This window comes from Streptomyces sp. NPDC047917, from assembly GCF_043204345.1.
In the GTDB taxonomy this organism is placed as follows: domain Bacteria; phylum Actinomycetota; class Actinomycetes; order Streptomycetales; family Streptomycetaceae; genus Streptomyces; species Streptomyces sanglieri.
This window is the reverse complement of the sequence record NZ_JBIDCA010000008.1, coordinates 401,464-459,134: the sequence shown is the minus strand read 5'-3', so window position 1 is coordinate 459,134 and position 57,671 is coordinate 401,464. Positions and strand designations below refer to the sequence as shown.

Genomic DNA, 57,671 nt, shown 5'->3' with positions numbered 1-57,671 from the left:
GTCACCTCGCTGGCCCCCGACGACCGCAACGTACTGAAGGTCCCGCTCGACAAGAAGGCGGACGGCGTCGGGCAGCGCACCTGTCGCATGATGGCCTCGCAGGTCCTCTACACACTGAGGGACCTGACGTCCGCCCGGGTCGAGCAGGTCCAACTCCAGCGTTCCGACGGCTCTCCGCTGTGTCTGCTCGGAGCGGACCAGGCGGAGGAGTTCGCCCCTGACGGTTCGTCGAGCGGGCCGGACAGCCAGTACTTCGTCGACGCCAAGGGGCAGGTGGAACGAATTCCCGGCAGCACCAAGGGCAGTGGGGCCCCGGAGGCGGTGGCCGGCCCGCTCGGTGACGGAACGGTACGGATGGGCGCGGTCGGGGTGGCCAGGGACGAGCAGTCGGCGGCGGCCGTCTCGCGCGACGGGACTTCTCTGTACGTGTCGTCCATCGTCTCGGACGCCGAACTTCCCGCGGCCTCGTTGACCAGCAGGTCCCACGACGCGAAGAACCGTCTGTCGACACCGAGCTGGGACGGCAGGGGCGACCTGTGGGTGGCCGACCGGGACCGCGACCGGCCCAGACTGCTGAGACTGGCCGGAGGCACCGGCGAGCCGCAGGCGGTCGCCGTGCCCGACCTGGACGGCGGACGGATCGAGGCGTTGCGCATGTCCGCGGACGGAGTCCGGATAGCCCTGCTGGTGACCCAGGACGGCCGCACCACGCTGAAGATCGGCCGGATCGAACGGCGCGGGCGGGAATCGTCGCAGCAGGTGTCGGTGGTGGAGCTGCGCCAGGCCGCGCCGCAGCTGACGGATGTGACCGCGATGTCGTGGTCGGGCCGCAGCCGCCTCGTGGTGGTCGGCAAGGAGCAGGGTGGCGTGCAGCAGGTGCGTTACGTGCAGGCGGACGGCTCGACGTCCGCATCGGGCGTGCTGCCCGGCGTGAACCAGGTGCTGTCGGTCGCGGCGGCCGACGACGAGCAGCTTCCGCTGATGGCGGCCACGTCCAGTGACGGGATCGTGAAGCTGTCGCCCGGTGACAACTGGCAGACGGTGGTCAAGGAAGGCTCGTCGCTGGTCTACCCGGGCTGAGCCACCGGGATCCACCCGGGCTGAGGGCCACCGGGATCCACCCGGGTTGAGAGCCACCGGTTCGACCCGTCCGGCCGAGGCCGGGCGGTCGCGTTTTCCACAGGGGTGGCCCGGTCGCTGCGGGAGGCGCACAGTGGAGTCATGCGGGGGTGGTGGCGGGAGATCTCCGGCCTGGTACTGCCGGTGACCTGTGGTGGCTGCGGCAGGCCACGCGCAGACCTGTGCGAGGAGTGCCGGGCGGAACTCCACGGCGGGGTTCCGCGCCGGGTGAGGCCCGTTCCGGAGCCGGCGGGCCTGCCGACGGTGTACGCGGCCGCCGGGTACGAGAACGCGGTACGTGCGGTGCTGCTGGCCCACAAGGAACGCGGCGAGCTGGGGCTGGTGGGCGCGCTCGGCAAGGCGCTGGCGGGTGCCGTACGGGCCGGGGCGGGGCATGCGGGTGCCGACGGGCCCCTGCTGCTCGTACCCGTGCCGTCGGCGCGGCGTGCGGTGGCGGCACGCGGCCATGATCCGACGCGCCGGATCGCGCTGGCCGCGGCGGGAGAACTGAGACGTGGTGACACCCCGGCCCGGGTGGTCGCGGTGCTCCGGCAGCACCGCGCGGTGGCCGACCAGGCGGGGCTGGGCGCCGGTCGGCGGCAGGAGAATCTGGCGGGGGCGCTGGAGGTCCGGACCGGGGGCGAGCGGCTGCTTGCGGCCGGGCGGGTGGTGCTGGTGGACGACCTTCTGACGACGGGAGCCTCGCTCGCCGAGGCGGCCCGGGCAGTGGCGGCGGCGTGCGGCCACGCGGGTGCTGACCCGGGAGACGGGCAGGCAGCCGTGGTCGCAGCATCTCCGTCGGCATTCGAAATAAACCGGAACTGTCAATGAACTTGCATCGTTGCAGGTAGTGAGTGAGAAAAACGCCCTGAACGGAGGTACGCGCGAGTAGCGGGTGCCGACATCCGGCTTGGCAGGCTATGTTCGGTTGTGAGGAATGGTGAATGCCAGACCTCGATGAATGCACCGCCAGGTTTCGGGCAGGCAACACACCAGTGGTCCAGAAGCTGGAATTCGGTGGGGTGGAGTCCTCGCCGATGGGGGAGGAGGAGGTGGAAGTCACCGAGTCCGCGGCTCCGGTTGTCACCGGGGCCTGGTGCAAAAGGGAGACGCTCCACCGATGAGTGGAGCGATCCGGGAACGGAGTTCTGCGTGGACATCGTCGTCAAGGGCCGCAAGACCGAGGTGCCCGAGCGGTTCCGCAAGCACGTGGCCGAGAAGCTGAAGCTGGACAAGATCCAGAAGTTCGACGGCAAGGTGATCAGCCTCGACGTCGAGGTGTCCAAGGAGCCGAACCCCCGTCAGGCCGACCGTTCCGACCGGGTGGAGATCACGCTCCGCTCGCGTGGTCCGGTCATCCGGGCGGAAGCGGCCGCAGGCGACCCGTACGCAGCGCTGGACCTGGCCACCGGCAAGCTGGAGGCGCGGCTGCGCAAGCAGCACGACAAGCGCTACAGCCGCCGCGGCAATGGCCGGATTTCCGCTGCCGAGGTCGGCGAGATCGTGCCGGGGGCGGCGTCCTTCAACGGTGAAGGCGACCTGATCGCCGACGAGTCGGCCGAGTCCGTGCCCACCACGAGGTTCGGCTCGCTGGAGATTCAGGGCGAGGGTCCGCTGGTGATGCGCGAGAAGACGCACGTCGCCGCACCGATGTCGCTCGACCAGGCGCTCTACGAGATGGAGCTGGTCGGGCACGACTTCTATCTGTTCGTCGACTCCGAGACGAAGGAACCCAGTGTCGTCTACCGACGGCATGCCTATGACTACGGTGTCATCCACCTGAGGACCGACCCGCTGGCCGCCGACGAGGCGGGCGGCGCAGGCGGTGCGCTCGGCGGCTGACGCCACGCTTCCGCGGTGCCCCTGGAGCGCCTGTGCGCCCCCAGGGGCACCCGCGTGCGACCACGGGATCACCGCTCTGACGTCCAGGCATGGAATCATGGCGTCCCAAGCCAACCGGTGCTCTGTGAACTGCCGTTGGCGGACAGTGTGAACTTCAGGCCATGGCCTTCAGGGGGAGGAACGATGGCGGACACCTTCGGGCCCGTGCGTGATGCGAATGATGCCGACGACATCGCCGGTGCCGGCACCGGCGCGGACAGTGGCTTCCGCAGGGAGCCGATCAGGGTCCTCGTGGTGGACGACCACGCGCTCTTCCGCAGAGGCCTGGAGATCGTCCTCGCCCAGGAGGAGGACATCCAGGTCGTCGGAGAGGCGGGCGACGGGTCGGAGGCGGTCGACAAGGCCGCCGATCTGCTCCCCGACATCGTGCTGATGGACGTCCGGATGCCGAAGCGCGGTGGCATCGAGGCCTGCACGGCGATCAAGGAAGTGGCGCCCAGCGCGAAGATCATCATGCTGACGATCAGCGACGAGGAGGCCGACCTCTACGACGCGATCAAGGCCGGTGCCACCGGCTATCTCCTCAAGGAGATCTCCACGGACGAGGTGGCCACGGCGATTCGCGCGGTCGCGGACGGGCAGTCCCAGATCAGCCCTTCCATGGCGTCCAAGCTGCTCACCGAGTTCAAGTCGATGATCCAGCGGACCGACGAGCGCAGGCTCGTGCCGGCCCCCCGGCTCACCGACCGGGAACTCGAAGTCCTCAAACTCGTTGCAACGGGCATGAACAATCGCGATATCGCGAAGGAACTGTTCATTTCCGAGAACACCGTGAAGAACCACGTCCGCAACATTCTGGAGAAGTTGCAGTTGCACTCCAGGATGGAAGCCGTGGTCTATGCCATGCGGGAGAAGATCCTGGAGATCCGGTGACCGTCCAGGGAAGAGCCGATCGGGGAAGAGGCGGCCCGGCGAAAGGGCCGGGCGAGGGTGCCGGAACGCGCGCTCACGCCAGGGCGCGGGCGATTTCCTGAGCGAGCGGCCCGCGCAGTTCCGGCGCGTCTACCCGCTCCAGCCTGACGTCCGTACAGCCGACCCAGGAAGCGGCCTCCACCAGCGCCTGGGCCATGGGGGCCACGGCCTTCCCGCTCGCCAACGACACCTGCCGGGCGACCAGCGTGCTGCCCTCGCGCGCCGGGTCGACGCGGCCCTGGAGCCTTCCGCCCGCCAGCAGCGGCATCGCGAAGTACCCGTGGACCCGCTTGGGCTTGGGGACGTATGCCTCCAGACGGTGGGTGAAACCGAAGATCCGCTCGGTGCGCGCCCGCTCCCAGACCAGTGAGTCGAACGGCGACAGCAGCGTCGTACGGTGCCGTCCGCGCGGCTCCGAGGCCAGCGCCGCCCGGTCCGCCCAGGCCGGCTTCGCCCAGCCCTGCACCGACACCGGCACCAGCCCGGAGTCCGCCACCACCGCGTCGAACTGCTCGCCCTTGAGCCGGTGATAGTCCGCGATGTCCGCGCGGGTACCCACCCCCAGGGACTGCCCCGCGAGCGCGACCAGCCGCCGCAGGCACTCCGTGTCGTCCAGATCGTCGTGCAGCACCTCGTCGGGCAGGGCCCGCTCGGCGAGGTCGTACACCCGCTTCCAGCTGCGCCGCTCGGTGCACACCACCTCGCCGTACATCAGGGCCCGCTCGACGGCGACCTTCGACGCCGACCAGTCCCACCACTCCCCGCCGTTCTTCGCGCCGCCCAGCTCCGTCGCCGTCAGCGGGCCCTCGGCGCGCAGCTGCTTGATCACCGTCTCGTACGCGCCGTCCGGCAGATCGTGGTGCCAGTGCGGGCGGGAGCGGTAGGCGCGGCGGCGGAAGGCGAAGTGCGGCCACTCCTCGACCGGCAGGATGCACGCCGCGTGCGACCAGTACTCGAAGGTGCGGCCGCCCGACCAGTACGCCTCCTCCACGGTGCGCCGCCCGACCGTGCCGAGGCGCGCGTACGGAATCAGCTCGTGCGATCGCGCGAGCACCGAGATCGTGTCGAGCTGTACGGCACCCAGGTGCCGCAGCACGCCCGGAACCCCGGCCCTGCGGTCCGGAGCGCCGAGGAAGCCCTGGGCGCGCAGGGCGATCCTGCGCGCCTGGTCGGCGGAGAGTTCAACGGCGGGAGGCGGCACAGACGTCATGCCCCGAACCCTAGAGGCAGGCACTGACAGCCGGCCGGGGTCCCTGTGGAACCCCGGCCGACGGGTCAGGGGGCGGGCAGATAGGCGTGGGTGCCCGGCAGCCCGAGGTCGGAAGGGAGCAGCGCGCCGATCCAGGAGTCGCGCCGTACGCCCTTGTTGAGCAGGCCCGAGCGCTGGTCGCCCTCCATCAGGAAGCCGGCCCTCAGCGCCACGGCACGCGAGGGGGCGTTGCCCACCTCGGCGCGCCACTCCAGCCGGTCGCCGCCCAGCGCGGTGAAGGTCCAGCGGGCGGCGCACCGCACCGCCTCCGTCATGTAGCCGCGGCCCCGGTGCTCCGCGGCGGTCCAGAACCCCACCTCGTACGTGCCCGGCAGGTTGCGGCGGTTGATGCCGAGGGCGCCGGTCAGGGCGCCGCTCTCGCGCAGGACCACCGCGAAGTTGTACATGGAGTCGTCCTGCCAGCCACCGGGGCACAGCTTTCCCGCGAAGAATTCCGCGTCGGCACGGCTGTACGGGGAGGGCACGACCGTCCACCGCTGGATGTCCGGGTCCTGACAGGCGGTGTGGATCGCGTCCGCGTCACCTTCGGTGAAGGGGCGCAGCAGCAGACGGTCGCTGGTGAGGGTGATCGGCTCCATGAAGGGATTCTGGTGAGGGTGTGCTCGGGAAGCGAACACTTTTCGGACTTCCCGGCACCTTCGGCGCTCCTCGTCCGTTGACTCGGAGGGGACAGCGGGGCCAACGCGGCGGCAGCCCTCCCGAGGCGGCGGGGTCCTCGCTTACGATGGCCGTTGCGGTGGGGCCCACCTGCCGTGCCCGTGCCAGAGTCCATAACACGACCCAGTGCCAGGCCCGACCGGCAAGGAGACCAGCCTCAGTGTCCGTCTTCAACAAGCTCATGCGTGCAGGCGAAGGCAAGATCCTGCGCAAACTGCACCGCATCGCGGACCAGGTCAGCTCCATCGAAGAGGACTTCGTCAACCTCTCCGACGCCGAGCTGCGGGCGCTCACCGACGAGTACAAGGAACGGTACGCGGACGGCGAGAGCCTGGACGACCTGCTCCCCGAGGCATTCGCGACCGTCCGTGAGGCCGCCAAGCGGGTCCTCGGACAGCGCCACTACGACGTTCAGATGATGGGCGGCGCAGCCCTCCACCTCGGTTATGTGGCCGAGATGAAGACCGGCGAGGGCAAGACCCTGGTCGGTACCCTGCCGACCTATCTCAACGCGCTCTCCGGCAAGGGCGTGCACCTGATCACGGTCAACGACTATCTCGCCGAGCGAGACTCGGAACTGATGGGCCGCGTCCACAAGTTCCTCGGCCTGACTGTCGGCTGCATCATCGCCAACATGACGCCGGCCCAGCGCCGTGAGCAGTACGCCTGCGACATCACGTACGGCACGAACAACGAGTTCGGCTTCGACTACCTCCGCGACAACATGGCGTGGTCCGCCGACGAGCTCGTCCAGCGCGGTCACAACTTCGCCGTGGTCGACGAGGTCGACTCGATCCTCGTCGACGAGGCCCGTACGCCGCTGATCATCTCCGGCCCGGCCGACCAGGCCACCAAGTGGTACGGAGACTTCGCCAAGCTGGTCACTCGGCTGGCCAAGGGCGAGGCGGGCAATCCGCTCAAGGGTATCGAGGAGACCGGCGACTACGAGGTCGACGAGAAGAAGCGGACCGTCGCCATCCACGAGCCCGGTGTCTCGAAGGTCGAGGACTGGCTCGGCATCGAGAACCTCTACGAGTCGGTGAACACGCCGCTCGTCGGGTACCTCAACAACGCCATCAAGGCCAAGGAACTCTTCAAGAAGGACAAGGACTACGTCGTCATCGACGGCGAAGTCATGATCGTCGACGAGCACACCGGCCGTATCCTCGCGGGCCGCCGCTACAACGAGGGCATGCACCAGGCGATCGAGGCGAAGGAAGGGGTGGACATCAAGGACGAGAACCAGACCCTCGCCACGATCACCCTGCAGAACTTCTTCCGCCTCTACAGCAAGCTCTCCGGCATGACCGGTACGGCGATGACCGAGGCCGCCGAGTTCCACCAGATCTACAAGCTCGGTGTGGTGCCGATCCCGACCAACCGGCCGATGGTCCGTGCCGACCAGTCGGACCTGATCTACCGCACCGAGGTCGCGAAGTTCGCCGCGGTCGTCGACGACATCGCCGAGAAGCACGAGAAGGGGCAGCCGATCCTGGTCGGCACCACCTCGGTCGAGAAGTCGGAGTACCTCTCGCAGCAGCTCTCCAAGCGCGGTGTCCAGCACGAGGTCCTCAACGCCAAGCAGCACGACCGTGAGGCGACGATCGTCGCCCAGGCCGGCCGCAAGGGCGCGGTCACGGTCGCGACGAACATGGCCGGACGAGGCACCGACATCAAGCTCGGCGGCAACCCCGACGACCTTGCTGAGGCGGAGCTGCGCCAGCGCGGGCTCGACCCCGTCGAGCACGTCGAGGAGTGGGCGGCCGCGCTGCCCGCGGCGCTGGAGAAGGCCGAGCAGTCCGTCAAGGCGGAGTTCGAAGAGGTCAAGGAGCTCGGCGGGCTGTACGTCCTGGGCACCGAGCGGCACGAGTCGCGGCGTATCGACAACCAGCTGCGTGGTCGCTCCGGCCGTCAGGGCGACCCGGGCGAGTCCCGCTTCTACCTGTCGCTCGGCGACGACCTGATGCGGCTGTTCAAGGCGCAGATGGTCGAGCGCGTCATGTCGATGGCCAATGTGCCGGACGATGTGCCGATCGAGAACAAGATGGTGACGCGGGCGATCGCGTCGGCCCAGTCGCAGGTCGAGCAGCAGAACTTCGAGACGCGCAAGAACGTCCTGAAGTACGACGAGGTGCTCAACCGGCAGCGTGAGGTCATCTACGGGGAGCGTCGCCGGGTCCTGGAGGGCGAGGATCTGCAGGACCAGATCCGCCACTTCATGGACGACACGATCGACGACTACATCCGTCAGGAGACCGCCGAGGGCTTCGCGGAGGAGTGGGACCTGGACCGTCTGTGGGGCGCGTTCAAGCAGCTCTACCCGGTGAAGGTCACCGTCGACGAGCTGGAGGACGCGGCCGGCGACCGGGCGGGGATCACGGCCGAGTTCATCGGCGAGTCCATCAAGGACGACATCCACGAGCAGTACGACGAGCGTGAGAAGCAGCTCGGCTCGGACATCATGCGTGAGCTGGAGCGGCGTGTGGTGCTGTCCGTCCTGGACCGCAAGTGGCGTGAGCACCTCTACGAGATGGACTACCTCCAGGAGGGCATCGGCCTCCGTGCCATGGCGCAGAAGGACCCGCTGGTCGAGTACCAGCGCGAGGGCTTCGACATGTTCAACGCCATGATGGAGGGCATCAAGGAGGAGTCCGTCGGCTACCTGTTCAACCTGGAGGTCCAGGTCGAGCAGCAGGTGGAGGAGGTGCCGGTGCAGGACGAGGCCGAGCGGACCTCGCTCACCAAGGAGGATGCCGTGCCGGCGGCGCGTCCGGAGATCCGGGCCAAGGGGCTCGACGCTCCGCAGCGTCCGGACCGGCTGCACTTCTCCGCTCCCACGGTGGACGGGGAGGGCGGGGTCGTCGAGGGCGACTTCTCCAACGGTGACGGTACGGCCGGGGCCGGGGCCGGGTCCGAGTCGGACGGGCTGACCAGGGCGGAGCGGCGCAAGGCCCAGAAGAACGGTGGGGGCGGACGTCGTCGTAAGAAGTAGCTGCGGCAGCAGTAGTGACGGCTGCGGGTGACGTCTTTGGGCGTCGTTGCGGTGGTCGGGTCGTAGTGGGGTTGTAGCCGGGGTCGGGCGCGTGTGGTTTGGGCGTCCGGCTCCGGCTTTTTGGTGTGCGGTTTTTGGTGTGCGGTTTGTGGTTTGGGGCTGTGGGTGTTCGCGGCCTGTGGGTTGTGGCTGCTGGTGGGCGTTGGGGGTCGGGGGTTAGGGGTTGGGTCGCTGCGCGAGGCCTGTCCCCTACCCGCCCCTTCCCGAAACCGGGGCTCTGCCCCGGACCCCGCTCCTCAATCGCCGGAGGGGCTAGGTGGGGCCGGAGACGCTTGGTGGGGCCGGGAGGGGCCGGGGAGGGGCCGGGGAGGGGCTTGGGGAGGGCTTGAGGGGCTGGGGGAGCCTGCTGCGGGCTTGGGGGAGAGGTGAGGGCCGGGGAGCTGGCTGAGGGGCTTGGGGGAGAGGTGAGGGCCGGGGAGCTGGCTGAGGGGCTTGGGGGAGAGGTGAGGGGCTCGGGAGCCGACTGAGGGGTCTGGGGGAGCTGATCGAGGCGGGCCCTGCCCAGGCAGATCAGAGCAGGACCGGGGCCAGGGCGGGGCCCGGGGCCATGCCCCGCAGGAGGCAGGGCAAGGCGGGGTCGGGCCGAGCTGGGCCCGGACCGGGCGAGCTGGGCAGGGCGAGGCAAGGCAGCCGAGCAGGCCCCGTAGAGGGCCGGGCATGCCCAAGCCGACCGGGCATGCCAAGCGTGGCTGAGCCCGGCCAGGCCAGGTAGGGCGGATCAAGGCTGAGTCGCGTCGGACCGAGCAGTCGGGAGGGCTGAGAAGGGCTGAGAGGGTTCGGGAGGCCGGGAGGTTCGGGAGGGCCCGGGGAGGCCTGAGCAAGTCTTGGGGTCTGAGTAGGTCCGGGAAGGGCCGGAGAGGTTCGGGAGGGCCCGGGGAGGTCCGAGTAAGTCCGGGGGCCCGAGCGAGTCCGGGAAGGGTCGGGGAGGTTCGGGAGGGCCTGGGGAGGCCTGAGTAAATCCAGGGAGGGCTGAGCAGGTCCGGAAGGCCCGAGCAGGGTCTGGGGAGGGCTGAGCAGGTCTGGGGAGGGCCGAGAAGGGCCGGCAGGTGTGATGGGTGTTTGGAAGGGGGCGGTGGGGCGTGACCGGGCTGAGGCGGGGTTGAGGAGGCGGTCACTGGGGCGAACTGGGCTGGATGGGGCTGAGAGGGAGGCGAATGGGGGCGAGGCAGGGCTGAGAGGGGGCAGGAGGGGCTGGGACGGGATGTGTGGCTCCCCTTCTGTGTTGGCTCCTCTCCCGGCCCCGTAGGAGGCCGGGAGAGGCTGGGGTGGGACGCGCGGACTCCGCTGGTTCTGTTCCGGCCCTCCCCGGCCTTGCTCCGTGGTCCGGCCTCCGTGGTTCGGCTCGTCCGTGGTTCGGCCTCTGCTCGGACTGGCTTGGTTCGGTCTTGCTCGGACCGGTGCGACCCTTGCCCGCCTTGCTTGGTGCGGCCCTACTCGGTCCGTCAGCCTTGCGGCCCTGCTCGGTTCGGTCCGGCTCAGCCTTGCTTGGCCTGCTTTGCTCTGCTCGGCCTTGCCTCCCTGCGGAGCCTGCCCTCCTCGCCTCGTCCAGCCCTGCTCTGTCCAGCCCCGTCCGACCTCGCCCTGCCGCGCCCTGCCTCGCACCGCCTCGTCTGGCCCAGTACGGCCTTGCCCGGCCCGTACCCCGGCCTTGCCCGGCCCCTACCCCTGCTCGGCCTCGGCCTGCCCTGATCTGCCTCGGTCGGCTAGTCCCGCCCCGTCCTGCCCCGTCCCACCCCGATCTCCGTTCATCTCCTCGCTCCCGTCTTTGCCCGGTCCCGGCTCTGCTGCGTTGTCGGTTTCGGTGGTGGACTGCCCAGGTCCAGGTCCAGGCCCAGGCCTGGTCTGTCCGATCCGCCTCCCCTCGCGGTCGTCGGCCTCGGCCCGGCTAGCGGGACGGGGCCGGTTGCAGGTGTTCGTCGCCGAGTTCCACTGCTGCGCAGCGCCAGCGGAGGTCCGGGCCCTGTTCCAGGCGGAAGGCCATGGCGCGTACCTGTTCGCCGGCCGCGATGCTCGCGCAGGCCTCCACCACGCCCGGGGCCGGCTGGGCGCCGTGGCACATGCGGATCACGGGGCGGGCGCCGCGGGCCCTGAGCGGGGTGCGGGGGGCCAGTTCGGCGAGTTGGTCGTAGGCCTCGCCGATGGTGTGGCCGAGCATCCAGTGCACCGGGCGCTGGCCGCTGAGGACCGCCAGGAGGCGGTCGGCGAACCAGTGGTGCGGGCGTACGCGCCGGGGAGTCCGGGTGCGCTGGGGTGGTACGGATTCGGGCCTGCGCTGGTCGCGGCGTCCGGCGGGCCGGGTCCTGTTCGTGCTCATCGATCATCGCCCCCGTGCTTCAGAGGCCCGGTGAAATACCGGGCGGTAACTTCTGCTGTGGACCTTCTACGGCGACGGCCGAGGAGGCCGCAAGCGGCAGGAGGGCGACGGGGACGGTCGGGAGGAATCACCTATCCGGGTGATGCGGGTGCTGCCGGGCGGGGTCCGAGACGGGCGCAGGGAGGGTGAGGGGTGGTTGCCGGGTGGACGGGGCGGCATCGGTGCACGTGACCCCAAAGGGGGACGTCACACGTATCCTGAGGGCGTTTCCGACTACGAAAGCGACCCGGCCATGCGCGTGTACGTCCCCCTGACCCTGTCCGGTCTCGCAGCGGCGCACCGGGCGGGCGAAATCGGTCCCGGGCCGCTCACCGCGTACGCGGTGACCCCCGCACTGCGTGAGTGGTACGTCTCGGACGACATCGAGGAGCTGGAGTACGCGGCGCTCAACCGGGCCGCCTCCGCTTCGCTGCGCATGATCGCGCAGAACCCCGACGCGGTGCGCAAGCGCGTCGTCGTGGCCGTCGAGGTGCCGGACGGCACGGCCGTCGCCGACCCGGATCACAGCCTCGACCCCTCCTCGCTCGGCGAGGTGCGGATCGCGTCTCCCGTGGCGCTCGCCAAGGCCGCCGCGGTGCATGTCGACGCGGACGACGCGCAGAAGGACGTCACGGCGGCGGCCGCGGCGCTGGGGGCGGCGGACCTCGGGGACGACGACGCGCAGTTCACCGTGGACGGCGCCGAGGACCATGAGCTGCTGTGGTTCGGGATCCAGGAGATTCCGCATCTGATCCCCTGACGGCGAGGGAACCGGGGCGGGCGCATCGGCTCGAACGGTTGTCGGAGGGGGCGGGTATTTTCTTTGCATGGGGACGCACGGGAAGCACCGCACGCATCTGGTCTGGGACTGGAACGGCACACTGCTCGACGACAACGACGCGGTCATCGGCGCGACCAATGCCGCGTTCGGCGAGGTCGGCCTGGCGCCGATCACCCTTGAGCAGTACCGGGAGATGTACTGCATCCCGATACCCCGCTTCTACGAACGGCTGATGGGCAGGCAGCCCACGCAGGCCGAGTGGGAGCGTATGGACGGGGTGTTCCACCGGCACTACACCGAGCGGCGGGACGCCTGCGGACTCACCGAAGGGGCCGAGGAGCTTCTCACCCAGTGGCAGCTGGGCGGGGGCAGCCAGTCGCTCCTGAGCATGTACGGGCACGACCAGCTGGTCCCCGTGGTGCGGGGGTACGGCATCGAGCGGCGCTTTCTGCGGGTGGACGGGCGCACCGGGCCCTCCGGCGGCAGCAAGGCCCGGCACATGGAGCGGCACATCGCCGCGCTGGACGGGATATCCGCCGAGCGCACGGTGATCATCGGTGACGCGGTGGACGACGCCGTGGCCGCGGCCCATGTCGGCGCGAAGGCCGTGCTCTACACCGGCGGGTCGCACAGCAGGGCCAGCCTGGAGGCGGCCGGGGTGCCGGTGGTGGACAGCCTGGCCGAGGCCGCGCGACTTGCCGAGCAGATCGCCGGGTGAGCATGGTCGGGCGGGGGCGCGCATCCGCCGGGTGAGGGAGGCCTGGTGAGGGCGCGCATCCGCCGGGTGAGGGAGGCCTGGCGGCGGCGCGCATCCGCCGGGTGGGGGAGGCCTGGTGGGCGCGCGCATCGCCGGGTGAGGGAGGCCCGTGGGCGCGCGCATCGCCGGGTGAGGGAGGCCCGTGGGGGGCGTCAGGTCGTCACCGGGGCCTTTGTACGGAGGATCTTCAGGAACGCGCGCATCCACGCCGAGTGGTCCGGCCAGGCGCGGGACGAGACCAGCACGCCGTCGACCACCGCCTCGTGGTCCTCGAAGGTGGCGCCCGCCGTCTGCATGTCGAGCTCCAGCGCGGGATACGCGGTGACGTGCCGGCCGGTCAGCGCGCCGACCGCCGCGGTCATCAGCGGACCGTGGCAGATCTGGGCCACCGGCCGGTCGGAGTCGAAGAACGCCTTGAGGAGCTTGCGCAGCTCGGGGTCGTTGCGCAGATATTCGGGTGCCCGGCCGCCCGGGACGACCACCGCCACGTAGTCCCCGGGGTCGACCTCGGAGAACGCCAGGTCGGCGGGCCAGGTGTAGCCCGGCTTCTCGGTGTACGTGTCGAAGCCCGGCTCGAAATCGTGCACCACGAAGCGGAGCGTCTTGCGGGCGGGCGCCGCGATGTGGACGTCGTACCCCTCCTCGCGCAGCCGCTGGTACGGGTAGAGGACTTCCAGGGACTCGGCGGCGTCGCCGGTGACGATCAGGATCTTCGGTGCCATGGCGGGGCTCCCACGGTTCGTCGGCCTGTTCCGCCTCCCAGAGTGAGGCAATACGGACTCGCGCGCTGTCCAGAGTGTCAAAGTTCGGGGCCATCTTTTTACACAAACGGCTCGTGACGGTCACGGGGGCGGGCGATATAGCCTGGACCCCGTGATCAGCGCGATAGCCCTCGGGGGCAGCGAAGCCCCCGGCCTGCGCCCGGAGTGCCACAGCACCCGGGCCGTCGCTGATTCCCTCAGCCCGGACCTGGACCGAATGCCAAAAATGGCCAATTCGGCCCCGGGCATCTCTCATAGCGGCATAGCGTCGACTCAGACCGGAAACCCCGTGTCGTGGCGGTACGTCGTCTTTTTCACCTACGTCACGCAACGGCGCGCGACAGGAGCCAGAGGACATGCAGACCAAGCTGGACGAAGCCAAGGCCGAGCTGCTCGCACGGGCGGCGAAGGTAGCTGACAACAGCCCGGGCGGTGGTGTCGGTGGCCCGGGCGGTACCTCCCGGGTGCGTGTTGCGGCCACCGGGGCCGGGCAGGGGCGCCCCGGACAGGACGTGCTCCTTTCCTACCTCCAGCGCTACTACCTGCACACCGCTCCGGAGGACATCGCGGGCCGCGACCCGGTGGACGTCTTCGGTGCCGCCTCCTCGCACTACCGGCTGGCCGAGACGCGTCCGCAGGGCACGGCGAACGTCCGGGTGCACACCCCGACCGTCGAGGAGAACGGCTGGACGTGCAGCCACACGGTCGTCGAGGTCGTCACCGACGACATGCCGTTCCTGGTCGACTCCGTCACCAATGAGCTGTCCCGGCAGGGACGCGGCATCCACGTGGTGATCCACCCGCAGGTCGTCGTACGTCGTGACGTCACCGGCAAGCTCATCGAGGTCCTCGCCGAGGGCAACGGCATCGCCGCGGGCCGCAAGAGCGCCGAGGACAAGAAGGGCGAGCTGCCGCACGACGCGCTCGTCGAGTCCTGGATCCACGTCGAGATCGACCGCGAGACCGACCGCGCCGACCTCCAGCAGATCACCGCCGACCTGCTGCGCGTGCTGTCCGACGTACGGGAGACCGTCGAGGACTGGGACAAGATGCGCGACGCCGCGCTGCGCATCGCCGACGACCTGCCCGGCGAGCCGCTCGACGACCTCGCCGACGAAGAGGTGAACGAGGCCAGGGAGCTGCTGCGCTGGCTCGCCGCCGACCACTTCACCTTCCTCGGCTACCGCGAGTACGAGCTGAAGGACACCGACTCGCTGGCCGCCGTCCCCGGCACCGGCCTCGGCATCCTGCGCTCCGACCCGCACCACAGCGTCGACGAGGCGCACCCCGTCAGCCCGTCCTTCGACCGGCTGCCCGCCGACGCCCGGGCCAAGGCCCGCGAGCGCAAGCTCCTCGTCCTCACCAAGGCCAACAGCCGCTCGACCGTGCACCGGCCCAGCTACCTCGACTACGTCGGCGTGAAGAAGTTCGACGCCGACGGCAACGTCGTCGGTGAGCGCCGCTTCCTCGGTCTGTTCTCCTCCGCCGCCTACACCGAGTCCGTGCGCCGGGTGCCCGTCATCCGCCGCAAGGTCGCCGAGGTGCTGGAGGGCGCGGGCTTCTCGCCCAACAGCCACGACGGCCGCGACCTGCTCCAGATCCTGGAGACGTACCCGCGCGACGAGCTCTTCCAGACGCCCGTCGACCAGCTGCGCTCCGTCGTCACCTCCGTGCTGTACCTCCAGGAGCGCCGCAGGCTGCGGCTCTACCTGCGCCAGGACGAGTACGGGCGCTACTACTCCGCGATCGTCTACCTGCCGCGCGACCGCTACACCACCGGTGTGCGGCTCCGGCTGATCGACATCCTCAAGGAGGAGCTGGGCGGCACCAGCGTCGACTTCACCGCCTGGAACACCGAGTCGATCCTCTCCCGGCTGCACTTCGTCGTCCGCGTCGCACCCGGCACCGAGCTGCCCGACCTCACCGACGCCGAGGCCGACCGCATCGAGGCCCGGCTCGTCGAGGCCGCCCGCTCCTGGGCCGACGGCTTCCAGGAGGCGCTGGGCGCCGAATGCGGCGAGGAGCGCGCCGCCGAGCTGCTGCGCCAGTACGGCCACTCGTTCCCCGAGGGCTACAAGGCCGACCACACGCCGCGCTCCGCCGTGGCCGACCTGGTCCACCTCGAAGCACTCAAGCAGGACGAGAACGACTTCGCCCTCAGCCTGTACGAACCGGTCGGCGCCGCCCCCGGCGAACGCCGCTTCAAGATCTACCGCACCGGCGAGCAGGTCTCCCTCTCCGCCGTGCTCCCGGCCCTCCAGCAGCTCGGTGTCGAGGTCGTCGACGAGCGCCCGTACGAGCTGCGCTGCGCCGACCGTACGCATGCCTGGATCTACGACTTCGGGCTCCGGATGCCGCAGGCCAACGGCAACTACCTCGCCGACGACGCCCGGGACCGCTTCCAGGACGCCTTCGCCGCCGTGTGGACCGGCGAGGCCGAGAACGACGGCTTCAACTCGCTGGTGCTGGGCGCCGGGCTGAACTGGCGCCAGGCGATGGTGCTGCGCGCCTACGCGAAGTACCTGCGCCAGGCCGGGTCGACCTTCAGCCAGGACTACATGGAGAGCACTCTCCGCAACAACGTCCACACCACCCGGCTGCTGGTCTCGCTCTTCGAGGCCCGGATGTCCCCGGAGCGGCAGAGCGCCGGCACCGAGCTCACCGACGGCCTCCTCGAAGAGCTGGACGGGGCCCTGGACCAGGTCGCCTCGCTCGACGAGGACCGGATCCTGCGGTCCTTCCTCACCGTCATCAAGGCCACCCTGCGCACCAACTTCTTCCAGCGCGCGGACAGCGGCAGGCCGCACTCGTACGTCTCGATGAAGTTCGACCCGCAGTCCATCCCGGACCTGCCGGCGCCCCGGCCGGCCTTCGAGATCTGGGTCTACTCGCCGCGCGTCGAGGGTGTGCACCTGCGCTTCGGCAAGGTCGCCCGAGGCGGTCTGCGCTGGTCGGACCGGCGGGAGGACTTCCGTACCGAGATCCTCGGCCTGGTCAAGGCACAGATGGTGAAGAACACCGTCATCGTGCCGGTCGGCGCCAAGGGCGGGTTCGTCGCCAAGCAGCTCCCGGACCCGGCCGTCGACCGCGACGCCTGGATGGCCGAGGGCATCGCCTCGTACCGCACCTTCATCTCGGCGCTGCTCGACATCACCGACAACATGGTGGCCGGCGAGGTCGTGCCGCCCGTCGACGTCGTCCGGCACGACGAGGACGACACCTACCTGGTCGTCGCCGCCGACAAGGGCACCGCGAGCTTCTCCGACATCGCCAACGAGGTCGCCGTCGGGTACGGCTTCTGGCTCGGTGACGCCTTCGCCTCCGGCGGCTCCGCCGGCTACGACCACAAGGGCATGGGCATCACCGCCCGCGGCGCCTGGGAGTCCGTCAAGCGCCACTTCCGCGAGCTGGGCCACGACACCCAGACCGAGGACTTCACCGTCGTCGGCGTCGGTGACATGTCCGGTGACGTCTTCGGCAACGGCATGCTGCTCTCCGAGCACATCCGGCTCGTCGCCGCCTTCGACCACCGGCACATCTTCATCGACCCGAACCCGGACGCCGCCACCTCGTACGCCGAGCGCCGCCGGCTGTTCGAGCTGCCGCGCAGCTCCTGGGCCGACTACAACAAGGACCTGCTCTCCGCGGGCGGTGGCATCCACCCGCGCAGCGCCAAGTCCATCCCGGTCAACGCGCACATCCGCGAGGCGCTCGGTATCGAGCCGGGCATCACCAAGATGACCCCCGCCGAGCTGATGCAGACCATCCTCAAGGCCCCCGTGGACCTGCTGTGGAACGGCGGCATCGGTACGTACATCAAGTCCTCCGCCGAGTCGAACGCGGACGTCGGCGACAAGGCCAACGACGCGATCCGGGTCAACGGCGCGGACCTGCGGGCCAAGGTCGTCGGCGAGGGCGGCAACCTCGGCGCCACCCAGCTCGGCCGCATCGAGTTCGCCCGCGGCGGCGGCCGGATCAACACCGACGCGATCGACAACAGCGCCGGTGTGGACACCTCCGACCACGAGGTGAACATCAAGATCCTGCTCAACGGCCTGGTCCGGGACGGCGACATGACCGTCAAGCAGCGCAACAAGCTGCTCGCCGAGATGACCGACGAGATCGGCCGCCTGGTGCTGCGCAACAACTACGCGCAGAACGTGGCGCTCGCCAACGCCACCTCCCAGTCGCCCTCGCTGCTCCACGCCCACCAGCGCTTCATGCGCCGGCTGGGCCGGGACGGCGACCTCGACCGCGGTCTTGAGTTCCTGCCCGCCGACCGCCAGATCCGTGAGCTGCTGGGCGCCTCCAAGGGGCTCAGCCAGCCCGAGCTGGCCGTGCTCCTCGCGTACACCAAGATCACGGCGGCCCGGGAGCTGATCCGGACCAGCCTGCCGGACGACCCGCACCTGCAGAAGCTGCTGCACGCCTACTTCCCGGAGCAGCTGCGCGAGCAGTTCCCCGAGGCGGTCGACGGGCACGCGCTGCGGCGCGAGATCATCACCACGGTTCTGGTCAACGACACCGTGAACAGCGGTGGTTCGACCTTCCTGCACCGGCTGCGGGAAGAGACCGGCGCGTCGATCGAGGAGATCGTGCGGGCCCAGTTCGCGGCCCGTGAGATCTTCGGACTCGGCCAGGTGTGGGACGCCGTCGAGGCGCTCGACAACAAGGTCGCGGCCGATGTGCAGACCCGGATCCGGCTGCACTCGCGCCGGCTCGTCGAGCGCGGTTCGCGCTGGCTGCTCGGCAACCGGCCGCAGCCGCTGGAGATCGCCGAGACGATCGACTTCTTCAAGGAGGGCGTCGAGCAGGTCTGGGCCGAGCTGCCCAAGATGCTGATGGGCGCCGACCTGGAGTGGTACCAGTCGATCCTGGACGAGCTCACCGAGGCCGGCGTCCCGGGCGAGCTGGCCCAGCGGGTCGCCGGATTCTCCTCCGCCTTCCCGGCGCTGGACATCGTGGCGATCGCGGAGCGCACGGAGAAGGACCCGCTCTCCGTCGCCGAGGTGTACTACGACCTCGCGGACCGGCTGGGCATCACCCAGCTGATGGACCGGATCATCGAGCTGCCGCGGGCCGACCGCTGGCAGTCCATGGCCCGCGCCTCCATCCGCGAGGACCTGTACGCCGCGCACGCCGCGCTCACCGCGGACGTGCTGGCGGTGGGCAACGGGACCTCTACGCCTCAGGAGCGGTTCAAGGCCTGGGAGGAGAAGAACGCGGCGATCCTCACCCGGTCCCGCTCCACGCTCGACGAGATCCAGGGGTCGGACGCGTTCGACCTGGCGAACCTGTCGGTGGCGATGCGGACGATGCGCACACTGCTCCGTACGCACGCGTAGCCGGGTAACCGGGAGGGGAGGCGGCCGCCGGGTGTCCGGTGGTCGCCTCCCCTCTGTTCTGCCCCTGTACACGCTGGGGCTCTGTCCTTGTACGCGCCGGGCGCGGAGCGGTACCCGTGCCCGCCGTCCCTGCTGTCCCCGCCCGGGGCACTGCCGGAGGGCGGGGAGCCGGAGGATCGGGTCGGCTGCCGGGGTGCGGCGGCGGTGCGCCTACTGCTGGTGCCAGAGGGTGAGTTCGGTGAAGTAGTCCGGCAGATCGTTGGTGGCGCGCTTCTCCACCTTGGTGATCTTCAGCATGGCGAGATTGCCGTCGGACGTCACGGTGCACAGCCGGGTGCCCGCCGGGAGGGTCCGGCCGCGCTGGAGTTCCTTCTCCCTGATCTCGGACGGCAGCACGTCGGACTGCGAGCCCTGAAGGCACTGTTCGGGGGTTGCCCCGGTGCTCCTGCCCATCGGCGTACGGAAGGTCCAGCTGCCGCCCGACACCTCGCTCAGCTCCAGCTCGTCGTCGCTGTCGGTGAATTCGCCGGGGCCCGACACCCGCGGCTCGTCGAGATCGACGCCGATGACATTCGGCTCGGCGGGCGCCCGCAGCGCGAAGGGCCGGTCCTTGAAGATCACTTCGTAGCCGCTCCGCCGCGTGGGGCCGGCGGTGTCCGACGGCTGCTGCTTCGGGTCGGGCCGCGAGGACGAGGGCCGGTCGCTGTGCTTGGCGTCGCTGCGCGGGTTGTCGTCCTTGTCGTTGCCGCGGGTGGCGATCACCCACGTTCCCGCGACCAGCAGCAGTGCCACTCCGGCGGCCACCACGACCCGCACCGGCCCGCGGGACTTCGCGGCGGGTGCCACCGTCGGCGCCGGACCGGGCTGCCCCGGCGCGGGAGGGCCGTACGCGGGCGGCTGCCGGGGGACGGCGGGCTCGGTGGCGGCGAACGGCATGCCGGGGGCGCCCGGTTCCTGCTGGGTCGGCGGGTGTCCGGGCCGGCCGCCCGGTTCCTGCTGGGTCGGCGGGTGCCCGTACGGCGCGCCCGCTGCCTGCTGGGTCGTTCCGTGTCCGGACGGGCCGCCCGGCGGTACCGGGGCTCCGGGGGCGGCGGCACCGGTCGGTGACGGGTCCGTGTTCGGCGGGTGCGTGGGGGCCGCCGGGCCGGCCTGCGGCGCGGGCGACCGCGTGGCCTGCTCGCGGCGGGCGATCTCCGCGGCGAGCGGCTCCGGCAGCCAGCCGTCCGCCTCGCTCAGCGGCCGGCCGGCCGCCCGCTCGCACAGGGCCGCGAGTTCGGCGGTGGTGACGCGTGCCTGCGGATCCGCGGCCAGACAGCGTTCCAGCAGCGGGCGCAGCTCCTGCGGATAGCCGTCCAACCGGGGCGGCCGGTGCTCGGTGTTGGCGATCTGGGCGGCGACGGTCAGCGCCCCGCCCGCCCCGTACGGATGACGGCCGGTCGCCGCGAGCGCCGCGATCAGGCCGAGCGAGAAGACATCGGTGGCCGGTCCGACCCGCTCGCCCAGCGCGTGTTCGGGCGACATGAACTGCGGGGTTCCGATGAGCCCGCCGCTGCGGGTGAGCTGGGTGGCGTCCGCGGCGCGGGCGATCCCGAAGTCGATGACGTACGGGCCATCCGCCCCGAGCAGGATGTTGCCGGGCTTCAGATCGCGGTGGACGACCCCCGCCGCGTGGATCGCGGTGAGCGCCCGCGCCGTACAGCCGACCAGGCGGAAGACCGTGGACAGCGGCAGCGGCCCGTGGTCCGCCAGCGCCGAATGGAGCGACATGCCCGGTACGAACGCCGAGGCGAGCCAGGGCTGTTGGCCGGAGGTGTCGTGGTCGACCACCGGCACCAGGTGGTAGCCCTGCACCCGGCGGGCGGCCTGCACCTCCTGCTCGAACCGGCGGCGGAATTCGGGGTCGTCACCGAACTCGCGGCGGATGAGCTTCAGTGCCACCGCCTGGCCGCCGCGGGTGTGCGAGAGGTAGACGGTGCCCATGCCGCCCTCGCCGATGCGGGCGAGCAGCCGGTATCCGGCGGTCTCGCGCGGATCGTCCGGTCCCAGAGGTGTGAGTATGTCGCCCGTGCCGGTACTGATGGGAGCCTCCCCCGCTCGCATGTCCGAAGCTGAACGGATGGAGCCTACGGCAGGTGTCGTTCCGTCAACCCGTCAGTCGGGTGCGGACGTTCGGCGGACCCGGCGATTCCATTCGGCGGCCGCCGGATCGCGCACGGTCGGCACATAGGTGGGGGTGTACGCGGACGGGCGGGGCCGGGTCGCCGCCTCGATCCGGGCCACGGCACAGGCCACCGGGTCCGGCAGCCAGCCGGTGAAGACCCGCAGGCCCCGTTCGCCGTCCGCGCCGAGCGCCCTCCGGCAGAGTTCCGCGACCTCGCGGGCGGCGGGGCGGTCCTCGGGCCGGGCCGCCAGGCAGCGCCGGAGCAGCCCGCGCAGCGGCTCCGGGTGGTGGTCCAACCGTGGGGGTTCGCGGTCGGTGTCCGCGATGCGGGCGGCCACCGCGAGGCCGTGGCCCCGGCCGTACGGGTGTTCCCCGGCGGCGGCCTCGGCGGCCAGCAGCCCGAGCGCGAACACGTCGGACGCGGGTGTCAGCGGCCTGCCCAGCGCGTGTTCGGGCGACATGTGCTTCGGGCTGCCGATCAGCCGCCCCGCCGTGGTGAGGGTCCGGGCGTCCGCCGCCCGCGCGATCCCGAAGTCGAGCAGCCAGGGGCCGCTCGCGGCGAGCAGCAGATTGCCGGGCTTGATGTCCCGGTGGATGACCCCGGCGCCGTGGACCGCGTCCAGCGCACCGGCCAGGCAGCCGGCCAGCCGGAGCACCGCGGCCGTGGGCAGCGGACCATGGGTGGCGACGACGGCGTCCAGCGGCAGGCCGGGAACGTAGTGGGCGGCGAGCCAGGGCTGCGGCCCCTCGGTGTCGTGGTCGACGACGGGCACCAGGTGGTACCCGGAGACCCGGCGGGCGGCGGCCACCTCACGGGCGAACCGCACCCGGAACTCCGCGCTCCGCGCGTACTCCCGGCGGATCACCTTCAGGGCGACGGGCTGGCCGCCCCGGGTGTGCGAGAGGTAGACGGTGCCCATGCCGCCCGCCCCCACCCGGCCCCGCAGCACATAGCCGCCGATCTCGCGCGGGTCGTCCGCCCGCAGTGGTCCCGGCACGCCGTCCTGCATGTGTCCCCCCGAGCCGTTCGAGCCCAACCCCGTTGCGCGGCTGCGGAGTTTATCGCCCTCGCCGCAGTGCCCGGCCCTCGTCTGCCGGTCGCCGACGTCCTCGCCGCAGTGCCCGGCCCTCGTCTGCCGGTCGCCGACGTCCTCGCCGCAGTGCCCGGCCCTCGTCTGCCGGTCGCCGACGTCCTTGCCGCAGTGCCCGGCCCTCGTCTGCCGGTCGCCGACGCCCCCGCCGCCCCGGCTACTTCTTGCCGGAGGTGAACTTCTCGTACGCCGCCACGACCTCGTCCGCCGGGCCGTCCATCCGCAGCGTCCCCGCCTCCAGCCAGATCGCCCGGTCGCAGGTCTCGGTGATCGACCTGTTGCTGTGGCTGACCAGGAAGACCGTGCCGGCCTCCTTGCGCAGCTCGATGATCCGTTCCTTGCTGCGCCGCTGGAACCTGGCGTCGCCGGTGGACAGCGCCTCGTCGATCAGGAGGACGTCATGGCTCTTGGCCGCCGCGATGGAGAAGCGCAGCCGGGCGCCCATGCCGGAGGAGTACGTGCGCATCGGCAGGGTGATGAAGTCGCCCTTCTCGTTGATGCCGGAGAAGTCGACGATGCTCGGGTAGCGCTCGCGGATCTGGGCACGGGTCATGCCCATCGCCAGGCCGCCGAGCACCACGTTGCGCTCACCGGTCAGATCGCTCATCAGCGCGGCGTTCACCCCGAGCAGCGAGGGCTGGCCCTGGGTGTGCACCCGGCCCTTCGTCGCGGGCAGCAGACCGGCGATGGCCTTGAGCAGGGTCGACTTCCCCGAGCCGTTGGAGCCGATCAGACCGATGGCCTCGCCCTTGTACGCGGCGAAGCTCACCCCCTTCACGGCGTGCACCTCGCGCACCCCGGGGGCCTGTCGGCGCGAGACGATCCGGCTGAGCGCCGAGGTGGCGCTGCCCTTTCCGGTGCGGGCGCCGTTGACCTTGTACGTGATGTGGACGTCGTCCACGACGACGGTCGGCACCGGTTCGCTGTTGTGAGCCATGTCGTCAGCCACGTCCGTACCGCTCCTCCGCCTGCCAGAAGTACACGAATCCGCCCACGCCGCACACGAGCGCCCAGCCCGCCGCGATCGCCCAGACATGCGGCGGGAGATGGGACGCGCCGAAGCTGTCGATGAGTGCGAACCGCATCAGGTCGATGAAGACGGCGGCCGGATTGCACTCCAGCATCACCATCACGAAGTGCGGGACACGGTCGCCCTTGAGCATCGTGTCCACGCTCCACATGACCCCCGACGCGTACATCCAGGTCCGCAGGACGAACGGCATCAGCTGGGCGATGTCCGGCGTCCGGGCGGCCAGCCGCGCGACCACCATGGAGACGCCGGTGTTGAACACGGCCTGGAGGAGCAGCGCCGGAACGGCGAGCAGCCAGGACGGCTTCGGGAACTGCCCGAACCCCACGAGGATGAGCACCAGCGCGCCCAGCGAGAACAGCAGCTGCTGGAGCTGTTGCAGGGCCAGGGCGATCGGCAGCGAGGCGCGCGGGAAGTGCAGCGCCCGCACCAGTCCCAGATTGCCGCTGATCGCCCGGGTGCCCGCGGTGATCGAGCTGCTGGTGAAGGTCCAGATGAAGACGCCGGTGACGAGGAAGGGCACGAAGTCCTCGACGTTGCGCTTGGTGTTCATCAGGACGCCGAAGATGAAGTAGTAGACCGTCGCGTTCAGCAGCGGCGTCATGATCTGCCAGATCTGACCGAGCTTCGCCTGGCTGTACTGGGCGGTCAGCTTGGCGGTGGCGAACGCCGTGATGAAGTGCCGCCGTCCCCACAGCTGCCGGACGTACGCCGCCAGCGAGGGCCGGGCGCCGCTCATCGTGAGTCCGTGCCGGGCGGCGAGCGCGGCGAGCTCGCCCGGCGCGTACACCGGGAGGGGCGCCGCGTCGGGGGTGTCGGCCGGGGCCGGTGGGGTTGCTGTCTGGCTCACCACGATCGCTTTCGACGGGAGGCGGGGGGAGCGACGTCCGACGGAACGGGACCGTATCGTCGCAACGCCGAGGGTAGGACGCATCCACGTCGCAACGCAACCGTTCCGTCCTTACGGACTATGATTCGGCCATGACCACCGACCCGGGAACCCGCCGCCGTGTCCCCGCCGGAGCCGCCGTGCTGCGCGAGGACGTCACCGACGCGATTCGCGGTGCCGTCTTCGAGGAGCTGGCCGCGGTGGGCTTCGCCCGGATGTCGATGGAGGGGATCGCGCGGCGCGCGGGCGTCGGCAAGACCGCCGTCTACCGCCGCTGGAAGTCCAAGCTGGCCCTGGTCCTCGATCTCGTCTCGGCCGTCGCGGCCCAGGGCATGCCGGCACCGGCCACCGGTTCGCTGTACGGGGACGTCCGGGCGGTGCTCGAACTCGCCTCGTACGCCCTGCGCCACCCTGTCGCCTCGCAGGTCATCCCGGACCTGCTGGTCGAGGCGGCCCGCAATCCGGAGATCTCCGACACGATCAAGGCCGCCCTGCTGGACCCGCAGCAGGGCATCGCCGCCGTGGTCGTACGGGATGCCGTGGCCCGTGGCGAACTGCCCGGGGACAGCGACCCGGACCGGGCGCTGGACCTGATCGTCGGCCCGCTCTACTGGCGGCTGGCCGTCGTGCGCGGCCCGCTGCCCAAGGGCTACCTCGACGACCTGGCGGCCTCCGCGGTCGCCGCCCTCAAGGCGGGCTGACCCTCGGCCAGCAGCCGGTCCGCGACCCTGGCCGCCGCCCCGCCGTCGTCCAGGTCGCAGAAGTCGCGGCGGAAACTCCCGTACGCGTCCGCGTGCCGGGCCGCCGACTCGGCCAGCGAACCGGCGTCGCGAAGGAGCGCGGCGATCCAGTCCGCCCGGGCGAGCAGCGGGCCCGGCGCCCGGTCCTCGAAGTCCAGGCAGAAACCGCGCACCGTGTCCCGGTAGTGCGCCAGGTCATAGGTGTGGAACAGCATCGGGCGGCCGGTGTGCGCGAAGTCGAACATCAGGCCCGCGTAGTCCGTGACCAGCACATCGGCGATCAGCAGCAGCTCCGCGGTGTCCGGGTGCGCCGACACGTCACGCACACCGGCCCGCTCGGGCACGCTCCCGGTCACCCTCGGATGGCGGCGCACCAGCACCGTGTGGGCCGAACCGATGGACCGGGCCAGCGCCGCCGGGTCGAGCGCCGCGTCCCAGCGGTAGCGCGGCCGCTCGTCGTCGGTGCCGGGGTGGGCCAGCTGATCGCGGTAGGTCGGCGCGTACAGCACGACCCGGCGGCCGTCCGGGATACCGAGCCTGCGGCGTACCCGCTCCGCGGTCCTGGCGCGGTCGGGCGAGAAGAGCAGATCGTTGGCGGGGGAGCCGGCCTCCAGGATCTCGCCCCGGTAGTCCAGCGCGCGGCGCAGCAGCGGGGTGGCGTGGCGGCTCGGGGAGACCAGGACGGACCACTGGGCCGACCGGTGCGGCAGCGTGGCGAGCTCCTGGTGGTCGGCGTACGGGGTGCCGGCCAGATCCGCGCCGAAACGGCCGAGCGGGGCGCCGTGCCAGGTCTGCACGACGGTCTGGTCGGGCCGCCGCTCGAACCACTCGGGCAACTGGTCGGCAGTGACGATACGGCGGGACCGCGCCAGCGCCTCGTACCAGGCGGCACTGTGCTCGATCACCGGGACGGCGGTGGGCGGTACGCCGCCGTGGACCCCGTCGGTGACCCAGAGGTGCTCCGACTCCACGCCCCGGCGCACGAGCTCGGTGTGCACGGCGCGCGGTGAATCGCCGCCGGTGTAGAGCACCGCGTCCCGCAGCGGCATCGCCCGCCGGGACGGATAGTGCCTGCCCCGCAGCTCCGCCCGGCGGAACGCGCCGCGCTCGGACGGCACCGCCACCGGCCCGGCCCACAGGGTCAGCCGGTCGCCGGATCTGCGGTCCAGGGCGAACTCCCGGCCCGGCACGGGGGCCGTGGCGACCGGGCCGCCGCGGCGCAGCGGCAGCCGGGCGGCGAGCCCGGCCGGCACCCGGACCGGCCGGCCGCCCAGATACGCCTCCCAGCGTCCTTCGGACAGCCCGGCGGCCACCGAGGGCGCGAGGAACGCGGTGAACCGGCGCCCCCCGTACGCCCCTTCACGCACCTTCCCGCCCACCCCCTCCGGCACTCCTGCGCCCCGCTCGTCATGGGTGACGGGCGCCGACACCGTCTCGCGCAGCGTCTCGTGCCGCAGTACGAGGCGGTCCGGGCCCTCGTCCTGCCGTACGCCCGTACCGGCCCCGGTCACCCCCTCCACCCGCAGCGCCCCGTCCGGCGTCCACACCGCCCACTCCACGAACGGCTGCCCGCTCAGGTCCAGCACCAGCTCGCCCGCCGCGTCGGCCACGACCGGCGGCGCCGACTCCGGGGCCACCGCGAGCGGCACCCGCGTCCCGTCGGCCAGCACCAGCCGCGCCCGCCACCGGCCGCCGGGCTCCGGCTCGACCTCGCGCGGCGCCCGGTGCGGCGCCGGTGCCGCACCCGCCATCCCGGCGAGGTCGGCGAGCGGGATCCGTACCGTGAAGCGGCCGTCCGGCCGGCATTCGACGGGGTGGCCGAACTCCTGGTCCGCCACCCCCTCGCAGGTCAGCACCAGGGCCTTCGGCCGGACGCCCTCGTACAGCCGGCCGGTCAGCTCCAGGTCCGTGCCGAAGCGGTGGCTCTCGCAACGGGCGGGCAGCTGTGCCACGGTCAGCCGGAGCCGCCCGCCCCGGTAGTCGAGCACCGCCCGCCGTCCGTCGCCCAGATCATGGACGAGCGGCTGGGCGGCCCCCGTGTCCACGGCGCGCACCGCCACCCGGCGGACCGCGCCCTGGGCGGCCACCATCATCCCCACCATCCAGCCGCCGGGCCGCAGCCGGCGCGGGTCGAGGGTCATCTCGAAGCCGGAGTGGTCGTAACGGTGCAGCCGCTGGCCGGATTCGACGGTCGCCTCGGGCGAGAGCACACCGCGCAACGGCACCGTCCGCAACACCTGTCCCTGGGTCGACCGCACCAGGCCCATCTTCAGCGAGTGGCGGGGCGTCGTGGCCGGCAGATTGCGGATGTACGCGTAACCGCGCAGCCGCAGCTTCCCGTCGTCGCCCCAGCGCGCGTCCAGCAGCCGGGCCACGGCCGGCAGATCGGTCCGGGCGAGGCGGACGGTGTCCGGGATGCCGGGGAAGCCGGCCTGCCGCCGCCCCGGCACCCCGCCGACCGTGAACGTACCGGCGCCGTTGGCCCGTTCGAAGGCCAGCACCTCCAGCAGCTCCGGGAGCCGGCGCTCCTTCACCAGCTGCCACTTGATCCGCAGCGACACCGGGAACTCATGGGCCACGGCCCGGTCCGCCCGGCCCGCCCCGTCCATCCGCTCCATCCGGTCCAGGAACGCCCCGGCGCCCGCCATGAACGCCTCCCGGTACTCGGGTCCGCCCAGGGGGAGCCCGTCCAGGAAGTACACGAAGTCGTCACGCAGGCACGACAGGTCGTAGCGGCGCCGCGCACCGCCGTTCGCCACCCCGCCCCGGCCCGCCAGGAACGCGCTGACCTGCTCGCACGCCGAGATCCGGTCCCGTACGCCCTGGACGTCCGTACGCCGCCGGGTGATCGAACCCTCCCGGACCCGCCAGTAGTGGACGTGCTCGTGCAGCACGTCCACCGAGCCGGCCAGGTAGTGCGCCGGGATCACCACCGGGGTGTCCTCGTACAGCGAGCCCTCCGGGAACGCGAAGGCGTGCCGGTCCCAGAAGGATCGGCGGAACACCTTGTTCCAGGCGACCCGGTCGGCGAGCAGCCGGGGATCGCGGCCGATGTGGGTGCGGGCCCGGCTGCCGGTCAGCCAGCGGTACTCCCGGGCCTGCTGCCGCCCCTGCTCGGTCAGCTGCCACACATTGCCGGTCGCGAGGTCGGAGCCGGTCGACTCCAGGGAGGCCAGCATCCGCGCGTAGCCGTCGTGGACGACGACGTCGTCGCTGTCGACGAACGCCAGGTACGGCACGTCCGGGCTGGTGTGCCGCACGCCCGTGTTGCGGGCCGCGCCCGGCCCGCCGTTGGGTCGGCGGAGATAGCGGAAGCGGCGGTCGTGGGCGGCGAAGGACTCGGCGATGGCCGTACTTCCGTCCGTCGAACCGTCGTCCACGAGGACCACTTCGATGTCGCCGACGGACTGTCCGGCCACCGAGCGCAGGCAGTCCTCCAGGTGGTCCTCGACGTTGTGGACCGGGACGACGACACTGAGGCGCGGCTTCATGCCCGCTCAACCGGGGCGGGCGCCCCGGGTCACCGACACTGCCCCGAACGGGTGAACGCGGGATTCGGCGCGGGGTGACGGCGCGACCGCGCTCGGCCGCCGGGCTGCTTGGTGTGGTCGTGCCACCCACCGAGATCAGGGACATCCCCGGGCCGCCATCGAGTCCGTGCCCGACCGGATTCCCGGCGAGCCGGAACTCCTCGTCGTGGACGACGGATCCCGGGGGCAGCGCGGCGATCGCCGCGCGCGGACGCTGCCCGCTCGTCCCCGCAGTACGCCGCCCTGGTCCGCGCGCACCACTTCTACGGCCGCTCTCCCGCGGGGCGGGGCCGGGGCGGTGGACGTGACGGGGCAACCGTCCGCCGAGGAACTTGGCCCGGTCTCCGACGCGTTGATCACCGACTGCTCGTCCCTGACGTACGACTACGTCTGCCCGGACCGTCCGATCACCGGCCAGGTCCCGGACCGGGAGGCCTGCCGGGCCTCGCGCGGCACCCGCCTCGACCTGCTGCCGGGCCACTCCGGTGACACCCCGGGGCGGGACCTGGCCGGTGATCGGACGGCAACCGGGGAGCGGTCGATCTCACCCGTTCGGGAGAGACCGCGACCGGTGACCCCCGGACCGTCACGGGGTTGAGCCGTACGGACAGTCAGGCCCCCGATGAACGGACGTGCCCAACATGCCGCCACGGCTCAGTGTCGTCGTACCCGTCCACAACGTGGAGCTCTATCTGACGGACTGCCTGAAGTCCCTCGCGGAGCAGACCATGGCCGACCTGGAAGTGGTGATGGTCGACGACGGCTCCACCGACGACAGCGCGGCCCTGGCCGCCGCGTTCGCCGCACAGGACGGCAGGTTCCGGCTGGTGAGCCAGGACAACGGCGGGCTCGGGCACGCCCGCAACACCGGGGTACGCAGCTGCGATCCGGGCGCCCGCCACCTCGCCTTCGCCGACAGCGACGACGTGCTCCCGCCCCGCGCGTACGAACTCCTCGCAGGCGCCCTGGACGAGACCGGCTCGGACATCGCCTCCGGCAACGTGCTGCGGCTGCGGACCGGCGGCCGGCTCCAGCAGTCGCCCGAATTCCGCAGGCCCATGGCGACCACCCGGCTGCGCACCCACATCTCGCGGGACTGGGACCTGGCCGCCGACCGGATCGCCTGCAACAAGGTCTTCCGCCGGTCCTTCTGGGACGAGCACGCCTTCGCCTTCCCGGTCGGCGCCCTCCACGAGGACATCCCCGTCGTGCTGCCCGCCCACTTCCTGGCCCGCTCCGTCGACGTGCTGAAGGACCCCGTCTACCACTGGCGTGTCCGGCCGGGTTCCCCCACCACCCGCCGCGCCGTCGTCCGCGGCGTCCAGGACCGGGTCTCGCACGTGCTCGGCGTCTGTGCCTTCCTCGACGAGCACCGCGACGCCGCCGACAAACGGCGCTACGAGGCCCATGTGCTCGCCAACGACCTCCGGTACTTCATGGAGGCGCTGCCCGACGGCGACGAGGAGTACCGGCGCGCCTTCGTCACGTACGCCAACGAGTTCACCGACCAGGTCGACCCGGCCGTGCTCGACGCGCTGCCGCTGCGGCTGCGCCTGATGTGGCACCTCGTACGCGAACGCCGGACCGGCGAACTGCTGGACCTGCTCGCCCTCGACACGTCCGAGCCGGGCGCCTTCACGGTACGGGGGGTACGCCGCCGCAGCGCCTCCTACCCGGTCCTCACCCGGCCGGTGCCACGCCCGGTGCTGCGCGTGGGCGAGCGGGACCTGCCGCTCACCGCCCGGCTGCGGGACGCCCACTGGCAGGACGGCAGACTGCACCTCAAGGGGTACGCGTACATCCGCAACCTGCCCGCCGGATCGCGCGCCGCCGAGTTCCGGGCCGGCTGGCTGCGGGCCGGACGCCGGCACGTGGTGCCGCTGCGGCTGCGCACCACCGTCGAACCCGAGGCCACCGCCCGGTCCCGGCAGAGCCTGCACGACTACGACAGATCCGGCTTCGAGACCGTCGTCGACCCGGCCAGGCTCCGCATCGACCCGGCCGGCGGCCCCGAACGCCGCACCTGGCGGCTGGAGATCGGCATCGCCGGACACGGCATGCTGCGCCGCTCCGGACTCTCCACCGACGAGGTGTCCGCCCCGCCGCCCGTGCACCGCCCCGACGGCGACCACCGGATCGTGCCCGCCTTCGAGGGCGGCAGGCTGGTGCTGCACGCCGAACGGATCGACGCCCGCTTCGAGACGCACCGCGCGGGCGACACCGGCGACGGAACCCCCACCGTGGTCATCGACGGAATGATCCGCGACCGGCTCGGCAACGGGCCGCTGCGCCTCGCGCTCACCCACCGCCCCTCCGGTACCGCCTTCGACCGTCCGGTGACGGTCCACGAAGGGGCCGTGCCCTCGGCGGCGGGCTGGCGGCGGTTCACCGCGGACGTCCCGCTCGACGCCTTCACCGACGCCCGGCCGGACGCCACCGAGGGAGCGGAGCTCGCCCAGGTCCCGTACGGCCTGCACCTCGTCGGACCGGACGGCCGCCGCACACCGGTCGACGTGCCGGGGCCGGTACTGCCCGGCCGGTACCCGCTGGCCGGGACCGGCGAGGAGCGGCGCGAACTCGGCCTCACCACCTGCTCCCGCGGCAATCTGCTGATCAGCGACCGTACCGTGCAGCCCGCCGTCGACCTGGCGACCTGGACCGGGGACGGGCAGCTCCTCCTGGAGGGCACCTTCCCCGGACTTCCGGGAACGCCCCTCGACCTGGTGGCCAGACACGGCGGGCACGGCGAGGAGGCCGTGCTGCCGCTCACCCTCTCCGGGGCCGCGGGCGCCCGGCGGTTCCGGGCCGCGCTCCGGCCGGACGCCGTCGAGATCCCCGGCGGGAACCTGCCGCTGGGCCAGGGGGACTGGTACCTCTTCCTCCGCGAGCGGGGCGCCCGGGACGAGGCGTACGACGCCGCGCTGCGCATCCCGGCCGCCGCGCACCGCACCCTGCCCACCGCCCGCACCCTCGGCGGCCGGACGTACACCGTCGAACGGCGCCTCCACGACCAGCTTCTGATCAACAGCGCCCCGGTGCTTCCCGCGGCGGAACGCGGCCCGCGCGGCAGGCGGCTGCTGTGCGAGCGCTACCGGGCCCGGCGCACCGCGCCACTGCGCGACACCGTGCTGTACAGCAGCTTCGACGGCCGGCAGTACTCCGACTCGCCGCGCGCCGTCCACGAGGAGATCGCCCGGCGCGGCGCCGAACTGGAACACCTGTGGGTGGTGAGCGACCAGCAGGCCCGCGTCCCGGCCGGTGCCACGGCCGTCGAGCACGGCTCCGCCGCCTGGCACGAGGCGCTGGCCCGCAGCCGCTACGTCGTCACCAACACCCAGCTGCCCCAGTGGTTCGAGCGGCGCGAGGGCCAGTGCGTCGTCCAGACCTGGCACGGCACCCCCCTCAAACGGACCGGCCTCGACCCGGCGGGCACCGCCCACCTCGCCACCCAGTGGAGCTTCCTGGTCTCGCCGAACAGCTTCGCCACCCCCGTCCTGAGACGCTCCTTCGGTTATCCGGGCGAGATCCTGGAGTGCGGCTCCCCCCGCAACGACCTGTTCCACGCCCCGGACCGGGCCAAGGTCGCCGCCGCGGTACGCGAACGGCTCGCCGTCCCCGAGGGCAGGCGGGTCGTGCTGTACGCGCCGGCCCTGCGGGAGGACCAGCCGCGCGGCGACGGCCGGTACGCCCTCGGCCTCCGGCTCGACCTGGCCGCCGCCGAACGCGAACTCGGCGGCGACACCGTGCTGCTGGTGCGACGCCACCATCTGGTGACCGGCCGCGTCCCGGACAGCGGCAGCGGCTTCGTCCGGGACGTCTCGCGTTACGGCGACGCCGGCGAGCTGATGCTGATCAGCGACGTCCTGGTCACCGACTACTCCTCGCTGATGTTCGACTTCGCCCGGACCGGCCGCCCGATGCTCTTCCACACCTACGACCCGGCGCGCCACCGCGACACCCTGCGCGGCCTCTGCTTCGACTTCGAGGCCCGTGCCCCCGGCCCGCTGATCCCCGGTTCCGCCGCTCTCGTGGAGGCGCTGCGCGATCCGGAGCGGGCCACCGCGGGACACGCGCAGGCGTACGAGGCGTTCCGCCGGGACTTCTGCGACCTGGACGACGGGCACGCGGCGGCCGGAGTGGTCGACCGAATGCTGTAATCCGCGCCGCCCGGCCGTGCCGCTTCCGGCCGGGCAATTCCCTTCCGCCGCCGCGCACCCCCTGAACCGTTCGAGTGATTAAGGGATGCGAATGTTTGCGCGGATGTGCGAAATATTCGAGTAATGGTCCATCTAAGTGTGGCCATCGGTGCGTTGTTCAGCGTCCTCGGGTTGCTACGTTCTGTTTTCATGGGTATCCGAATGCGATGCGAAACCTGGAACGTGTCACGCGCAAGGGCGGTGGTGATCGTCGCCGCCGCCGCGGGTCTTATCACCCGAATGCTGATCGCGGCGAACAAGCCGGGTCCGGCCGATGTGCGAATCTTTCACGGTTTCGCAAAGGCGATCGTGCGTTACGGGCCCATTCGGATTTACGAACAGCCGCTGCCGGGACTGCCCGTCTACAACCATCCGCCACTGGCCGGCTGGATGCTTCTCGGGCTGAATGAGATCTCCGAACTCGGGATCCCCTTCGGCACGTTGATCAGGTCGCCCGCCTCGATCGCCGACTTCTTCTGCGCGATCGTCGTCTTCGAGATCGTGCGCCGCCGCGGTTCGCTCGGCGCCGCCGTCGCCTGCGGCGTGGGCGTGGCCGCCAGCCCCGTACTGATCGCCACCTCCGGATACCACGGCAACACCGACGCGGTCGCCATCACCTTCGCCCTGGTCGCCGCCCATTTCCTCGTGGACCGCAAGGCGCCGCTGGCCGCCGGGGTGGCCGCCGCGCTCTCGATCAGCGTCAAGTTCATCCCCGTGGTGGTGATCCCGGCGCTGTTCCTGGTCGCGGTGCGGGCGGGCCGGCCGGCGTTCGTCCGCTTCTCGGCCGGGTTCGCGGCCCTGATCGCCCTCGTCTGGGGGCCGGTCCTGCTGACCGTTCCGCAGCACCTCAAGGAGAACGTCCTGGAGTACGCGGGCGGCGGCTACCGCCTCTGGGGGCTCGTCCGGTTCGCCGACCTGTTCGGCATGCCGGAGTCCTTCATCACCTACATCGAGGGCGACGGCCACTTCATCTTCGTGCTGGCCTGTGTGGCGGCCGGGGTCTGGCTCGCCCGGCTGCGGCCCGCGCAGCTGCCGGTCGTCGTCGCCGTCACCATGAGCCTGCTGCTGCTGCTCTCCACCGCCTCCGCGCTCCAGTACCTCACCTGGGCCGCCGCCGGACTGTTCGTCGTCGGCTTCTGGGAGGGCGCCGCGTACAGCTGCCTGCTCGGTCTGACGGCGGTCCTCGGCTACCAGGGCCGCTCCGCCGTGCACTGGAGCGAAACGGTGCTGCAACTCGCCGAGCTGGGCTGGGTGGTTCTCGCCGGGGGCCTGGTCAGCGGAGTCCGCAAGATCATCGCCGCCCGGCCGCAGCCGCCCGCCGAGCCGCTGGCCGAGCCGCCCGCCGGACGGAACCCGGCCGCGGCGTCCCGCGCCGAGCGGCGCACCGACTGCGCCGTCAACTGACCCTCCCCGCAAGCGCCAGACATCGAGCGCCAGACACCAAGCACCGAGTACCGAGCGCAACTGGAGAACGCCCCGTGAAGGAAAGCCCGAGCCCCAGGATCGGCATCCTGGTGGTCGCGTACAACGCCGAGACGACGCTGGAGAGGACACTCGACCGCATTCCGGAGGAATTCCGGTCCAAGGTCGCCGAAATCCTCATTCTCGACGACGCGAGCCATGACGCGACCTTCACCGCGGGCTGCCGCTGGTCGCAGACGGAGGGAATGCCGCGGACCGTGGTGATGCGGCACACGAAGAACCTCGGATACGGCGGGAACCAGAAGGCCGGATATGCGCTGGCCGCCGAGCACGGACTCGACATCGTCGTGCTGCTGCACGGCGACGGACAGTACGCCCCGGAATTCCTGCCCGACATGGTCGCACCGATCGAACGCGGCGAATGCGAGGCCGTCTTCGGGTCACGGATGATGAAATCCGGATCCGCACTCAAGGGCGGCATGCCGATGTACAAATGGCTTGGCAACCGCATTCTCACCCGCGTGGAGAACACCCTCCTCGGATCACAGCTCACCGAATTCCACTCCGGATACCGCGCCTACAGCGTCGCGGCGCTCAAGAAGCTGCCGATCCACCGGAACACCGACGCGTTCGACTTCGATACCCAGATCATCGTCCAGCTGCTCAACGAGGGGATGCGGATCAAGGAGATCGCCGTCCCCACCTACTACGGCGACGAGATCTGCTACGTCAACGGCATGAAGTACGCGAAGGACGTCGTCAAGGACGTCCTCGAATACCGGCTCGCCGTCAAGGGATTCGGCACCTGCGGCTGGATCCCCAAGCCCGTCGAGTACGCGTTCAAGGAGGGCGACGGATCCTCGCACTCCGTCATCCTGGAGAGGATGCGCAGCCTCCCGCCCGGCCGGGTCCTCGACCTCGGCTGCTCCGGCGGACTGTTCGCCCAGCGCCTCGAAGCCCTCGGCCACGAGGTCACCGGCGTGGACTACATCGAGGTCCCCGGCGTACGCGAGAAGTGCACCCGCTTCCACCTCGCCAACCTGGAGGAGGGGCTGCCGGTCGAGATCGGCGTCGACTACGACTACGTGGTCGCAGGCGACGTCATCGAGCACCTCTCCCGCCCCGAGCGGGTGCTCGCCGACGTCGCCGAGGTGCTGCGGCCCGGCGGCCATGTGCTGCTCTCCGTACCGAACTTCAGCCACTGGTACTCACGGCTGCGGGTCGCGTTCGGAGTCTTCGGCTACGACCGGCGCGGCATCCTCGACGAAACGCATCTGCGCTTCTTCACCCGGGCCAGCCTGCGCCGCACGGTCCGGGACGCGGGCTACGACGTCCTGGACATCGCGTCGACCGGGGCCCCGTTCTGGGCGCTGCTCGGCGGCGGGCCGCTCCCCGCGGTCCTGGGCGCGGTGTCGAAGCTGCTCACCCGGATCCGGCCGACGCTGTTCGGCTATCAGCACGTCGCACTGCTCACCCCGCATGCGGCCGAGACGATCATCGCTGGAGAGCACGTCGATGTACAGGACATCCTCAACCGACAGTACGTCCATCCCGACCGGGTCGGCGTCTGAGGCCGCCGTCCCCCGTCCCACCCCCGCCCCGGAGCCGGAAACCGCGGGCGCCGCAGTCAGGAGCAAGGTCTTGACCCTCCCCAGTCTGATGCTGCTGCTGTTCGCCGTGTTCTCCTCGGCGGGCGGCCAGATCATGCTCAAGCACGGGATGAAGAGCGCGGCCGCCGCCGCGGGGCACGGCGGCGGATCCGTCGCGATCCGCGCCGCGACCAGCCCCTGGGTCGTCCTGGGTCTGGTGGTCTTCGGGGTGTCGGCCCTGGCCTGGATGGCGACCCTGGCCAAGGTTCCGCTGTCCATCGCCTATCCGTTCAACGCCCTCGGATATCTGCTGATCGTGCTGGCCGGGGCGACCGTGCTGCACGAGCGGACCTCGATGTGGACGTGGGGCGGCTCGCTGCTCGTGGTCATCGGCCTGGTCACGGTGATGGCGGGCCAGCAACGCTGAAGGTGCCGCCGCCGGACCGGCCCGCAGGCCCGTCCGACGGCGGCACCGTCCGCTTCGCTCGTCCGCTTCGCCCGGCTACTTCACCGCGCCCGCCATCACGCCGGAGACGAACTGGCGCTGGAAGGCGAAGAAGACCGCCAGCGGAATCACCATCGACACGAAGGCGCCGGGCGCCAGCACGTCGATGTTGTTGCCGAACTGGCGTACCTGCTGCTGCAGGGCCACCGTGATCGGCGGGGAGCCGGAGTCCGCGAAGATCAGCGCCACCAGCATGTCGTTCCACACCCACAGGAACTGGAAGATGCCGAGCGAGGCGATCGCCGGACCGCCCAGCGGCATCACCACCCGGGTGAAGAGACGGATCTCGCCCGCCCCGTCGAGCCGGGCAGCCTCCAGCAGCTCCCTCGGGATCTCCGCGAAGAAGTTCCGCAGCAGGAAGATCGCGAAGGGCAGACCGAAGGCCGTGTGGAAGATGATCACGCCGAAGGTCGTCTCGAAGATCCCGACCGCACCGAACAGCTTGGAGACCGGGACCAGGGCGACCTGCACCGGGACCACCAGCAGCCCCACGACCACCAGGAACCACCAGTCGCGGCCGGGGAACTCCATCCAGGCGAAGGCGTATCCGGCCAGTGAGCCGATCACGACGACCAGCAGGGTCGCCGGAACGGTGATCATGACCGTGCTGAGGAGGGAGTGGGTGATCGTCGGATTGTCGAGCAGCCGGGAGTAGTTGTCGAAGGTGAGCTCGGACGGGGCCGTGAACACCTTCCACCAGCCGGTCGCCGCGATGTCGTCCGCGCCGCGCAGCGAGGACAGCAGCAGACCGATCGTCGGCATCAGCCAGAACAGGGCCACCAGGACGAGGAAGATCCGCATCGCGCCGCCGCCCGCGCGGGCGGCCAGCCGTGCGCCGAGGGACCGCTCGGCCTTCACCGGAGCGCTGTCGGCCGGTGTGTTCGTGGCCGTGGTCGACGCTGTCGTCATCGGCGCCCCTCCTTCCGGATCCGGCGGATGTTGACGTACATCACCGGGAGTACCAGCAGCAACAGGAGTACGGCGATGGCGCTGCCGATCCCGAGGTCCGCGTCCGTGCCGAACGAGGACCGGTAGAGCTGGAGCGCCAGCACGTTCGCGTCGTCCTGCGAGGAACCCGGCGCGATGATGAAGACCAGGTCGAAGATCTTCAGCACGTTGATCATCAGCGTGACCAGCACCACCACGAGCACGGGCGCGAGCATCGGCACCGTGATCCGGCGGAACACCTGCCACTCGTTCGCGCCGTCCACCCGGGCCGCTTCGAGGAGCTCACGCGGCAGCCCCGCGAGCCCCGCCGCGATCAGCACCATCGCGAACCCGGCCCACATCCAGACGTAGGAACCGATGATCCCGGGGGTGACGAGCGTCGGTCCGAGCCACTCGACCCCGTTGTACGGCTCCTTGAAGTTCGAGGCGGGGAGCCGGAGCCCGGCGCCGTCCGCCGACGCGGGCAGCGTGAACGTACCGTCCGCCGCCGCCGTCGCCGACGCGACGACCTTGCCGTCCTTGACCGCCTCGACCTCGATGCCCTTGAGCCCCAGCTCCTTGGCGTCGATGACGTTGGGCTTGCCGCCACCGCCCTTGGTGAAGTCCAGCCACGCGGTGCCGTGGATCTTCCCGTCCCCGGCCGCGGCGGCCTTCGCGGGTTTCGCGTCCTTCGGCATGTTCGCCGGGACCACACCGACCAGCGGCAGCTGCACGGGCTGCCCGGCCCGTACCGGCGCCTTGGTGACGAATGAGCCGCCGGGGCCGGCCTTCAGCGGGTGGACGGGCAGCGGGTGCGCCTTCGGGTAGCCCGCCGACTCGTTGAACGTGTCGTGCACACCCACCCATACGGCGTTGGCGACCCCGCGCTCCGGGGCGGCGTCGTACACCAGCCGGAAGATGATGCCGGCGGCGAGCATGGAGATCGCCATCGGCATGAAGACCACCAGCTTGAACGCCGTGCCCCAGCGGATCCGCTCGGTCAGCACCGCGAAGATCAGCCCGAGGGCCGTGGAGACCGTGGGCGCGAGCACCACCCAGATCGCGTTGTTCTTGACCGCTGTACGGATGGTGTCGTCCGTGAACAGCGCCTTGTAGTTGTCGAGTCCGGCGAAGCCCGTACCCGCCTGGTCGAAGAACGACCGGTAGACGGAGTACACGATCGGATAGACCACGAGCGCGCCCAGCAGCACCAGCGCGGGCGCCAGGAAGAGCGCCGCGAAGAACCGGCGGGTGCCGGTCGCGCTCCTGCGGCCGCGTCCCGGGCCGCCGGCCGCCGGATCGGACGGCTTCCTGGGCGCGGGCACCGAAGGCTCCGGGGACGATTGCTTGTCGGCGGGGGGCACCGCGTCGGCGCCCCCCGCTGCGGCTGTCGTCATCCCGTCAGCTCTTGTACGCCTTGGCCGCGTCGGACTCCAGCTTCGCTTGAGTCCCCGCGATGTCCTTCGGGTTCTTCAGGAAGTCCTGGAGGGTCTTCCACTCACCCTTGCCGGGCGTCCCGCCGAACGACTGCGGCGCCTGGTCGGACATGTCGAACCGGACCGAGTCACCGGCCGCGACCAGGGCCTTCGCCATGGTGCGCTGCACCTCGTTGGGGTACGCGGTGGCGTCCAGGCCCTTGTTCGGCGAGATGAACCCGCCCTGCTCGGCCATGATCTGCGCGGCATCGGTCGAGGCCAGCCAGGTCAGCAGCGCCTGGGCACCCTTGCCGTCCTTCAGCGCCACCGCGGCGTCGCCACCGGTCACGACGGGGGACTCGGCACCGACCGCCGGGAACGGGAACACCTTGGCGTCGGTCCCGATCTTCGCCTTCGTCTGCGCGATGTTGACGCCCACGAAGTCACCCTCGAAGACCATCGCGGCCTTGGGCTGGTCACCGCCGGTGAAGGTCTGGGTGACCGAGGCCGGGAACTCCGTCTGCAGCGCGCCGTCGGCGCCGCCCGCGATCAGCGACGGCTTGCCGAAGAGCTCGGCGAGCGTGGTCAGCGCCGCCTTGACGGACGGGTCCGTCCACTTGATCTTGTGCTGGGCCAGCTGGTCGTACTTCTCCGGACCGGCCTGGGAGAGGTAGATGTTCTCGAACCAGTCGGTGAGGGTCCAGCCGTCCGCGCCACCGACCGAGACCGGGGTGACACCCGAGGCGGAGACCGTCTCGGCGGTCTTCAGGAAGTCCTTCCAGGTCTTCGGCTCGGCCGCGCCCGCGTTCTCGAACGCCTTGGCGTTGTACCAGATCAGGGACTTGTTGGCGGCCTTGAAGTACACGCCGTACTGGGTGCCGTCCACCGCGCCCAGGTCCTGCCAGACCTTCGAGTAGTTCTTCGACAGCTGGGCCTTGGCCTCCGGACCGACCGGCTTCGCCCACTTCTTCTGCGCGGCCTGCTGGATCGCGCCGACCTGCGGGATCATCGCGATGTCCGGCGGCTGACCTCCCGCGATCTTCGTACCGAGGAAGTTGACGATCGGGTCCTGGGCCGGGACGAAGGTGACCTTCGCGCCCGTGCGGTTCTCGAACTCCTTGAGGACCTTGACGAAGTTGGCCTGTTCGGCACCGGTCCAGACGGCCGCGACCGACAGCTTCTCGCCGTCCAGCTTGGGCAGGTCGACCGACGAGCTCTGCTTGCCGCTGCCCGAGCCCTTGTCCGACTTGTCCTTCCCGCCGCCGTCGTCACTGCATCCGGTGAGGGCCAGTGCGCCGACAGCGGTGAACACCGCGGCGGCCCTGCTGATCCGAAGGGTTGTGCGCATTGCTTCCCCGTCTCTCACATCGTTGTGTGCGCACAGTCCTACGCCCGGCCCCCGGACGCCGCAATACCGCTTCTCGTGTCAACTCCTTGATCGTGATGGGCTCGTGACGTGATGTCAGTGCATGTCCGGACCCGGTCCCGGTCAGCTGTGGACGGGGCCGAGCGGGGCTATCGGCTCGGCGTTCACCGAACGCGCCGCCCACTCCAGAGCACTGGCCAGCAGCGCCAGGTCCGTCGGTCCGTTGCCCAGCTCGCGGACCGGGCGGCGGGTCGGCGGATCGCCCATCCGCTCCCACTCCAGCGGCACGACGGTGGGCCGCAGCGTGGCGGTACGCGGTATGCGACCGGTCACCCGGCCACCCTGGAACGGCGTCACCCGCCCGTCCGGATGCCCGAGCCTGCCCCGCCCGGGCGCCGGGTCCTCCGGCGACGGCTGGACCACCGGCGCGTCCAGCACGATGCGCAGCCGGGCCCCATGGGCCAGGTCGGTGTCCTCCGTGCGCTCCGGGCGGGCCGACGCCGCGACCAGATGGACGCCCAGCCTCCCGCCCTCCCGCGCCACGGTCTCCAGGGCCCGCACCACCGAACCGGCGGCCGGCCGGCCGGGGCTGCCGAGCGCCGGGGCGACCAGCGCGTCGAAGTCGTCGACCAGGACGACGAGCCGGGGCAGCGGAGAGGGCCCGGGGGCCGGGGACGCGGAGGCGGGGCGCAGCCGGAGCGTCCCGCTCATCGGGGCGTCCACGTCACCGCGCTGTTCCGTGCCGGCCGGCGGGCGCTGGCCGACCATCCGCCGGGCCACCTCGTGCCGGTGGTGCCATTCGGTGAAGTCGTACGGGCCGAGCAGCTCGGCGCGCCGCTTCAGCTCGCCGCCCAGCGCCTGCGCGAACTCCCGCATCCGGACCGGATCGGAGGCCACCAGGTGCATGAACGCGTGCGGGAGTTCGGTACAGGGGCCGAGGCCCTCGCCGCGGTCGCCGCCCGCCCCGTCGACCAGCAGGATGCCCAGCAGGTCGGGCCGGGCGGCCGCGGCGAGCGAGGCGGCGACGGCCCGCAGCAGCTCCGTGCGCCCGCTGCCGGCCGGTCCCTCGATGAGGAGGTGCGGGCCCTCCTCCGCCAGATCCACGCTGACCGCGCCCCGGGGCCCGGCCCCGAGCACCACCACGGGCCGCCCGACCGCGGCGGTGCCTTCGGCGGTGGCGGGTGCACCGGTGGCCGGCCCGGCGCCCGCGACGGCCTCCGCGGCGGGGTGCCCCGCGGTGGTGGCGCTCTCGGCGCCTCGCGCGGCGATCCGGGGGGTGTCGCTGCCGCGCGGTCCGCTGACCCGGTTCGAGCCGTGTCCGGATCCGGCGGAACGCGGACCGCCGGATCCCTGGACGTCGCCGCCGCCGCTGCCCCAGGAGCCGGTCCCGGTCCCGGGAACGGTCCGGGAGCTCGGAGTGTCCCCGGGCGCGCCGCCGTGACGCTGCCCGCCGACCCGGGACGCGGAACCGCCGGGATGCGGGGTGCGGCCGGAGCCGGGGTACGGGGTGCGGCCGGAGCCGGGGTACGGGGTGCGGCCGGAGTCCGGGTACGGGGTGCGGCCGGACCCGTGGGTGTCGTCGGGGGCGAAGGGGTGGGCCGGGGTGCCGATGTGCGTGGCGTTCTCACTGCCGGGGTACGGGGTGCGGCCCGAGCCCGGGGCGTACCCGGCCGTGCCGTCGGGGCCGGGCGTGCCGCCCAGCCGCTGGGCGCCGACCCGGGGGGCCGGGCCGCGCGGATACTCCGTACGGCCCGAGCCGGGGCTGCCCGTGTCGCCGCCGTCCGTCCCGCCGCCCGCCGGCCCGCCCGTCCAGCGGCCCGAACCGCGCACCGTGGCACCGGGCTGGTCGTCCGCGGTGGAGGCCCAGCGGGCCATCAGGGAGGCCGGGGTGGCGCGGGCCAGGCCCAGCTCGTCCAGCAGCCGGGCGGTGGCCGGGAGCGCGGCGGCCGGCCGGCCGTGAGCGGTGGCGGCACCCTCCGTGCGCAACGGGGCCAGCGCCCGGCCGAACCGCTCGGCCCAGTGCGCCGACACCGCGTCCACCGCGGCGACCGTGCCCCGGCCCGCGGCCCGGCCGTCCGCCGTCCGCAGCAGCCGCAGGGCCGTCGCCACATCGCCGCTCAGCATCGCCACCGCCCCGCACTCGCGGAACGCGATCGAGGCGTGACAGGCGGCCTCGTACGTCGCCGCGACCGGTGAGGTGGGGGTGGCGGCCGGGGTCTCGGCCAGACAGATCAGATGGACGCCCGCCGCGGCACCGGCGGCGGCCAGCCGGGCGGTGTTCTCGCGCAGCGCCGCCGAGCCGGGGTCGCCGTCGACGACGACCACGGTGTACGGACCCGTGTACCGCTGCGCGGCCTCGGCGATCGTGGCGCGGTCCTGGCTCGCCCAGCCGGGCCCGAGCGGCCCGTCGTCCAGCCGGCGCACCAGCTCCGTCGTACGGGCGGTGGCCTGCTCGCGGTCGTACGCCAGGAGCAGCCGGCATTCCTGGCCGTGCATCGGCCGCAGATGGGGCAGCCAGCCGAGCCAGGCCCACTCGCGTCTGCGCTCCTCCGCGCTCCGGGCGCGGTCCGTGCTGATCAGCACGATCTCCAGATCGGCGGGGGAGTGCAGCGCGGCGAGCTGGGCCACCGTCGAACGGGCGAGCCCGGCCAGCCTGGTCCGCGGCCCGGCGAGCCCGAGCGAACCGGCCTCCCGCAGCCCCACCGTGACCGGCACGGCGGGCAGCTCCGCCCGGTCGGTCGTCCCCAGCCGCACCACGAGCGCCTCGGGGTGGGTGGTGCCGCGCTCCCACAGCCGGGGGCCGGGGCCGAGCGCGGTCAGCAGCACGGCCGCCGGGTCGGGCCAGACGCTCTGCGCGGCGGGCCCCGGGGGCGCCGCGCGGCCGGCCGGGAACACCGGCTCGGCCGTGCCCGCCCCGTCGGGTGTCGCCTCGTGGACGGGCTCGCCCTTGTTGCCCGCGAGCCGGCGGGCCCAGGCGCCTATCCCGCCCCGCCGGGGCGGCTCGTCTCCCGGTGCGGGCCGCGCCGGGCCGGGGCGCCCGTCGTCACCGCCACCGTCGCCGTACGCGGGGCCGGCGGAAGGCGGTGGGGCGTACCCATGGCCGGAGCCGTGTTCCTCGGCGGCGCTCCCGTCGGCACCGGCCGGGTCCGTCGTGCCGGACACCCGTAGATGGCCCTCGCCGTCCGGCGCCGTGGCCAGCGCGGGCTCGGGGGCGCCCGAGGTCAGCCGGAGCGTGGACTCGCCGAGCCGCAGCAGCGCACCGGGCTTCAGGCGGACCGGGCGGTCGCGGACCTCCGCGCCGTCCAGCAGGGTGCCGTTGGTGGAACCGAGGTCCGCCACCGAGACCAGGCCGTCGGCGGAGACCGTCACCGCGCAGTGCAGCCGGGACACATCCGGGTCGTCGAGCGGCACGTCCGCGTCGGCGGAGCGGCCGATCCGGATCCTGCCGCCGTGCAGCAGATGGACCCCGCCCGCGTCCGGCCCCGCGACCACGTGCAGCCGCGCCGGAACGGCGTCGTCCACCGCCTCGTCCTCGCCCGGGACCTGGAGCGAGAGCACCGCCCCGTCCACCAGCGGTGGCTCGCCCAGGGCGCACCGCTGCGCGTCGAGCCGCTCGCGCCCGGCGAACAGCACCACCGCGCCGCTGCCGAGCGAGCCGTCGGGCCCCAGGACCGCCGCGGCCAGGTTGGACGCCACGGTGGCGAGCGCCGTCCCCGACGGGGCGGTGACCAGCACGTCGCACGCGCGCGCCGGGGTCTGGCCGCTGCGCGGCGCGAGGACGGTCAGCCGGATCTGCATCGCCGTCAGCGGTCCCTTCTGCGCGGGGCGCCGGGCAGGGGAAACGCCCTGTGAATCCCCCCACCCGACACGGACGCGTCGTCCGGTACAGGTTCGTCACGGCGCGCGGGGCTCCCGACCCCACAGTCCGTGCTGGAGGCATCCTCGCACCTGCCACTGACAACACGCCCGGCGGTCACCGCTAAGTGATCTTGAAACGTCGGCTGTGCGCCCATAAGTGCCTGCTTGGAACGCCGTCCGCGGTGACGGAACCGTTCCGGAAGAGCCTCCGGGGCGGTTCGTCGTACACGTGTGCGGCAACCATCCGCCCGATGTGAGCGTCTTGTTCCGCAACGGGCCGGTACCGCCTCGGGGGCGGCATCGACCACGGTGGGCGGGAGCACGCCGCCGGACGGCGCCCGCCGGGCGGCAACGGCGGTTTTCCGGGTGACGGGGCAGTCCTCCGGGCGGCCACAGCAGTTTGACGACAGGCCCTAGAGTTGGGCCGGAACTCCCGGCGGATCCGGGAACACCGTAAGCACCACGATCTGCAGGGAGCGCATGACGTGCGGCCGGTAGGCAGCAAGTACCTCCTGGAGGAGCCGCTCGGACGCGGCGCCACGGGCACCGTCTGGCGTGCCCGCCAGCGGGAGACCGCGGGCGCCGAGGCGGCCGTCGCCGGCGAGCCCGGCGAGACCGTGGCGATCAAGGTCCTGAAGGAGGAGCTCGCCAACGACGCGGACGTCGTGATGCGGTTCCTGCGCGAGCGCTCCGTGCTGCTGCGGCTCACCCACGAGAACATCGTGCGCACCCGCGACCTGGTCGTCGAGGGCGACCTCCTCGCCCTCGTCATGGACCTGATCGACGGCCCCGACCTGCACCGCTACCTCCGCGAGAACGGCCCGCTCACCCCGGTCGCCGCCGCGCTGCTCACCGCGCAGATCGCGGACGCGCTCGCCGCCAGCCACGCCGACGGCGTCGTGCACCGTGACCTGAAGCCGGCCAACGTCCTGCTCGACGAGCGCGACGGCCAGATGCGCCCGATGCTCACCGACTTCGGCATCGCCCGGCTGGCCGACTCCCCGGGGCTCACCCGGACCCACGAGTTCGTCGGCACCCCCGCCTACGTGGCGCCCGAGTCCGCCGAGGGCCGCCCGCAGACCTCCGCCGTCGACATCTACGGCGCGGGCATCCTGCTGTACGAGCTGGTCACCGGCCGGCCGCCGTTCGCCGGCGGCACCGCCCTCGAAGTGCTCCACCGCCACCTCAGCGAGGAGCCCCGCCGCCCCTCCAGCGTCCCGGCCCCGCTGTGGACGGTCATAGAGCGCTGCCTGAGCAAGGACCCCGACCGGCGCCCCAGCGCCGAGAACCTGGCCCGCGGTCTGCGCACCGTCGCGGCCGGCATCGGTGTGCACGCCAACTCCGCCCAGATCGCCGCGGCCGACGGGGTGGGCGCACTGCTCGCTCCCGACCCGGCGCCCGCCGCCGTTCCGGAGACCCCCGGCGCGGCGGACCCGACGCAGGTGCTGCCGAGCAACGCCGGCTCGTTCGACCCGAACGCCGCCACCAGCGTCATGCAGCACGCCCCCGGCCCGGGCGGCCACGCCGACCCGACCTCGGTCATGCCGCCCGTACCGCCGCGTCCGGACGGTCCTCCGGAGCCCGACGGCCCGCACCCCTGGCAGTCCCAGCTCCAGGCGGCCCGCGACCGCAACGAGCAGACCCAGGTCCAGTACCTCGACCCGGGCCAGGACCCGCTGCGCCGCCGCCCCCAGCGCCCGCAGCCCCAGCAACAGCAGCCCCAGCGACGCCAGCAGCCGCCGCAGCACCAGCAGTACCAGCAGCCGCCGCAGCAGCAGTACCCCCAGCACCGGCAGCAGCAGTACCAGCCGCAGCCCCAGCCCCAACAGCAGCCCCAGCGGCAGCAGTACGCGCCTCCGCAGCAGCCGGCACCCCAGCCGCCGGCCCCGCGCCAGCCCCGCGAGCCGAGGCAGCGCAGCGCCAACCCGATGAGGATCCCCGGCCTCGGCTGCCTCAAGGGCTGTCTGTTCACCCTGGTGCTGCTGTTCGTCGCGGGCTGGCTGATCTGGGAACTGACCCCGCTGCAGGACTGGATCGGCCAGGGCAAGAGCTACTGGAAGGCGATCGGCGACGCGGTCTCCACGGTCACCGACTGGGTCTCGGAACTGGGCGGCGGCAGCGACAGCAGCAACGGCAACACCGGCCCCTGAGCGGCCGCAGCACCATCAATTCTGTAGCTATATCGACTTCCACGGGCCAGTTTCCACCGCATATCGCCCGCAGAAGTGAAGGTTGGCACCATCCCGGGCACTCAACCCCCCGGCCGACGCGTAACTTTGTCGACCGGGGGTCATGAGCGACGGTCCATCGCCAGCCGCTGAGGGAGCAGTCTTGGCACGGAATATCGGCAGCCGGTACACCGCACACCAGATCCTGGGGCGCGGCAGCGCCGGCACGGTCTGGCTCGGCGAAGGGCCGGAGGGCCCGGTGGCCATCAAGCTGCTCCGCGAGGACCTCGCGTCCGACCAGGAACTCGTGGGCCGCTTCGTCCAGGAGCGCACCGCCCTGCTCGGACTCGACCATCCGCACGTCGTCGCCGTCCGCGACCTCGTGGTGGACGGCAACGACCTGGCGCTGGTCATGGACCTGGTACGCGGCACCGACCTGCGCACCCGGCTGGACCGCGAACGCCGCCTCGCGCCCGAGGCCGCCGTGGCGATCATCGCGGACGTCGCCGACGGGCTCGCCGCCGCCCACGCCGCCGGTGTGGTCCACCGCGACGTCAAGCCGGAGAACATCCTGCTCGACATGGAGGGCCCGCTCGGCCCCGGCCACTCGCATCCGGCGCTGCTCACCGACTTCGGTGTGGCCAAACTGATCGACACCCCCCGACGCACCAAGGCCACCAAGATCATCGGCACGCCGGACTACCTGGCGCCCGAGATAGTCGAGGGGTTGCCGCCACGCGCCGCCGTCGACATCTACGCCCTCGCGACGGTCCTGTACGAACTGCTCGCCGGCTTCACGCCCTTCGGCGGCGGACACCCCGGCGCCGTACTGCGCCGGCACGTCACGGAGACAGTCGTACCGCTCCCCGGCATCCCCGACGAACTCTGGCAGCTCCTGGTCCAGTGCCTGGCCAAGGCCCCCGCATCCCGGCTGCGCGCCTCCGAGCTCGCGGCCCGGCTGCGCGAGCAGCTCCCGCACCTGAGCGGCATACCTCCGCTCGACGTGGACGAACCGGACACCGAGCCGGAACCCCAGGCGTACGACGAGCAGCAGTACGCCCCCGCCCCCGAGGAACCCCGCCGCCGAGGCGCGGTCCCGCTGGTCCCCGGCTCGTCCGCCGACGCCAACCGCGACACCCACACGAGCATGCGCGTCCCGGCCCCGGACGAACTCTCCGGCGGCCCCCGCGGCACCGCCAGGGCCCCCCGCTCCCCGGGCACGCCCCGCCCCGGCTCGGCCCGCAACAAGTCCGCCGCCGTCCGCAAGCGCCGCCTCACCCTGGGCGCCGCGGCCCTGGTGCTGCTCGTCGCGCTGGGTGTGGGTGGCTGGCTGGCGCTGAGCGGCGACGACGCGGCCGCACCCGAGCGGGAGACGGGGACCTCGGCGCCGGGCACGCCCTGACCCGGGGATTCCCGGGGCCGTTCCCGGCGGCCCGGGACCGACCCGCGAAGGCGCCCGGGACCGGGCCGCGGGGTCCTGATCACGCGGCCCGAGGAACGTCCGTGCCGACAGCCGTTACGCTGGACCCGTGGCAGTCGTCGATATTTCCGAAGAGCTGAAGTCCCTCTCCTCGACCATGGGGTCGATCGAGGCCGTCCTGGACCTGGATGCGCTGAGGGCGGACATCGCCGCGCTCGAGGAGCAGGCGGCCGCGCCTTCCCTCTGGGACGACCCCGAGGCGGCGCAGAAGATCACCAGCAAGCTTTCGCACCTCCAGGCCGAGGTCCGCAGGACCGAGGCCCTCCGCGGCCGGATCGACGATCTCGAAGTCCTCTTCGAGCTCGCCCAGGACGAGGGCGACGCAGACGCCCTCGCCGAGGCCGAGTCCGAGCTGGAGTCGGTCCGCAAGGCGCTGGACGAGATGGAGGTCCGTACGCTCCTCTCCGGCGAGTACGACTCCCGCGAGGCCCTGGTCAACATCCGTGCCGAGGCCGGTGGCGTGGACGCGGCCGACTTCGCCGAGAAGCTCCAGCGCATGTACATCCGCTGGGCCGAGCGGCACGGCTACAAGACCGAGGTCTACGAGACGTCGTACGCGGAGGAGGCCGGCATCAAGTCGACCACCTTCGCCGTCCAGGTGCCGTACGCCTACGGCACGCTCTCCGTCGAGCAGGGCACCCACCGGCTCGTCCGGATCTCGCCCTTCGACAACCAGGGCCGCCGCCAGACGTCCTTCGCGGGCGTCGAGGTGCTGCCGGTCGTCGAGCAGACCGACCACATCGAGATCGACGAGTCCGAGCTGCGCGTGGACGTGTACCGCTCCTCGGGCCCCGGCGGCCAGGGCGTCAACACCACGGACTCCGCGGTCCGGCTGACCCACCTCCCGACCGGCATCGTGGTCTCCTGCCAGAACGAGCGCTCGCAGATCCAGAACAAGGCATCCGCGATGAACGTCCTCCAGGCGAAGCTCCTCGAACGCCGACGCCAGGAGGAGCAGGCCAAGATGGACGCCCTCAAGGGCGACGGCGGCAACTCCTGGGGCAACCAGATGCGGTCCTACGTCCTGCACCCGTACCAGATGGTCAAGGACCTGCGTACGGAGTTCGAGATGGGCAACCCGGAAGCGGTCTTCAACGGCGAGATCGACGGCTTCCTGGAGGCGGGCATCCGCTGGCGCAAGCAGCGGGAGAAGTAGGAACGGCAAGCGCTCACGGCGGTGCCGGAAACCCCGCGGGGTTTCCGGCACCGCCGCTTTCGTCGACCGCACGGGGCAGTTCCCGAAGGGGAGTTGGGGTTCCGGGTTGCGCGGGCGCTGTGGTGAGTGCGTCACAGTCGGGACTCCGAATGGAGACCAACTCCCTTCAAATCGGTTCATATTGCACGGAACGGCCTTGACGTAGTCCTTAACTGTGGACAGGCTGCTAGAGCAGCATGCGTATGTCTGGGACGGGTGTGAACGGGGGCGGGCGGCATGACCACGGCTCCACGTGGCGCTGTTCGGAGCGAACCCCGCAGAGCCGGGGCCCGCATATGGCTGCTCCACTGACGAGAACAGCTACTGGGGGTAGCAGCACATGACGAAGAAGACGCGAGTCCGCGTCGCGCGGATCGCCGCAGGTGCGGTAATCGCCGCGGGCGCCTCGCTCACCGCCGCCGGTGTGGCTTCGGCCGTCGGTGTCGATGTCAACGTTGCCGGGCTGTCGGCCAACGCTCACGTCGATGACACCGGCCTGGGCATCGACGCCGGCCTCGACGGGCCGTCGGGCGAGTCCCAGGGCGGCACCGAGGGCGGCGACCCGGGCGGTGTCGACAATGGCGGCACCACTGAGGGTGGCGACCAGGGTGGTGCGGGCGACCAGGGTGGTGCGGGCGACCAGGGTGGTGCCGGTGACCAGGGTGGCGCGGGCGACCAGGGTGGTGCCGGTGACCAGGGTGGCGCGGGCGACCAGGGTGGTGCGGGCGACCAGGGTGGTGCCGGTGACCAGGGTGGCGCGGGCGACCAGGGTGGTGCGGGCGACCAGGGTGGCGCCGGTGACCAGGGTGGCGCCGGTGACCAGGGTGGTGCGGGCGACCAGGGTGGTGCCGGTGACCAGGGTGGTGCGGGCGACCAGGGTGGTGCCGGTGACAACGGCGGCAACAACGGCAACGGCAACAACGGCAACGGTGGCAACGGCAACGGTGGCCACCAGACCGGCGGCAACGGTGACAACGGCGGCAACGGCAACGGAGGCAACGGTTCGTCCGGCACCTCCGGCAACGCCTCCGCCGGTTCGACCACCGGTGGTGGCGACGACAGCAACTGCACCGTCGACCTCGACGGCGCGAACTGCGCGGACAACACCACTCCCGACTCCGCCGGCAACCAGCCGGTCGAGCAGGGCAAGGGCAAGGACGAGCTCGCCGAGACCGGTGCGGCCGAGACCACGTTCCTGCTGGTCGGCGCCGCGACGATGATCGCCGGAGGCATCGGCTTCCGGATCATGCCGCGCCTGATGAACGGCCGCACGGTCGCCTAAGGGTCACCTGCGGTAACAGAGGGACACAGAGGGGCCCGGGACGCCGATCGGCATCCCGGGCCCCTCCACGTACACGTCCCGACGCCTGCGGGCGACCGGGCGGAGCGCGCGGCTACACGCCCGCGCGGGCTACACGCTCTGGTGCGCCAGCAGCGCCAGCGCGCCCAGCAACACCACCAGCAGGGCCACCAGCATCACCGGGTTCAGCCCGGCGAACATTCCCTGCTCCTGTTCCTGCTGCAGCCGCGCACGGCTCGCCCGGCACACGGGGCAACGGCCCTCGTTGACGGGCGCCGCGCAGTTCGCGCACACCAGTCGGTCATAGGTCATGCGCTTTCCTCCTCCCGCGCGGCGGAGCCGCATACGCGTTCTCTCCGCACAACGCTCATGGAAACGCAACCGTTCCCCCTACCACTGTGCCAGCTCGCGCGGATTTCGGCGCGGCCCGCCGGACATCACCCGATCCGTCGCGCTTCGGACCCGCGTCCGGCCGGTACCGTTCCGCCATAAATCGCCCATCCCCGGACGCGCGCCTGCACGCCTCAGTCCGGGTCGCGTATGGTCACGCACACCTACTCCCGGCCGACCGTGGTGCATCCGTGATCCGATTCGACAACGTCTCCAAGACCTACCCGAAGCAGAGCCGTCCCGCTCTACGGGATGTGTCTCTCGATATCGAGAAGGGCGAGTTCGTCTTCCTGGTGGGCTCATCCGGCTCCGGCAAGTCCACCTTCATGCGACTCATCCTCCGTGAGGAGCGCGCCAGCCAGGGCATGGTCCACGTCCTGGGCAAGGACCTCGCGCGCCTGTCCAACTGGAAGGTGCCGCACATGCGCCGCCAGCTGGGCACCGTGTTCCAGGACTTCAGGCTCCTGCCCAACAAGACCGTTGCGGAGAACGTGGCGTTCGCGCAGGAGGTCATCGGAAAGCCGCGCGGCGAGATCCGCAAGGCGGTGCCCCAGGTTCTCGACCTGGTCGGCCTCGGTGGCAAGGAGGACCGGAGGCCCGGTGAGCTCTCCGGTGGTGAGCAGCAGCGCGTGGCGATCGCGCGAGCGTTCGTGAACCGTCCCATGCTGCTGATCGCGGACGAGCCGACCGGCAACCTCGACCCGCAGACCTCCGTCGGCATCATGAAGCTGCTGGACCGGATCAACCGGACCGGCACCACCGTGATCATGGCGACCCACGACCAGAACATCGTCGACCAGATGCGCAAGCGCGTCATCGAGCTGGAGCAGGGCCGTCTCGTACGCGACCAGGCCCGCGGCGTCTACGGCTACCAGCACTGAGCATCGAGCACTGAAAGGACGCCATGCGCGCCCAGTTCGTCCTGTCGGAGATCGGCGTCGGCCTCCGTCGCAACCTCACGATGACCTTCGCCGTCGTCGTCTCCGTCGCCCTCTCGCTCGCCCTGTTCGGCGGCGCGCTGCTCATGCGCGAGCAGGTCAGCACGATGAAGGACTACTGGTACGACAAGGTCAACGTCTCGATCTTCCTGTGCAGCAAGAACGATGTGACCTCGACGCCCAAGTGCGCCAAGGGCGCTGTCACGGCGGAGCAGAAGAAGCAGATCGAGGGCGACCTCGGCAAGATGGACGTCGTCGACACGGTCACGTACGAGTCCGCCGACCAGGCGTACAAGCACTACCAGGACCAGTTCGGCGACTCGCCCATGGCGAGCAACATCACGCCGGACCAGATGCAGGAGTCGTTCCGGGTCAAGCTCCACGACCCGAAGAAGTACAAGGTGCTCGCCACCGCCTTCGCCGGCCGTGACGGGGTGCAGTCCGTCCAGGACCAGAGAAGCATCCTGGACAACCTCTTCCAGCTGATGAACGGCATGAATGTGGCCGCCCTCTTCGTGATGGCGCTGATGCTGGTGATCGCACTGATGCTGATCGTGAACACCGTCCGGGTGTCCGCGTTCAGCAGACGGCGCGAGACCGGCATCATGCGACTGGTCGGGGCCTCCGGCTTCTACATCCAGATGCCGTTCATCATGGAGGCCGCGTTCGCCGGGCTCATCGGTGGTGTCCTGGCCTGCGTGATGCTGCTGGCGGGCCGGTACTTCCTGATCGACGGTGGTCTGGCGCTCCAGAGCAAGCTGAATCTGATCGACTTCATCGGCTGGGACGCGGTCTTCACCAAGCTGCCCCTGGTCCTGGTAATCGGCCTGCTGATGCCCGCCGTTGCCGCGCTCTTCGCGCTCCGCAAGTACCTCAAGGTGTGACAAGCGCCCCCTGTGGCGCGCGGCCAACCGGCCGTGCGCCCAGGGGGTGTTGTCCTAGACTCGGCGCCATGTCGGGCCCCGCGCAGTGTTTCGGGCCCCGCGGCGTGCGCCGCGGGGCGGCTCTGACATTGGTTTTCGCCGGGGTGCTGGCCACCGCCGCGGCCACCGGCTCGCTGCCGCGCGGCAGCGCGAAGTCCGAGTCCTTCGCGACCCGTTCCGTGGCCTCCACCGTCGACCGCGACGAGGTGGCCGACGCCGCCGCCCGGGCCGTGGCCGACGGCAAGTCCGGCAAGGAGGCGGCCGAGGAGGTCGTCAGCCGCAGCGGCGACCGCTGGGGCGCGGTGTACGACGAGCGGCAGTACGAGGAGTTCGAGCAGGCCCTGGACGGCTCGTACACCGGCGTCGGGATCTCCGCGAAGCGCTCCGCCGGCGGGCAGGTCGAGGTGGCCCGGGTGCAGCCCGGCAGCCCCGCGGACCGGGCCGGCATCGAGCCCGGCGACCTGCTCCGTACGATCGACGGCCACCGGGTCGACGAGCGCCCCGTCGCCGAGGTCGTCGCCCTGCTGCGCGGGGACCGTACGGAGGCCGCCGAGGGCTCCACCGTCGTCCTGGGCACCGCGCGCGGCGACCGCCGGAGGACCGAGACACTGCACCGGGCCAGACTCACCACCGAGCCCGTGACCGTGCGACGACTGGGACCGCCCGGCTCCGCCGCCTCCGGGGCCGTGATGATCGAGGTCGATTCGTTCACCAGGGGTTCCGGCGCCAGGGTCCGGGACGCGGTCCGGGGCGCCCCGTCGGACGCCGGCGTGCTGCTCGACCTCCGCGGCAACTCCGGCGGCCTGGTCACCGAGGCCGTCACCGCCGCCTCCGCCTTCCTGGACGGCGGCCTGGTCGCCACGTACGACGTGCACGGCGAGCAGCGCGCCCTGTACGCCGAGCCGGGCGGCGACACCGACCGCCCCCTCGTCGTCCTGGTCGACGGCGGCACGATGAGCGCCGCCGAACTCCTCACCGGCGCCCTCCAGGACCGGGGCCGCGCCGTCACCGTCGGCTCACGGACCTTCGGCAAGGGCTCGGTCCAGATGCCGAGCAAGCTTCCGGGCGGCTCGGTGGCCGAGCTGACCGTCGGCCACTACCGCACCCCGGCGGGACGCAGCGTCGACGAACGCGGCATCACCCCGGACCTCGCGGTCGGCTCCGGGGCCGAGCGGCGGGCCGAAACAGTATTGAGTGGCCTCGGGGGTGGGTCGTAGTGCGAAAATGGCCGCACTATGGCTAAGGAAAAGGACACGGGGCGCAAGCTCATCGCGCAGAACAAGAAGGCGCGGCACGACTACCACATCCTCGACACCTACGAGTGCGGCCTCGTGCTCATGGGCACCGAGGTCAAGTCGCTGCGGCTGGGCCGGGCCTCCCTGGTGGACGGCTTCGTCCAGATCGACCGGGGCGAGGCATGGCTGCACAACATCCACGTCCCCGAGTACGTGCAGGGGACCTGGACCAACCACTCGGCCAAGCGGAAGCGCAAGCTGCTGATGCACCGCGCCGAGATCGACAAGCTGGAGTCGAAGTCGGGCGAGACCGGCCACACGATCGTGCCGCTCGCGCTGTACTTCAAGGACGGCCGGGTCAAGGTCGAGATCGCGCTCGCCAAGGGCAAGAAGGAGTACGACAAGCGCCAGACCCTCCGCGAGAAGCAGGACACGAGGGAGACCAACCGCGCGATCTCGGCGGCACGCAGGCGCCAGCGGAGCGCGTAGGACCGTGCCCGGTCCGGCTCCGCCGGGCGGCGGCAGGAATAGGCTGGCATCGTCGCGTGTTGGTCACGTACGATGGCACTGCACCTCACAGCAGGTGCACGCATTGAAAACAAAACATGGGGATGATCGGTTTCGACAGCGGATGTCGAAGCAGGGGAAGCGTGTCGAGGAAGCGGCAATGATCTCGTAAACCATATGTCGCAACCAATAATCGCCAACACCAAGCGCGATTCCTTCGCCCTCGCTGCCTAAGTAGCGACTTGCGAAGTGTCAGCCCGGGGGTGATCCCGACCCGGATCCTGGCATCATCAAGGGATCTAAACTTCTAGACCCGGTCACGGGGCCTGGAAGGAAATCAAACAGTGACTGAGCCCGTCGGAGACTTGTTCGCGTGATTTCCGGGGCTGAGAAAAGCGCAGCGAACTGCACACGGAGAAGCCCTGATTCTGCACCGTTGGACGCGGGTTCGATTCCCGCCATCTCCACAATTCCCATGTGAGCCTCTGCCCCGCGAACGTCTTCGCGGGGCAGAGGCATTTTCATGCCCTGCGGACGGGCGCCCCCGGCGGCGCGGAGGGCCATGGGCAGCCCGCCCGCGTGGTCCTGACCAGCGGCAACGGCATGCGTGGCGGCTCCTGCCCGATCGCAGTGCTTGAATGGACCGACCCCGTTCATGGCTGAGCAAGGAGAAACGCTGTGCCCCTGGTGTCTGTCGTGATGCCCGTGTACAACTCGGCCGCCACTCTCGGCGCTGCGGTCCGGTCGGTGCTCACGCAGACCCACAGCGACCTGGAGCTGCTGATCACCGACGACAAGTCGACCGACGACTCCATGGACCTGCTCATGGAGTTCGCCCGGCAGGACAGTCGCGTCCTGCCGGAATCGGCACCCGAACAGGGCGGTGCCGGCCGGGCACGCAACCTTGCCATCGAGCGGGCCCGGGGGGACTACATCGCCTTTCTCGACAGTGACGACATGTGGCTTCCGGAGAAGACCGAGCGGCAGGTCGATTTCGCTGCGGCAGGTGATGCGCCTCTGACGTTCACCTCCTACTACAAGATGGACGCCGATTACGAGGGTGAAAGCACCGATTTCACCCCGAACGGTCGTGTGATCCGGGCGAGAGAGCACGTGGACTACCGCGCGATGCTGGTCCGGGACTACATCGGCGCACTGACCGCCATGTATGACCGCAACGCCCTCGGCACGCGGTTGATGCCGGAGATGCGGAAGAGGCAGGACTACGCCCTGTGGCTGTCGATCATGCGGGACGGTGCTGACGCCCGGGGTCTGACCGAGCCGCTGGCGGTGTACCGGGCCCACCAGGCAGGTTCGCTGTCCTCCAACAAGCTGTCGCTCATCCAGTACAACTGGGCGCTGTACCGCGAGCAGGAGAGTCTGTCGGTGCCCCGGGCGACGCGGGCGCTGACCGGTGCCGTCTGGCAGTCGCTGCGCAACTCGCGGATCTAGGGTCTTTCGTCTGGATCGGGCCGGACCGGTGACCCGTGACCCGTGATCTGTGACCCGTGACCCGTGACCCGTGATCTGTGACCCGTGACCCGTGACCCGTGACCCGTGATCTGTGACCCGTGACCCGTGACCCGTGATCTGTGACCTGTGACCTGTGACCGGTTCCGTGTGAAAGGTGTCGGGGCCGGTCCCGATCTCCTCGGTGCGGATCGCAGCGGACCCTGTGTCGGACCCGTCTGGGATGCTCCGGACATGGAGATGACAGTGCAGCTGACGATCGACTGTTCCGATCCGCAGGCAATGGTGACTTTCTGGGCAGAGGCCCTGGGATACGTGCCTGAGCCTCCGCCCGGCGGGCATGCCACGTGGCGTGCCCACTGGGCGGCGATGGGGGTGCCCGAGGAGGAGTTGCCGGCCGGTGCCGGGGATGTTCCGGAGTCGATCATCGATCCTGCGGGACGTGGACCGAGGGTGTGGTTCCAGCAGGTTCCGGAGCCGAAGGCCGCCAAGAACCGGTGGCACTTCGACCTGAAGGTCGGTGGGGGCAGTGACGTCCCGCTGGACGTCCGTACATCGCGGGTCAGGGCCACCGTGGAACGCCTGGTCCAAGCCGGTGCCACCGTGCTGCGGATCAAGGACGAGCCCGACTCGGGGTTCTACGCCGCCGCCATGCAGGACCCCGAGGGCAACGAATTCGACATCGTCTGAGGGCTGTCGCCTCGTGACGGGCGGAGGGCTGTCGTACCTCGTGGCCGCTGCCCCGTGCCGGTCGATCCCGTACTCGACCGCATGGCGCTCGCGGCAATCCACCACCGGGGGGCCGATTTCCGCGCGCCGGTCACCGTACCCGGGGGGCCCGGACCCCGGCTGCCGTGATGGCCAGCGCCAGGGCCGCCGCGCAGACCGGTGCGATGTAGCCCGCCACCTGTCCCGTGTGCTCCACCATCCAGCCCCCGGTCGCCGAACCCGCCGCGATGCCGCCCAGCAGCGCGGTCACGGCCAGCGTCATGCCCTCGTTCAACTGGCTCTCCGGGGTGAGGCGTTGCACCAGGGTCATCCCGGTCACCATGGTCGGGGCCGTCGCCGCGCCGGCCAGCAGGAGCGCGCCGGCGAGGGCGAGCAGGGAACCGGTCGAGGCTGCGGCGAGGAACGGGAGGGACATCAGGGCCGTCATTCCGGCCAGGCAGCCGAGCAGTCGGCGCCGGATGTCCGCGGCCGGGCGGAGCGATCCGTACAGCAGCCCGGCCACGCATGAACCGGCCGCCTGGAGTGCCAGGATCGCGCCCCCGGCGTGGGCGATCGTGACGACCTCCATCGCGCCGAAGACCGCACCGGTGGCGAGGAAGGCGGCGAGCAGGGCCGGCATGCCCGGGGTGCGGAGGGGGGTGCCCGCGTGGGTGCGGGGGGCCACGGGGGGTTCGGTGGCGCGCTGGGCGGCGAAGATCAGTACGCCGGTCATCAGCAGGACCGCCCCGACAAGCGTTCCGGCCTCCGGGAAGAGCGCCGCGCACAGCAGTGCGGCCAGCGCCGGGCCGAGCATGAAGCAGAGTTCGTCGGCGGCCTGTTCGAAGGAGTTCGCGGTGTGCAGGGCGGCCGGGTCGCCCCGGTGCAGATGCGCCCAGCGGGCCCGGGACATCCCGCCCGTGTTGGGGGTGGTGGCGGTCGCCGCGTAGGAGGCGAAGAGGGTCCAGGCCGGGGCGTCGTAGTGCACGCAGAGCAGCAGGGCCAGCGATCCGAGCGCGGCGATCGCGGTGGCGGGCACCGCGACCTTGGCCTGCCCGTGCCGGTCGACCAGCCGGGCCGTCCAGGGGGCGACCACCGCCGTGGCGGCGAGGCCGGTCGCGGTGACGGCCCCGGCCAGGGCGTACGAGCCGCGCGAACCGGCGATCATGATGACCGCGCTGACGCTGAACATCCCCATCGGCAGCCGGGCGATGAGATTGCCCACGGTGAAGGCGCGGGCGCCCGGGGTGGCGAGCAGCCTGCGGTACGGGTTGGTGGACGCCCGCCGGGCGGGCGCGGTGCGCGGGGCGATGACCAGCCGGTCACCGGAGAGGGCGAGTACGGGGCGGTCGGCGGGGGTTCTCTCGTACGGCATGGATCAAGCGTCGGGGTGCACGGTGTCCGGGGTCCAACACCTACTCCGTAGTGATTGACGCATCTGTGTTGTAAATTCTGGTGTGGCCTCCTCCGATGACGATCCGGGTGCCCGGACGCGTTCCGCCGACACCCACACCGACCCCCGGCTGCTCCGTGCCTTCGTCGCGGTCGCCGAGGAGCTGCACTTCACCCGGGCCGCGGCCCGGCTCTACATCGCCCAGCAGGCGCTGAGCCGCGACATCCGCCGGCTGGAGCGCGAACTGGGCGCGGAACTCTTCGTACGGACCACCCGGCAGGTCGCCCTCACCGCCGACGGCGAGCGGCTGCTGCCGTACGCGCGGCGGGTGCTGGACGC

40 protein-coding genes and 1 other RNA gene (2 of these 41 only partly in view) are annotated in these 57,671 nt (G+C 71.4%); 26 read left to right on the top strand and 15 right to left on the bottom strand.

All coding sequences use genetic code 11. The annotated features are described in order from the left end of the window. The 4 genes from ACGF8B_RS21980 to ACGF8B_RS21965 form a co-directional block, all read left to right on the top strand. A protein-coding gene (locus ACGF8B_RS21980; RefSeq protein ID WP_392740991.1) for an LpqB family beta-propeller domain-containing protein crosses the window boundary here: on the top strand, positions 1-1,080 show its 3' portion. It extends 747 nt beyond the left edge of the window; 1,080 of the gene's 1,827 nt are visible here — the last part of the coding sequence; its start codon lies beyond the left edge, outside the window; its stop codon occupies positions 1,078-1,080. Between the two features lie 141 nt (positions 1,081-1,221). Next, the gene (locus ACGF8B_RS21975) at positions 1,222-1,950 is read left to right on the top strand and encodes a ComF family protein (RefSeq protein ID WP_392740988.1); all 729 of its coding nucleotides are present in this window, start codon (positions 1,222-1,224) and stop codon (positions 1,948-1,950) included. Between the two features lie 321 nt (positions 1,951-2,271). After that, on the top strand, positions 2,272-2,961 hold the full coding sequence (gene hpf, locus ACGF8B_RS21970) for a ribosome hibernation-promoting factor, HPF/YfiA family (RefSeq protein WP_124723209.1): 690 nt from the start codon (positions 2,272-2,274) through the stop codon (positions 2,959-2,961). A 183-nt stretch (positions 2,962-3,144) separates the two neighbouring features. Further along, positions 3,145-3,894: a response regulator gene (locus ACGF8B_RS21965; protein ID WP_392740985.1), complete on the top strand. Its 750-nt coding sequence runs from the start codon at positions 3,145-3,147 to the stop codon at positions 3,892-3,894. A gap of 73 nt (positions 3,895-3,967) precedes the next feature. Here ACGF8B_RS21965 and ACGF8B_RS21960 read toward each other — a convergent pair whose 3' ends face one another. Both ACGF8B_RS21960 and ACGF8B_RS21955 read right to left on the bottom strand, forming a co-directional pair. Beyond that, positions 3,968-5,143: a winged helix-turn-helix domain-containing protein gene (locus ACGF8B_RS21960; RefSeq protein WP_392740983.1), complete on the bottom strand. Its 1,176-nt coding sequence runs from the start codon at positions 5,141-5,143 to the stop codon at positions 3,968-3,970. A 65-nt stretch (positions 5,144-5,208) separates the two neighbouring features. Next, positions 5,209-5,781 (bottom strand): GNAT family N-acetyltransferase, encoded by a 573-nt coding sequence (locus ACGF8B_RS21955; RefSeq protein WP_392740980.1) that lies wholly within the window; start codon positions 5,779-5,781, stop codon positions 5,209-5,211. Positions 5,782-6,020: 239 nt separating this feature from the next. Here ACGF8B_RS21955 and secA point away from each other — a divergent pair, with 239 nt between their 5' ends. Beyond that, positions 6,021-8,852, top strand: a complete 2,832-nt coding sequence (gene secA / locus ACGF8B_RS21950) for a preprotein translocase subunit SecA (protein WP_392740977.1) — start codon at positions 6,021-6,023, stop codon at positions 8,850-8,852. Between the two features lie 1,945 nt (positions 8,853-10,797). On the opposite strand, the gene ACGF8B_RS21945 is transcribed toward secA, so the two are convergent. Beyond that, entirely contained in the window at positions 10,798-11,226 is a 429-nt protein-coding gene (locus ACGF8B_RS21945) for an Rv3235 family protein (protein WP_360544244.1), read from the bottom strand. A 292-nt stretch (positions 11,227-11,518) separates the two neighbouring features. Here ACGF8B_RS21945 and ACGF8B_RS21940 point away from each other — a divergent pair, with 292 nt between their 5' ends. Together ACGF8B_RS21940 and ACGF8B_RS21935 are read left to right on the top strand one after the other, a co-directional pair. After that, positions 11,519-12,025 (top strand): DUF6912 family protein, encoded by a 507-nt coding sequence (locus ACGF8B_RS21940; RefSeq protein ID WP_392740973.1) that lies wholly within the window; start codon positions 11,519-11,521, stop codon positions 12,023-12,025. 67 nt (positions 12,026-12,092) lie between these two features. Next, positions 12,093-12,764 carry an HAD hydrolase-like protein gene (locus tag ACGF8B_RS21935; RefSeq protein ID WP_342286845.1) on the top strand — a complete coding sequence of 224 codons (672 nt, stop codon included), beginning with the start codon at positions 12,093-12,095 and terminating at the stop codon, positions 12,762-12,764. Positions 12,765-12,955: 191 nt separating this feature from the next. Here the strand turns inward: ACGF8B_RS21935 and ACGF8B_RS21930 are convergent, their stop codons facing one another. Continuing rightward, positions 12,956-13,525, bottom strand: a complete 570-nt coding sequence (locus ACGF8B_RS21930; RefSeq protein WP_392740970.1) for a DJ-1/PfpI family protein — start codon at positions 13,523-13,525, stop codon at positions 12,956-12,958. Positions 13,526-13,920: 395 nt separating this feature from the next. Between ACGF8B_RS21930 and ACGF8B_RS21925 the strand changes: the two genes are divergently transcribed. Then, entirely contained in the window at positions 13,921-18,909 is a 4,989-nt protein-coding gene (locus ACGF8B_RS21925; protein ID WP_392740967.1) for an NAD-glutamate dehydrogenase, read from the top strand. Positions 18,910-19,119: 210 nt separating this feature from the next. Here the strand turns inward: ACGF8B_RS21925 and ACGF8B_RS21920 are convergent, their stop codons facing one another. From ACGF8B_RS21920 to ACGF8B_RS21905, 4 genes are all read right to left on the bottom strand, one after another. Continuing rightward, positions 19,120-21,009, bottom strand: a complete 1,890-nt coding sequence (locus ACGF8B_RS21920; RefSeq protein WP_392740964.1) for a protein kinase — start codon at positions 21,007-21,009, stop codon at positions 19,120-19,122. A 51-nt stretch (positions 21,010-21,060) separates the two neighbouring features. Next, a complete protein-coding gene (locus ACGF8B_RS21915; protein ID WP_392740961.1) occupies positions 21,061-22,068 on the bottom strand; it encodes a serine/threonine-protein kinase in 1,008 nt (335 codons plus the stop codon). Positions 22,069-22,318: 250 nt separating this feature from the next. Further along, on the bottom strand, positions 22,319-23,098 hold the full coding sequence (locus ACGF8B_RS21910) for an ABC transporter ATP-binding protein (RefSeq protein WP_392741038.1): 780 nt from the start codon (positions 23,096-23,098) through the stop codon (positions 22,319-22,321). A gap of 4 nt (positions 23,099-23,102) precedes the next feature. Further along, positions 23,103-24,044, bottom strand: a complete 942-nt coding sequence (locus ACGF8B_RS21905) for an ABC transporter permease (RefSeq protein WP_392740958.1) — start codon at positions 24,042-24,044, stop codon at positions 23,103-23,105. Between the two features lie 128 nt (positions 24,045-24,172). Between ACGF8B_RS21905 and ACGF8B_RS21900 the strand changes: the two genes are divergently transcribed. Beyond that, on the top strand, positions 24,173-24,781 hold the full coding sequence (locus ACGF8B_RS21900; RefSeq protein WP_392740955.1) for a TetR/AcrR family transcriptional regulator: 609 nt from the start codon (positions 24,173-24,175) through the stop codon (positions 24,779-24,781). Here the strand turns inward: ACGF8B_RS21900 and ACGF8B_RS21895 are convergent. After that, positions 24,730-28,311 carry a CDP-glycerol glycerophosphotransferase family protein gene (locus tag ACGF8B_RS21895; RefSeq protein ID WP_392740952.1) on the bottom strand — a complete coding sequence of 1,194 codons (3,582 nt, stop codon included), beginning with the start codon at positions 28,309-28,311 and terminating at the stop codon, positions 24,730-24,732. The two genes, ACGF8B_RS21900 and ACGF8B_RS21895, sit on opposite strands and share 52 nt — an antisense overlap. Positions 28,312-28,654: 343 nt before the next feature. Here ACGF8B_RS21895 and ACGF8B_RS21890 point away from each other — a divergent pair, with 343 nt between their 5' ends. The 5 genes from ACGF8B_RS21890 (at position 28,655) to ACGF8B_RS21870 (ending at position 35,984) form a co-directional block, all read left to right on the top strand. After that, a complete protein-coding gene (locus ACGF8B_RS21890; protein WP_392740949.1) occupies positions 28,655-28,948 on the top strand; it encodes a CDP-glycerol glycerophosphotransferase family protein in 294 nt (97 codons plus the stop codon). A gap of 43 nt (positions 28,949-28,991) precedes the next feature. Next, the gene (locus ACGF8B_RS21885; protein ID WP_392741035.1) at positions 28,992-32,507 is read left to right on the top strand and encodes a CDP-glycerol glycerophosphotransferase family protein; all 3,516 of its coding nucleotides are present in this window, start codon (positions 28,992-28,994) and stop codon (positions 32,505-32,507) included. Between the two features lie 222 nt (positions 32,508-32,729). Then, a complete protein-coding gene (locus tag ACGF8B_RS21880; RefSeq protein ID WP_392740947.1) occupies positions 32,730-33,950 on the top strand; it encodes a hypothetical protein in 1,221 nt (406 codons plus the stop codon). 74 nt (positions 33,951-34,024) lie between these two features. Further along, positions 34,025-35,539 (top strand): methyltransferase domain-containing protein, encoded by a 1,515-nt coding sequence (locus tag ACGF8B_RS21875; protein WP_392740944.1) that lies wholly within the window; start codon positions 34,025-34,027, stop codon positions 35,537-35,539. Between the two features lie 70 nt (positions 35,540-35,609). Further along, the gene (locus ACGF8B_RS21870) at positions 35,610-35,984 is read left to right on the top strand and encodes a hypothetical protein (RefSeq protein WP_392740943.1); all 375 of its coding nucleotides are present in this window, start codon (positions 35,610-35,612) and stop codon (positions 35,982-35,984) included. Positions 35,985-36,059: 75 nt separating this feature from the next. Here ACGF8B_RS21870 and ACGF8B_RS21865 read toward each other — a convergent pair whose 3' ends face one another. The 4 genes from ACGF8B_RS21865 to ACGF8B_RS21850 form a co-directional block, all read right to left on the bottom strand. Further along, complete coding sequence (locus tag ACGF8B_RS21865) at positions 36,060-36,971, bottom strand: carbohydrate ABC transporter permease (RefSeq protein WP_392740941.1); 912 nt, start codon at positions 36,969-36,971, stop codon at positions 36,060-36,062. Further along, on the bottom strand, positions 36,968-38,386 hold the full coding sequence (locus ACGF8B_RS21860) for a carbohydrate ABC transporter permease (RefSeq protein ID WP_392740939.1): 1,419 nt from the start codon (positions 38,384-38,386) through the stop codon (positions 36,968-36,970). Before ACGF8B_RS21860 ends, ACGF8B_RS21865 begins: the two co-directional genes overlap by 4 nt. A gap of 4 nt (positions 38,387-38,390) precedes the next feature. After that, positions 38,391-39,752 (bottom strand): ABC transporter substrate-binding protein, encoded by a 1,362-nt coding sequence (locus ACGF8B_RS21855; protein WP_392740936.1) that lies wholly within the window; start codon positions 39,750-39,752, stop codon positions 38,391-38,393. A gap of 141 nt (positions 39,753-39,893) precedes the next feature. Next, positions 39,894-43,568 carry an FHA domain-containing protein gene (locus ACGF8B_RS21850; protein ID WP_392740934.1) on the bottom strand — a complete coding sequence of 1,225 codons (3,675 nt, stop codon included), beginning with the start codon at positions 43,566-43,568 and terminating at the stop codon, positions 39,894-39,896. A 545-nt stretch (positions 43,569-44,113) separates the two neighbouring features. Between ACGF8B_RS21850 and ACGF8B_RS21845 the strand changes: the two genes are divergently transcribed. The 4 genes from ACGF8B_RS21845 (at position 44,114) to ACGF8B_RS21830 (ending at position 49,753) form a co-directional block, all read left to right on the top strand. Beyond that, positions 44,114-45,778, top strand: a complete 1,665-nt coding sequence (locus ACGF8B_RS21845; RefSeq protein WP_392740931.1) for a serine/threonine-protein kinase — start codon at positions 44,114-44,116, stop codon at positions 45,776-45,778. 181 nt (positions 45,779-45,959) lie between these two features. Next, positions 45,960-47,198: a serine/threonine-protein kinase gene (locus ACGF8B_RS21840; RefSeq protein ID WP_392740929.1), complete on the top strand. Its 1,239-nt coding sequence runs from the start codon at positions 45,960-45,962 to the stop codon at positions 47,196-47,198. Positions 47,199-47,325: 127 nt separating this feature from the next. Further along, positions 47,326-48,432: a peptide chain release factor 2 gene (prfB, locus tag ACGF8B_RS21835; RefSeq protein WP_342286805.1), complete on the top strand. Its 1,107-nt coding sequence runs from the start codon at positions 47,326-47,328 to the stop codon at positions 48,430-48,432. A 379-nt stretch (positions 48,433-48,811) separates the two neighbouring features. Then, positions 48,812-49,753, top strand: coding sequence for a hypothetical protein (locus tag ACGF8B_RS21830; RefSeq protein ID WP_392740926.1), 942 nt, complete (start codon positions 48,812-48,814; stop codon positions 49,751-49,753). A gap of 129 nt (positions 49,754-49,882) precedes the next feature. Here the strand turns inward: ACGF8B_RS21830 and ACGF8B_RS21825 are convergent, their stop codons facing one another. Continuing rightward, a complete protein-coding gene (locus ACGF8B_RS21825) occupies positions 49,883-50,083 on the bottom strand; it encodes a hypothetical protein (protein WP_124723232.1) in 201 nt (66 codons plus the stop codon). Positions 50,084-50,352: 269 nt separating this feature from the next. Between ACGF8B_RS21825 and ftsE the strand changes: the two genes are divergently transcribed. The 7 genes from ftsE to ACGF8B_RS21790 all read left to right on the top strand — a co-directional run bounded on the left by ftsE (position 50,353) and on the right by ACGF8B_RS21790 (position 55,924). Beyond that, positions 50,353-51,042, top strand: a complete 690-nt coding sequence (ftsE, locus tag ACGF8B_RS21820) for a cell division ATP-binding protein FtsE (RefSeq protein ID WP_266746501.1) — start codon at positions 50,353-50,355, stop codon at positions 51,040-51,042. A gap of 23 nt (positions 51,043-51,065) precedes the next feature. Continuing rightward, positions 51,066-51,983 carry a permease-like cell division protein FtsX gene (ftsX, locus tag ACGF8B_RS21815; RefSeq protein ID WP_392740921.1) on the top strand — a complete coding sequence of 306 codons (918 nt, stop codon included), beginning with the start codon at positions 51,066-51,068 and terminating at the stop codon, positions 51,981-51,983. A gap of 68 nt (positions 51,984-52,051) precedes the next feature. Continuing rightward, complete coding sequence (locus ACGF8B_RS21810; protein ID WP_392740918.1) at positions 52,052-53,239, top strand: S41 family peptidase; 1,188 nt, start codon at positions 52,052-52,054, stop codon at positions 53,237-53,239. An 18-nt stretch (positions 53,240-53,257) separates the two neighbouring features. Then, entirely contained in the window at positions 53,258-53,746 is a 489-nt protein-coding gene (gene smpB / locus ACGF8B_RS21805) for an SsrA-binding protein SmpB (protein WP_124723236.1), read from the top strand. A gap of 118 nt (positions 53,747-53,864) precedes the next feature. Continuing rightward, positions 53,865-54,234, top strand: a transfer-messenger RNA (tmRNA) gene (gene ssrA / locus ACGF8B_RS21800). Positions 54,235-54,442: 208 nt separating this feature from the next. Next, complete coding sequence (locus ACGF8B_RS21795) at positions 54,443-55,216, top strand: glycosyltransferase family 2 protein (protein ID WP_392740915.1); 774 nt, start codon at positions 54,443-54,445, stop codon at positions 55,214-55,216. 252 nt (positions 55,217-55,468) lie between these two features. Next, on the top strand, positions 55,469-55,924 hold the full coding sequence (locus ACGF8B_RS21790; protein WP_392740912.1) for a VOC family protein: 456 nt from the start codon (positions 55,469-55,471) through the stop codon (positions 55,922-55,924). Positions 55,925-56,054: 130 nt separating this feature from the next. Here ACGF8B_RS21790 and ACGF8B_RS21785 read toward each other — a convergent pair whose 3' ends face one another. Continuing rightward, positions 56,055-57,314: an MFS transporter gene (locus ACGF8B_RS21785; protein ID WP_392740909.1), complete on the bottom strand. Its 1,260-nt coding sequence runs from the start codon at positions 57,312-57,314 to the stop codon at positions 56,055-56,057. Positions 57,315-57,396: 82 nt separating this feature from the next. Between ACGF8B_RS21785 and ACGF8B_RS21780 the strand changes: the two genes are divergently transcribed. Then, positions 57,397-57,671: the 5' portion of a LysR family transcriptional regulator gene (locus ACGF8B_RS21780; RefSeq protein WP_392740906.1), read on the top strand. It continues 736 nt past the right edge of the window; 275 of the gene's 1,011 nt are visible here — the first part of the coding sequence; the start codon lies at positions 57,397-57,399; its stop codon lies beyond the right edge, outside the window.

What these genes read in the sequence shown, in the direction of transcription:
- ACGF8B_RS21975 (WP_392740988.1), top strand. Translation starts at nt 1,222, where the DNA reads ATGCGGGGGTGGTGGCGGGAGATCTCCGGCCTGGTACTGCCGGTGACC.
- ACGF8B_RS21965 (WP_392740985.1), top strand. Translation starts at nt 3,145, where the DNA reads ATGGCGGACACCTTCGGGCCCGTGCGTGATGCGAATGATGCCGACGAC.
- ACGF8B_RS21960 (WP_392740983.1), bottom strand. Translation starts at nt 5,143, where the DNA reads ATGACGTCTGTGCCGCCTCCCGCCGTTGAACTCTCCGCCGACCAGGCG.
- ACGF8B_RS21955 (WP_392740980.1), bottom strand. Translation starts at nt 5,781, where the DNA reads ATGGAGCCGATCACCCTCACCAGCGACCGTCTGCTGCTGCGCCCCTTC.
- ACGF8B_RS21945 (WP_360544244.1), bottom strand. Translation starts at nt 11,226, where the DNA reads ATGAGCACGAACAGGACCCGGCCCGCCGGACGCCGCGACCAGCGCAGG.
- ACGF8B_RS21940 (WP_392740973.1), top strand. Translation starts at nt 11,519, where the DNA reads ATGCGCGTGTACGTCCCCCTGACCCTGTCCGGTCTCGCAGCGGCGCAC.
- ACGF8B_RS21935 (WP_342286845.1), top strand. Translation starts at nt 12,093, where the DNA reads ATGGGGACGCACGGGAAGCACCGCACGCATCTGGTCTGGGACTGGAAC.
- ACGF8B_RS21930 (WP_392740970.1), bottom strand. Translation starts at nt 13,525, where the DNA reads ATGGCACCGAAGATCCTGATCGTCACCGGCGACGCCGCCGAGTCCCTG.
- ACGF8B_RS21925 (WP_392740967.1), top strand. Translation starts at nt 13,921, where the DNA reads ATGCAGACCAAGCTGGACGAAGCCAAGGCCGAGCTGCTCGCACGGGCG.
- ACGF8B_RS21920 (WP_392740964.1), bottom strand. Translation starts at nt 21,009, where the DNA reads ATGCGAGCGGGGGAGGCTCCCATCAGTACCGGCACGGGCGACATACTC.
- ACGF8B_RS21910 (WP_392741038.1), bottom strand. Translation starts at nt 23,098, where the DNA reads ATGGCTCACAACAGCGAACCGGTGCCGACCGTCGTCGTGGACGACGTC.
- ACGF8B_RS21900 (WP_392740955.1), top strand. Translation starts at nt 24,173, where the DNA reads ATGACCACCGACCCGGGAACCCGCCGCCGTGTCCCCGCCGGAGCCGCC.
- ACGF8B_RS21895 (WP_392740952.1), bottom strand. Translation starts at nt 28,311, where the DNA reads ATGAAGCCGCGCCTCAGTGTCGTCGTCCCGGTCCACAACGTCGAGGAC.
- ACGF8B_RS21885 (WP_392741035.1), top strand. Translation starts at nt 28,992, where the DNA reads ATGCCGCCACGGCTCAGTGTCGTCGTACCCGTCCACAACGTGGAGCTC.
- ACGF8B_RS21865 (WP_392740941.1), bottom strand. Translation starts at nt 36,971, where the DNA reads ATGACGACAGCGTCGACCACGGCCACGAACACACCGGCCGACAGCGCT.
- ACGF8B_RS21860 (WP_392740939.1), bottom strand. Translation starts at nt 38,386, where the DNA reads ATGACGACAGCCGCAGCGGGGGGCGCCGACGCGGTGCCCCCCGCCGAC.
- ACGF8B_RS21855 (WP_392740936.1), bottom strand. Translation starts at nt 39,752, where the DNA reads ATGCGCACAACCCTTCGGATCAGCAGGGCCGCCGCGGTGTTCACCGCT.
- ACGF8B_RS21850 (WP_392740934.1), bottom strand. Translation starts at nt 43,568, where the DNA reads ATGCAGATCCGGCTGACCGTCCTCGCGCCGCGCAGCGGCCAGACCCCG.
- ACGF8B_RS21830 (WP_392740926.1), top strand. Translation starts at nt 48,812, where the DNA reads ATGACGAAGAAGACGCGAGTCCGCGTCGCGCGGATCGCCGCAGGTGCG.
- ACGF8B_RS21825 (WP_124723232.1), bottom strand. Translation starts at nt 50,083, where the DNA reads ATGACCTATGACCGACTGGTGTGCGCGAACTGCGCGGCGCCCGTCAAC.
- ftsX (WP_392740921.1), top strand. Translation starts at nt 51,066, where the DNA reads ATGCGCGCCCAGTTCGTCCTGTCGGAGATCGGCGTCGGCCTCCGTCGC.
- ACGF8B_RS21810 (WP_392740918.1), top strand. Translation starts at nt 52,052, where the DNA reads ATGTCGGGCCCCGCGCAGTGTTTCGGGCCCCGCGGCGTGCGCCGCGGG.
- smpB (WP_124723236.1), top strand. Translation starts at nt 53,258, where the DNA reads ATGGCTAAGGAAAAGGACACGGGGCGCAAGCTCATCGCGCAGAACAAG.
- ACGF8B_RS21790 (WP_392740912.1), top strand. Translation starts at nt 55,469, where the DNA reads ATGGAGATGACAGTGCAGCTGACGATCGACTGTTCCGATCCGCAGGCA.
- ACGF8B_RS21785 (WP_392740909.1), bottom strand. Translation starts at nt 57,314, where the DNA reads ATGCCGTACGAGAGAACCCCCGCCGACCGCCCCGTACTCGCCCTCTCC.